Consider the following 57,531-nt stretch of genomic DNA (forward strand, 5'->3'; position numbering starts at 1 on the left):
GGGGGTACGGTAGGGGGGTGATGCCTTCCGTCCAACAGCTCCGCCCGTTCGCCTACGCGCCCGTCCAGGCGTTCCTGCAAGCCTCCGGTCCGGTGGTGCTCATCCAGCAGCCACCGGAGCCGGTGTTCCAGCAGGTGGCGCTGCGGCTGGCGGAGGCGCGCACGGTGGGCATGGCGCACCGCTCAAGGCTGGTGGACCGGCTGCTGGTGATGCTCCAGGGGTTCGACGCCCTGGAGGTGCACTTCCTGGGGCCGGAGTGGGACGGGCAGGAGCTGAAGGTGGGGCGCATGGAGGGCTGTGCGCTGATGGTGCACGAGCCGTCGGTGTCGAAGCATCACGCGGTGCTGCGCTGGCACGCGGCGCAGGGCACGTGCTCCGTGCAGGACCTGGGCTCCATGAACGGCACGTGGCTGAACACGGCGGCGCTGGGTGAGGGCGAGGTGCGGCTGCTCACGGACGGCGATGCGCTGTCGTTCGGGGACGCGCAGTTCCTCTACCTGCGGGCGGAGACGCTGCACTCGCACCTGCGGCTCGCGAGCCCGGGTGGGGGGATGTGACGGGCTATTCGGCGGGCAGTTCCTGGTAGGTGACGTCCGCGGGGCCCAGCCGCTGCACGACTTCGACGAAACGCTCGCTCACGACGTACGGGTTCGCGCCGTGATTGCCGAAGACGTCGAGCCCTTCGGGGATGGAGGAGCGCAGCAGCCAGCGCTTCGGCGGCAGGTCGAACATCTCGGGGCGACCACAGACGTCACACGGGGGCGTCTTCCATTCTCCGATGCAGTCGGGGTGCAGCTTCGCCAGCGGCCGCTTCTCCAGTTCGTAGAGCGCGGGCATGTTGCTTCGGCGGGACCTGAGCTCCATCCGGACCGCGATGATTCCGGTCAGGCCTTCGGCCTTGAGCAGCTCGACCGCGTCCTCACGGAGGACCACTTCCCAGGGTGGATCGCAGGAGATGGGACCGAACTTGCCTCTCGCCGTTCCGACCATGGGACCGAATGAGCTGCCTCCCTTGATGGGGATTTCGGGAGGAAGGAAGGGACGGATCAGGGCCACCAATCGCATGTACTCCGCGAAGCTCGTCGGCCCGGTCACCTGCGCGAGCATGGGTTCCTCCACGCCCGACAGATCCACCGACGGGTATGCTCCCATTCCCGCCCAGGTTCCGCACCGAGGGCACTCCACCCCTGGCAGGTGCCATCGGCGGTGCGTCCGATACTCTCCGCTCCATTGCCATTCCGCGTCCCTGGGCGGGCCACGAATTTCGAAGTAGCGCATGTCTCAGTTCTCGAAGGGCATGGGCATCAGGTCCACCTGCTGCCAGTAGGTCATCGTCAGTCCGAAGAGCCCATACTTCTGGATCATCCAGGAGGCATGTTCGAAATGACGTGGGATGCCCGCCTTGTCCCCTTCATCTTCGATGAAGTCCTTCCAGTCCTTGTTCCAAGGCCCACCCTTCGCACCGCGATGGATCCGCGCGTGAACCTCCGCATCGACCAACAGGACGTACTTGTGGATGTTGATGTCCTTCCGGACAAAATGATCCTTGAACGCCTGCGGGAACATGTGGTGCCGCTCCTTCGGCCGCTTCGCCCACGCCTCCTTCGCCTCCTGGCGTCGTAGCTCGCTCGGCAGTTTCTCGCGCGGGTGCCAGCGGAACACCATGACGGGCACTGCGTCACCCGGCAGCCCCTGGGCGCTACCCCAGTTCCGCTGAGGCCCGCTGCCGGGCGCCACGAACACCGGCACCGCCGCCGTGGCGCCTCGCGTGCGCACCACCCGGTTGGGCGCCAAGTCCTCGCACCGGAACAGTGCGCAGACGTCGTCCTCGCACACGTGCGCAAGGCACTGGTCCTCGTCGCGGTCCTCGCACTCCTGTGACTCGTCCGCCTCCGCCCACGCCTGCTCGGGTGAGAACGCCGGGGTCATCGGGGCCGACGCACACCCCGCCAGCAAGAACACCCACAGCCACCCCCCGCGCATGCCGCCTCCGACCTTGAACTTCTTCCCCGTTATTCCACGCTCAGGTGCCAGCCGTGGTGTGCCGTGACCCAGGCGAGCAGGCCCGGTGTCGGTCGTCCAGCGCGCGGTCAGGGGCCCCGTTATCCTGGGGCCTCCTCACACGGAAGAGCGCTGACACGATGGGAAGGCTCCTGGTCCTGCTGTTCGTCTACCTGAGCGCGTACCTCGTGCTGCGCAGGTTGTGGCCCGGCGTCATCCGCGGGTGGCGCCATGGCGTGCTGCTGGGCCTGATGGGGCTGTCGTTCGCGGCCTGGCTGGTGCCCGCGCTGACGGGTTACGGCCTCCACCACACGCCCCCGCTCCTCGTGCCCGTGAAGCTGTTCGCCGTCAGCTGGAGCATCGCCTCGCTGCTGGTGATGCTGCTCGGCCTGCCGTTGCTCGGGATGTCGCTCTGGGGCGCACGCCGACGCCAGAGCACGCCCCCGCCCGTGAACCTGGAGCGCCGGGGCCTGCTGGTGAAGGCCGGGCAGGCCATGCCCGTGCTCGCCGTGAGCGCCAGCTCCGTGGGCGTCGCGGGTGGCAGCCTGGGCTTCACCGTGCGCGAGGTGGAGGTGAAGCTGCGCGGCCTCCCCGCCGCGCTCGAGGGCTTCCGCATCGGGCAGATCACCGACGTCCACGTAGGCCCCTTCATCAGCCCCGAGTACCTGCGCGGCGCCGTGGACGCGATGAACGCGGCCGGCGTGGACCTCCAGGTGATGACGGGCGACCTCATCGACGACGTGGGCCAGGTGGACGCCACGATGGCCGCCCTCGCCTCGAACACCGCCCGCCACGGCATGCTCGCCGTCCTCGGCAACCACGAGCACTGGCGCGGGCTCGAAGAGGTGCTCGGCGGCTATGAGGCGCTGGCCCGTCGCAATGCCCCGGTCCGCCTGCTCGTGGACGAAACCCAGGTGCTGGAACACGCGGGCCAGCGCATCCGCGTGGTGGGCGTGGACTACCCCATGTCCAGGTCCAGGTCCGGCCGCAGCCAGCGCGTGCGCGACGAGCGCATGAAGGAGTCCGCGGAGGCGTCCTTCCAGGGCGGCGACCCGGACGACTTCGTCCTCTGCCTCTCCCACCACCCGGACTTCTTCTCCCACGCCGCCCAGCGCGGCGCCCGCCTCACGCTCGCCGGCCACACCCACGGCGGACAGGTGGCCTTCCTCGGGATTCCGCTGTTCGGCTTCGCCTTCAAGCACATGCTGGGGCGCTACCGCTTCCGCGACAGCCACCTCTACGTCTCCGGCGGCACCGGGCACTGGCTGCCCTTCCGCATCGGCGTGCCGCCGGAAGTGACGCTGCTCACGCTGCGCGGCGCCTGAGCGGCACCGCGCGCGGACTACGGCGAAGGCGCGACGAGTCGCAGGGGCGCATCCCGCCCCATCGCGATGAACGGGGCCCAGTAGTGCGGATGCGGGTGCGCGCCCCGCACCTCGCGCATCGCCTCGCGCAATGCCGTGGCCGTGCCCAGGCCCGCCAGCAGGTGGCGGTAATAGGTCTCCATCAGCACGCGGGTCGCCGCGTCATCCACCTTCCACAGGCTCATCACCACCGTCTCCGCTCCCGCCACGAGGAAGGCCCGGCGCAGCCCGTAGACCCCCTGCCCCCGCCGGACGTCGCCCCGGCCGGTGTCGCACGCGGACAGGACCACCAGCTGGGTGCCCCACAGGTCCAGTCCCGCCAGCTCCAGCGCCGTCACCAACGCGCTGCCGGACGATGCGCTGGGCGCGGCCCGGGGCTTCTGCGCGTTGGCCCCCGCGAAGAGCAGGCCGGAGCGCAGCAGCGGATCCGGCGGAGGCTGCGCGAGCGGATCCTCGCCCAGCGCGCCAAACTTCGCGAGCGCGCGGGAGCGCTCCGGAGCGACCGCGTCCTCCAGGAAGAAGCCGTGGGTGGCCAGGTGGAGGATGCCGGGCGTGGGCATCCGCAAGAGCCGCTCCCGGGTCGCCTCCGGGCCCAGGAAGAGCTGGGCCTGGGGAATCAGCCGCTGGATGGCCTCGGCCTCCTGACGCGAGCCCGGCAGCGGAACCAGGTTCCAGTCCCGGGGCACCTGCGCCGCGAGCCCTGACGAGACGGAGCGCTCGGGCCACAGGGGCGGCGCCTTCATGGGGGCCACGGGCGTGGCGTTGAAGGCCGGATCCGCGAGGACGACCACGGAGGAGGCAGGGGCGGAGCGCTGCGGACGGGGCAGCAGGTCCTTGCCGGAGGTGAGGTAGGTGAAGTCGTGGGTGTCGACAAGGAACCGCTGGCCGTCGTGGAGCGCGGCGAAGGGCACCAGGGCCAGCTGACCGTCCGGTGAGATGAAGAGGCGGTGCGCGTCGCCCAGCAGCGGGAGCAGGGGCCGGAAGGCGAGCTGGTAGAGCGCGGCGGCCTCGGGCTCGAAGCTGGCATCCTGACGGGCCAGGGCATCTCGCATGCGCGAGGCGGCCGCTTCGATGGGGCCCGCCGGACCGAGGTCGAGGGTGCGGATGCTCGCGTCGGGCAGGAGCACCAGGGCCAGACAGCGCAGCCGCGGCCCGGCGGTGCCTCGCCCGGACACGAGGGGGCGATCCTCGTAGGTGATGAACTCCACGAGCGCCCCGTCCCCAGGCAGGGCCGCGGCGACACGGTCGACGATGTCCGCGGGGGACGGCAGCGCGGCCAGCGCGCGCAGGGGGGCGGAGCGCCGGGCGAGGGTGGCTTCGAGCGCGTCACCCTGCTCGGCGAGGGCCTGGAGCCGCTGCCGGTAGACCTTCAGCGGCAGCACGCCGGGGCCCTGGAGCGACAGGCTGGCCAGCTGGGTGCGCAGGCTTCGCAGCTGCTCGAAGGTGCCGCGCTCCTCCGCGCCCAGGCTCTGGTAGACGGCCCGGGAGATGTCGGCGGTCTCCTCGACGGAGCGCCCCTTGAGCAGCAGCGCGGCGCTCAAGGCGAGGCGGCGCACGTCGGCGGAGTCGGGGTGCGCGCGCAGCAGCGCGTAGAGGCGCTCCTCGTCGGCGCGCAGCAGTTGGAGGAAGCTGGCCAGGCGCGCCTCGGAGAAGTCGAGCGCCTCCCTGCGCAGGCGCTGCTCGGACACGGTGAAGGCGCGCGTGAGCAACGGCACGGCCGCGTCCAGGCGAGCTTGAGCCAGCCGGAGGAAGGCCAGGTTGTTGAGCGAAGCGGCGAGCCCCGGATGGTCCCTGCCGAGCACCGCCTCCCGGATGGCGAGCGCGCGCTCGTAGAGCGGCTCCGCCCGGTCATACCGACCCTGCTCCCGGTGGAGCGTGGCGAGGTTGCTGAGCAGTCCCGCGACGTCGGGGTGGTTCTTGCCCACGCTCTCTTCCCACAGGACGAGGGCGCGCGCGTAGAGCGGTTCGGCCCGGGCGTACTGTCCCTGGTCCCGGTAGAGGGTGGCCAGGTTGTTGAGCAGGGCCGCGACGTGGGGATGGCGCTCGCCGAGCGTCCCCTCCCACAGCCTGAGCGCGCGCACGTAGAGCGGCTCCGCCCGGTGGTGCATCCCCCGCGCGAGGTAGAGGCTGGCCAGGTTGTTGAGCGAAGCGGCGAGGTCCGCGGGGTTGCCGTCCGAGGCCGCTTCCTGGAGGGCGATGGCGCGCACGTAGAGCGGCTCCGCCCGGTCGTAGATGCCCTGCTCCTGGTAGAGGTTGGCGAGGCTGTTGAGGGACTCGGCGACGTCCGGGTGCTTCTTGCCGAGCGCCTCCTCCCGGAGCGCGAGCGCGCGCACGTAGAGTGACTCCGCCCGGGCGTACTGCCCCTGGTCCTGGTAGAGCGTGGCCAGGTTGTTGAGCGAAGCCGCGAGGTCCGGGTGCTCCTTGCCAAGCTCCGCCTCCCGGAGTGCCAGCGCGCGGAGGTAGAGCGGTTCGGCCCGGGCGTACGCCCCCTGCTCCCGGTAGAGCAGGGCGAGGTTGTTGAGGGAGTCGGCGACGTCGGGGTGGTCCTTGCCGAGCACCGTTTCGCGCAGGGTGAGCGCGCGCACGTAGAGAGGCTCCGCCCGGCTGTACAGCCCGCGCTCCTGGTAGAGATTGGCCAGGCTGTTGAGCGAGTTGGAGAGGGCGGACTGGTTCCGGTTGAGGGTCAATTCCTGGCTGAGGAGGGCGCGCCCGGAGAGCCGCCGGTCCTTGCCGAACATGCTCTGGCGCCGGCCGAGCGCGTGCCCGTGCCCGTAGAACCCCCCGGCATGGCGGTCCAGCTCCATCTCCGGAGAGGAGGTGAAGGCGAGGAGTCGGACCGCGGTGACGGACGCCAGGGTGTCGTGGTCCACGGCCGTCTCCCGGATGACGAGCGCGCGCTCCAGGCGTTTCTCAGCCCGCTCGAAGTCCCCCTGGAGCCGGTGCAGCTCCCCCAGCAGGTGCAGACAGTGGGCGACCTCCGGATGGGCGCTGCCGAGCACCGACTCCCCCAGCGCGAGCGCGCGCTCGGCCAGCGCCAGGGCCTCTGTGTACCGGCCCTCGTCGTACAGGACGATGGCCTGGGTATAGGCCTCGCGGGCCTCCTCCAGCCGGGCCTCCGGAGACTCGCCTCCAGCGGGCATTCTCGCGGCGCAGCCCAGGGCCAGCACCACCATCCATCCGAGAATCCACCGCATGATTCGGCTCCTCCTCCGGGACCGACCGGGGGCCCGCGACGGGCCAGCGTCCCTGGAGAGCCCGGGAGCGGAGAAATCATGCAGCACGTCCCGCGCGTGGGTGGAGGGTGCCTACTGACCGTAGCCCTTGAACTGCTCGAACACGCGCGCCATCTCCGCGTCGTCCAGCACCACGGGCTCGCCCACCTGGAGCGCGCGCCAGTACATGGCCGCCAGCGTCTCCACCTCCACCGCCAGCTTGTAGGCCGCCGGCAGATCCACGCCCACCGCCACGAGGCCGTGGTTCGCGAGCAGGCACGCCTTGCGGCCCTCCAGCGCCACCATCATGTGCCGCGCCAGCTCCGGCGTGCCGAAGGTCGCGTACTCCGCGCACCGCACGTCCGTACCGCCCGCCGCGGAGACCATGTAGTGGAACGCCGGGATGCCCCGGCGCAGACACGCCAGCGTGGTGCTGAACATGCTGTGCGAGTGCAGCACCGCGCCCACCTCCGGACGCGCCACCAGGATGTCGTGATGTAGCCGCCACTCCGACGACGGCTTGCGCGGCCCTTCGTGCGTGCCATCGAAGCGCATGAGGACCAGGTCCTCCGGCGTCATCGTCTCGTAGTTCATCCCCGAGGGCGTGAGGAGGAAGCCGCCCTCCACCCGCTGGCTCAGGTTGCCCGACGTGCCCTGGTTCAGCCCGGAGGTGTTCATCCGTCGCGCGGTGACCACCATCGCCTCGCGCAGCGCTCCGTGCCCCATCACTTCGAAAGACTCCGCCCCGCGCGCCGCTCCGGGAAGAGCGACAAGAGCCCCTCCTCCGTCGCCGCACACACGCCCCGCTCGGTGATGAGCGCCGTGACGAGCCGCGCGGGCGTCACGTCGAACGCGTAGTTCGCCGCGGTGCTCCCCTGCGGGGTGATGCGCACCGTGGCGATGTCCCCCGACGGCAGCCGGCCCGTCACGTCGCTGAGCTCCGTGCCCTCGCGCTGCTCGATGGGGATCTGCTTCACGCCGTCTTGAATGGTCCAGTCCACCGTGGGCGACGGCAGCGCGACGTAGAACGGCACCCCGTTGTCCTTCGCCGCGAGCGCCTTCAGGTAGGTGCCAATCTTGTTCGCCACGTCGCCGTGCGCCGTCGTGCGGTCCGTCCCGACGATGCACAGGTCCACGTCCCCGTGCTGCATCAGGTGGCCGCCCACGTTGTCCGCGATGACGGTGTGCGGGACGCCGTGCTGGCCCAGCTCCCACGCCGTCAGCACCGCGCCCTGGTTGCGAGGCCGCGTCTCATCCACCCAGATGTGCACCGGCAGGCCCGCGTCGTGCGCCAGGTACATGGGCGCGAGCGCCGTGCCCCAGTCCACCGTCGCGAGCCACCCCGCGTTGCAGTGCGTGAGCACGTTGAGCCGCCCCTTGCGGCCCTTCTTGTCCCACGCCTCCTGGAACAACTTCAGCCCGTGCTCGCCAATGGCCCGGTTGATGGCCACGTCCTCGTCGCACAGCGCCGCCGCGTGCTGGTACGCCGCCGCCACCCGCTCCGAGGGCTTCAGCGGCGTCAACACGTGCCGCATCCCATCCAGCGCCCAGTGCAGGTTCACCGCCGTGGGGCGCGTGGCCCGGAGCATCGTCAGCGCGCGCTCCAGCGCGGCGTCGGACGCATCCTCGCGCATGGCCAGACACACGCCGTACGCCGCCGTGGCGCCAATCAGCGGCGCGCCCCGCACGAGCATGCTGCGGATGGCGTGGCCCGCCTCGTCCGCCGTCTGGAGCTTCACCTTCACGAACGCATGGGGCAGGCGCGTCTGGTCGATGACGCCCACGGACCACCCGTCGGACTCGACCCAGATGGAGCGCATCGGCTCGCCTTGGACTTTCATCGCCGTGTCTCCTTCGTTCAGCGCTTGAGGACGCGGCCCGCCACCGCGGAGAGCTTCTCCACCAGGGCCGGGTCGCGCACTTCCGGAGCGGTCATGATGGCGTGGTCCAACGCGTTCTGGCAGCCGCTGCGGCACGGGGCGCCATGGGTGTTCACGAGCGGCGCCACGTTCTTCACCAGCCCGCGCGCCTTGCCCGCGTTGCCCAGCAGCACCGCCACCACCTGGTCCACCGTCACCGCGTCGTGGTCCGGATGCCAGCAGTCGAAGTCCGTGACCATCGACACGCTCGCGTAGCAGATCTCCGCTTCACGGGCGAGCTTGGCCTCCGGCATGTTCGTCATGCCAATCACATCACAACCCCACTGCCGGTACAGCTTGCTCTCCGCCAGCGTGGAGAACTGCGGGCCCTCCATCACCAGGTACGTGCCGCCGCGCACGAGCTTGATGTCCAATCCCTCGCACGCCGCCACCACCGCGTCGCCCAGGCGCGAACACACCGGCTTCGCCATGGACACGTGCGCCACCAGCCCCGTGGAGAAGAAGCTCTTCACGCGGGAGAAGGTGCGGTCCACGAACTGATCCACCACCACGAAGGTGCCCGGCGGCAGGTCCTCGCGCAGGCTGCCCACCGCGGAGATGGACAGGATGTCCGTCACGCCGCTGCGCTTCAACGCGTCGATGTTCGCCCGGAAGTTCAGCTCCGAGGGCGGGATGCGGTGCCCCCGCCCGTGGCGCGGCAGGAACACCACCGGCTGGTCGCCAATGCGCCCGAAGCAGAACTCGTCCGACGTCTCACCGAAGGGCGACGCCACCCGGCGCCACGACACATCCGTGAGGCCGTCAATCTGGTACAGGCCGCTGCCGCCGATGATGCCCAGCACGGGCGGGTTGGAACTCGACATGGTGGAGACTCCGGAAGGGGGACGGCTCAAGCGAACTTCAGGACACGCGCGCGAACGGGTCGAGCGACGTGAAGTCAGGAAACGTCGGGTGCCCGTGGCCGGGGGGGATGGCCACCTCGCCCCGGTCCAGGCAGGCCGTGGAGAGCCCCGCCTGCCTTGCCGCGTGCAGTTCCGCCACGCTGTCCGACAGGAACAGGATGTCGCCCGGCGGCAGCTCCAGCGCCTGGGCAATCTTCGTGTACGACGCGGCCTCCACCTTGGGGCCGGTGGTGGTGTCGAAGTAGCCGGAGAACAGCGGCGTCAGGTCCCCCTCCACGCTGTAGCCGAAGATCAGCTTCTGAGCGGCCACGCTGCCGGAGGAATAGACATACAAGCGCAGGCCCCGCGCATGCCACGCGCGCAGCGCCCGGGCCGCGTCCGCGTGTACGTGGCCCTTCAAGTCCCCGCGCGCGTAGCCGTCCGCCCAGATGAGGCCCTGGAGCGTCTTGAGCGGCGTGGCCTTGCGGTCCTCGTCCAGCCAGCGCTGGAGCAGCGCCACCGTGCTCACGTCGTCCAGCCCGGGCTCACCCGCGAGCGTGCGGGCGTCCGAAAGGCACTGGCGCACGGTGGGCTCATTGCCGTGCAGGGCGACGTACTCCACCAGGTGCTTGCGGGCGAAGGGGAAGAGCACGTCCTTCACGAAGGCGATGGAGCTGGTGGTGCCCTCGATGTCGGTGACGACGGCGACGGGGCCGCTCACGGCTCGTACTTCGGGAAGCGGTCGGCGATGGTCTCGCCGGTGAAGTTGCCCACCCAGCCGTCCGGCCGGATGAAGAAGCGGATGGCCGCGAACAGGGGCGCGGGGCCCATGTCGAACCAGTGCTTCATCCCCTCCGGCACGCTGATGAGGTCGCCGCGCGTGCAGACCACCTGGAAGACCTTGTCCTGGGCGTGCAGGTAGAAGCAGCCGCTGCCCTCCACCATGATGCGCGACTCGTCCTCCGTGTGGGTGTGCTCGGAGAGGAACTTCTGGCGCGCCTGCAGCACGTTGGGCGCGTCCGGCTTGATGCGCACCACGTCCACGGTGTTGTAGCCGTGCGCCTTCTTCTCCGCGTCCACCACGTGCTGGTAGGCCGCGAGCACCTCGTCCTGCCCTGCCCCGTCCGGCAGCGCCACGGACGCGTCCACGCGCTCGAAGCGCACGCCGATGGGCGCCAGCTCCCGGCCGATGTCCTTGGGTTCGGTGAAGACGCCCAGCGGCTCCGCCGGGTGGTGTTCCTTGTAGACCGTCAGGTAGCTCATCGCCGCACCTTCATCTTCTCGAGTTCGTACGTCAGCAGGTGTTCCAGCGCCACCACGTGGCGGCGCGCCTCGGCCATGCTCCGGCCCCAGGTGTACAGCCCGTGGCCGGCAATCAGATACGCCACCAGGTCCGTCCGCTTCTCCAGGAGCGCCGTCACCTTCGTCGCCAGCCGGGGGATGTCCTGGTCGTTGGGGAAGATGGGAATGGACACCGCCGCTTCGTGCGTGCGGGTGTCGCCCAGCGCCTTGAGCAGTTCGAAGTCCTGGAGGACCAGCTCGCCCTCCGGCAGCTTCAGGTTCGACAGCAGCGCGGCCACCACGGAGTGCGTGTGCAGCACCGCCTGGGCCTCCGGCCGGTCGCGGTACAGCTGCAGGTGCAGCGGAGTCTCCGCGGACGAGCCCTTCGGCGGCGGCGCGTGGATGTCCGCCACCAGCACGTCCGCCTCCACCAGCTCCCCCTTGTCCACGCCGGAGCGCGTGACGGCGGCCGTGCGGGCATCCAGGCGACGGGAGAAGTTGCCGCTGGTGGCGGGCACGAAGTTGCGCACGCTGAGGAAGCGGCCCACCTCGACGATTTCACGGGCGGCTTCGGACAGGGTGGCGGCGGGGGCCGGGTTGACGCTCATCCATCCCTCGGGGGAAGCAGGACGCGATGAAACATCGCGTTGATGACACGCACCATAATCCGGGGCTGTCGGGTAGGCGCAAGGGAACGCGACGCGGGCGGTCATGCGCCGGCGGGCCGGCTCAGGGGCTCCCGAGCGCGAACGTGGCCAGGCGCGCGAACTCCTTCTGGTCGTTCCCCTCCAGCACGTCGTTGTGGCCCGCGCCGGGCACGGTCACCACCGTGGCGTGGGGGAAGCGCTGGCCCAGCGTGCGGCCCATCTCCACCGGGATGACGGCGTCCTGTTCGCCGTGGATGACGAGCACCGGGATGGGGATGGCGGGGGCCTTGGAGAGGGAGTCGTAGCGGTCGCGCATCAGCAGCGACGCGGGCAGGAAGGGCAAGGCGCGCTGGCCCATGGCCACCATGGACGTGTACGGCGCCGTCAGCACCATGCGGGCGCCGTACCCGCGCCGCGCCATCTCCACCGCGACGCCCGTGCCCAGGCTGCGCCCGCTGAGCACCACCTGCTCCGGCTTCACGCCCTGCTCGCGCAGGAACTGGAGCGCCGCCTCGCCGGCCGCGTACAGGCCCGCCTCCGAGGGGCTGCCCGGCGACGCGCCGTAGCCCGGGTACTCCACCGCGAGGAAGCCCAGGCCCGCGTCCCCCAGCCCCTGGCCCAGCCCCACCTGCGACAGGAGGTGCTCGCCGTTGCCGTGGAAGTGCACCACCGTGGGCGCTCCCGGCGGCGCGGGCAGGTAGAAGATGTCCACCTTGAGCCCCGCGGCCAGCGGCACCTGGCTGAAGCCGGGACGCTGCCGGAGCGCGTCGGGCGAGGTGTGGGGCGCGGGGTAGATGAGGGCGCCCTGCGCGGCGAAGGCGAGCGCGCACAGCGCGAAGTACAGCATTCCGAAGATGAAGAGGACGGCCATGAGCGGGCGGCGGGGACGGTTCACACCGCCAGTCCATCACATCGCGCGCGGCTCCGGCGGTGCTTCGTCGGAGCCGCGAGGAGGCAGGGTCAGTGCAGCATCGTCGCGAAGAACGTCATGCCCAGGTGGACCGCGGACGCGACCACCAGCCCCGCGCCCACCAGCGCGGCCATCGTGAGGGCCATGGGGTTGCGGTCCGCGGCGCGGAGGCCCTGGTGGAAGGTCTTCTTCAGGAACGTGCGCTGGCACTGCACGTGGATGCGGCCCTCCAGCGCGGCCTGGAGCTGGAGCAGCATGTCGTCCACCGACGCGTAGCGCTGCGCGGGGTCCTTGCTCATCCCCTTCGCCACGAACCACAGCAGCTCCGCGGGCACCGGGCCCTGCGCGCTCTTGACGTGCAGGGGCAACAGGGTGACCTCACGGGTCTGCACGGCGGTCATGATCTCCGGCACCGACGTGAGCCCCTCCAGGTAGTGCGTCAGGCCGAGCAGTTCGTGGAAGAGCACGGACAGGCTGTAGATGTCGCTGCGCGCGTCCATCGTGTCGTGCTCGCCGCGCGCCTGCTCCGGGGACATGTAGAGCGGCGTGCCCACCACGGAGCCCAGCTCCGTGTGCAGCGGCCGGGCGTGCTGGAGGTCCGACGACGTGGCGCCGCCGGTGGCCCCCTGCGTGGGAGCGCCCGCGCCGACCTTGCGCGCGAGGCCCCAGTCCAGCACGGTCACTTCACCGAAGGGGCCGACCATGATGTTCGCGGGCTTCAGGTCGCGGTGGATGAACCCCTTGCCGTGCGCGTACGACAGCGCGTGCAGCACGCCCATGAAGATCTGCACCCGCACCTGGAACGGGTAGCGCACGAGCGCGTTCAGGTCCGCGGCGCGCAGGCGGGCGATGATGGACTCCAGCGTCTCGCCCTGCAGGTGCTTCATCATGAAGAAATAGCGGCCCTGATCATCCACGCCCACGTCGTGCACCGGCACGATGTTCGGGTGGTCCAGCGTGCCCACGGTGCGGATCTCCTCCACGAAGCGCAGCACCCGGTCCAGCTCCGCGCCCGGCGGCAGCCGCTTGAGCGCCACCTCCCGCTCGATGTCGTGGTCGCGGATCAACACCACCTCGCCCATGCCGCCCTGGCCCAGCGGCCGCACCTCTTCGAAGCGCTCGCGCTGCAGGGGCACCACGCTGGGCTGCGCGCCCGTCCACTCCACCCGGGGCAGCACCGTGTTCCGGCGGCTGCTCGTCGTGGAGCCGGAGCCGGGAGTGAGCGTGGGCGCGAGCTCCGAACGAGAGGACGGAGAGAGGAGCGTGTTTTCCAGGCCAGCCGCGAGCGATTGCCTCATGGGCGCCAGGAATAGCAGGCACCGAGTGCGCGCGCCCACCTACGCGCAGTCCCTGACGCAACCGCGCGAAACCACTGGGCTGGCGACCAGCCGGGCGTCACTCCGCCGGGGTGAAGGGCACGTCGAGCACCGGCAATTTCGTAGCGCCGGGCAGGTCGTAATGCCACCACTCCATCTTGTTGCGCTGGAAGCCCGCGCCCTCCATCGCCTTGCGCAGCACCTCCCGGTGCTCGCGCGAGGCGGGGGTGCCGCCCTTGTAGCCGTGGTGCGCCGAAGGGGTGAAGTCGTCGAAGGCGGTGGGCATCTCCACCTCGCCCCCGTCGGCCGTGGCCAGCGTCAGGTCCACCGCGCCGCCCCGGTTGTGGTTGGAGCCCTTGGCCGGGTTCGCCACGTAGCCGGGCTTGGGCAAGATCTTCCACATCTCGTACTGCACCGCGCGCGGGCGGTAGCAGTCGTAGACCTTCAGCCGGTAGCCCTGGGGGCGCAGCACGTCCGCGGCCTGCTTCAGGCGCTTCACCGAGTCCGGCAACAACAGACACCGCGCCCCGTCCGGGTACACCTGCTTCTTGAGGAAGTTGTCCTTCGTCGCGTAGCGCAGGTCCAGCATCAGGTCCGGGATGACGGTGGTCGCGTCCACCAGCTCCACCTTCGGCGCGGCGGCCTTCGGCTTCGCGTCCTCGGCCAGGGCCGGAGCGCTTCCCAGCAGCATCACGGCCAGCGCGAGTCCCTTCGTTGTCGTCCGCATCACCGCACCCCTTCCACGTAGGTCGTCGGGTCCGCCACGCCGGCTTCCTGGAAGCCCCTGGCGCGCAGCAGGCAGCTGTCGCAGCGGCCACAGGCGCGGCCCTGGGGATCCGGGTCGTAGCAGGAGAGCGTCATGCCGTAGTCCACGCCCAGCTTCACGCCGGCCTGGATGATCTGCGCCTTGGTGAGCCCGGAGAGCGGCGCGTGCACCTGGAAGCGCGCGCCCTCCACGCCCGCCTTGGTGGCCAGCTGGGCCATGGCCTCGAAGGAGCGGATGAACTCCGGGCGGCAGTCGGGGTAGCCGCTGTAGTCCACCGCGTTGACGCCGATGTAGAGGTCGGTGGCGCCCACCACCTCCGCGAGCCCCAGCGCCAGCGAGAGGAACAGCGCGTTGCGCGCGGGCACGTAGGTGATGGGGACGTCGTGGGACATGGCGTCCTCGGTGCGGTCCTTGGGCACCGGGATGTCGTCCGTGAGGGCCGAGCCCCCAATCTGCCGCAGGTCCACGTTCACCACGCGCACGTCGCGCACGCCCATCGCCTGCGCCACCTTGCGCGCGCGCTCCAACTCCACCGTGTGGCGCTGACCGTAGGAGATGGACAGGCACACCGGCTCGAAGCCGTCCGCCTTCGCCATCGCCACACAGGTCGTCGAATCCAGTCCGCCGGACAGGAGCACCACCGCACGCTTCGCCATGCCATCCTCCACTTCGGGGCGGCGGACGTTACACGACGGGGCGGTGCCCCGGGGGCTTCAGTCCTGCCGGTCGCCTCTCACCGTGTACACGGTGGTGCAAGTGGCTGGCTGGCATTTGCAGGTCGGGCCCTTGCCCGGCAGGAAGACGTCCGTGAGCGTGCCGCACGCGAGCGACACGTCGTAGCCGTTCTCCGTGGGGGCGGGGATGTCGCCCTCGGGGACGCCGCCGTCCAGGCGCGTGCAGTCGCGCGCCACGTTGCGCGCCTGGCTGTCGCTCAGGAGCATGACGTTCAGCGACTCCTCGATTTCGGAGTCCTCGCAGCCGGTGCCGCACGAGGCGCGGGGCGCGGTGGCCCGGTGGGTGGAGCTGACGCTCTGGCCGGTGTAGCCGGCGTCGCGCGTGAAGCCCAGCACGGTGAGGAAGCCCGTGCCCGCGTCGGTGTCGCGCGAGAAGGTGCCTTCGAAATAGAAGACGCCCGCGTCGTCCAGCTGCGCGAAGTCGCGCGAGCCCGCGTCGCAGGTGGTGCGCGCCGCGTCCAGCTTCGCCTGGAAGCGGAAGGAGCCCAGCACCTGGTTGCCCGGGTACACGGGGTCGGTGAAACAACCCACCGCCACGGCCAGGGCCGCCGCGGGGAAGAGCGCCAGTGCGAGTCGCTTCAGGTGCATGCGGTCCCCGACGTTAGACGCCCAACGAGGCCAGGGCCAGTTGGCGGAAGGCTTCGCTGCGAGAGAGGACGGCGCCCACCTCCACGCCTGTCGGGTCACCGCCGCGCGAGCCCGCGTCCAGCTGCGCCAGCACGCGGCCCGCCGCCAGCGACGCCGGCATCGCGCGCCAGGCCGCCACCGCCGCGGCCTCCCACGGAAGCACCGTGCCGGGACGGGTGAGCTGCACGCCCGCGTCGCCCAGCGCCAGCGCCAGCGCGCACAGCCAGCCCAGCTCCACCGCGCCGAAGCACCCCAGCGCGCCCGCGCCCAGCACCAGCGCGTCCGGCGACGTGAGGTACGCCTCCACGCCGCCCCGCGGGTCGACGGACAGGCGCACGCCCTCCGCGCCCAGCGACGTGAGCACCGGACTCAGCGCGACGTGCAGGCGCGACAGGTTCTCCCCCGTCACCGGCACCAGGCCGTCCGGCTCCGGGTGCTGGAAGTCCTGCGCGGGGCGGACCAGCGCGGACACGGGGGCGCGCGGCGCGGGGGCGTCGCTGGAGACGAGCGCGGCGCCAATGCCATCCGTGCGCTCGGCGGACTCCGCGCGGCCCAGGGCGCGCAGCGCTTCCGCGTACAGCGTCCAGCCATCCACGTCCGGCCACTTCTCGCGCAGCAGCGCCGGCCAGAAGCGCACCGCGAGCGCGGCGCCATCCGGGGACGGAGACAGGCGCTCGGTCACCCAGCGCGTCAGCTCCGGCGTGAGGTGGTTGCCTTCCGCCAGCCGCTCCGTGAGGCGCACCGCGGGGCCCACGAGCTGGGCGTCCAGGTAGCCGCGCAGGATGACTTCCAGCTCGGCGGGCTCGTGCGTGAGGCGCTCGCGCAGCCGCAGCGCTTCGCCCACCAGACCGCGCGCCTCCGCGAAGCGCACCCGGCGGGCGAGCCGCTCGTCCGTGTCCGGGAGCTGTTCCAGCTGCGTGGCGGCTTCCGCGTAGCGCTCCTGGGCCTCGTAGGCGACCGCCAGCTGCTCGCGGTACGGCGTCCACGCGTCGGGGCCGGCGAGCTTCGCCAGGGTGTCCGCCAGCGCGAGGAACACCGGGGCCTCGCGCGCCTCGTCCACCAGCGCGAGCAGCGACCGCACGGCGGCGAGGTTGTCCGGGTCGTCGGTGAGGGCTTCCTGGAAGGCCTCGCGCGCCTCGGAGGGCTGCTCCAGGGGGCCCTGCAACAGCTCACCGCGCTCCAGGTGCAGCAGCGCGCGCGCCTTCGCGTCGACGGTGTCCTGCGCGAGCAGCGCCAGCGTACGCTCCGCGGACTCCCGCTGGCCGGACTCCAGCTCCAGGGCGTAGCGCTCGCGCAGCAGCTCCTCGCGGCGCGCGGGCCAGCCGTCCGCGGCGAAGGCCAGTGACTCCAGGCGCGCGGGCCCCGGCAGCGCGCGCACGCGGGCGAGCACCGCTTCGGCCAGCGCCTCGGGCTCCAGGCCCAGCTCCGGCAACAGCAGCATCAGCCTCGCGGCGAGGCCTGGATCCGCGCCCAGCTCGTCCAGGGCCCGGAGGCGCGCGACCACGGGGGCCGGGCGGGCGCGCAGCACCTCATCGCGCAGGGCCACGGCGAAGGCCGCGTCACGCTCGTAGGACAGGGCGGCCAGCTCCAGCAGGCCCTCCCATTCGGCGTCCTCGCGCAGACCGTCCGCGAGGGCTCCCGCGTGGGCGGGATCCGCGTCCGGCATCGCGACCAGGGCCCAGAGGGCCACGCGCGTGCGGGGCACGTCTCCGGCCTGCGCGGCCATGGCCAGCGCGTCGGAGTACTCGCCCGCGGCCATGGCGGGCGCGAAGCCCACGTCCAGCGCGCGCGCGAAGGCGCCCAGGCGGGCGAAGCGTCCGGCCAGCTCCATGGGGGAGAGCATGTCCGGCGCGTCGGTGGCGATGCGCTCGATGACCTCCAGCGACTCGCCCATGTCGCCGGCCTTCTCCCAGAGGCCAGCGGCCTCCAGCAGCAGCGGCGGGCGCTCCTCGGGCGCGGCCAGGCGGGCGGCCTGCAACAGCGCGCGGGCCGCGCGGGGCGCGTCTCCCGAGGCCCGGTGCAGGTGCGCGACCAGCAGCGCCGCGCGCAGGTCCGGTTCGGTGGCGACGGCGGCCTTCGCGGCCTTCAGCGCCTCTTCCAGCAGGCCCGCCTTCTCGAAGGCGCGGGCGGCGGCCACCAGCAGCGACACGCGCGGCTCACCCGACACCAGCTCCGCGCGGGCCACCCGCACCTCGGCGCGGCGCGCGTGGGCTTCACCCAGCAGCGGCTCCAGCGCCTCCAGGGCGTCGGCATAGCCGGCCCCGGAGGGACCGCGCGCCACCACGGCCTCCAGTGCGTCGCGGGCGGCGTCCTCGCGGCCCGCATCCCGCGCGAGCCCCGCCAGCTCCAGCCGGAGCACGGCGGCCTCGTCCGCGTCCTCCGTGCGGGGGACCAGCCGCTCCAGCGCGGCGAGCAGGGCCTCCGACGCCTTGCGCGCGCGCAGCCCTTCCACCAGGGCGCGCAGGGCGGCCGGGTTCTCCGGATCCGCCTCCGCCGCGCGCTGCGTGAGGGCCCAGGCCGTGTCCGCGTCCGACAGCGAGTCGTTGGCCACGGACGCGGCGGCGAGCAGCAGCTCCGCGGCGCGTGCGCCACCCGCGGCCTCCGCGCCGACCTCGTAGATGCCCAGCAGGTCGCCGTGACGGCCCAGGGCGCGCAGGCCCTCCACCGCGCGGTCGATGACGTGCGCGTCCGCGGGGCGCAGCCGGGCCAGGGGCACCAGCGCGTCGATGGCCTCGCGCGGATCATCGAAGAGGTCCGCCGCGCGGCGCAGCAGCACCTCCTCCGTCGCGGAGTCCTGCGCCCGACGCGCGAGCTGCAACGAGGCCCGGTACAACCCGGGGCCGTTGCCCGTGCGCGAGTGCACTTCCGCAAGCAGCGACAGCGCTTCACCGCCGCGCGCGCCCTCCGGCTCCAGCGACACCACGGCTTCGAACGCGTCCGCCGCGTCGTGGAACGCGCCCGACGCGAGCGACGCATGGCCCAGCCGCAGCCACGTGCGCACCAACACCGGCACCGGCAGCGAGTCTCCGCCCAGCGCGAGCACGCGACGGTCGTACGGCTGCGCGGCGGCGGGACCTCCGCCCTGGGCGGCCAGCTCGGCGCGCGCGCAGAGCGCATCCACGTCGCCGCCCGCGCGGCCCAGGTAGTCGTCGAAGGCCTCGGCGGCCTTGAGGGCCTCACCGGCGTCCAGCAGGCGCTGGGCCCGCTCGCGCAGCAGGGGCAGCGCCTCCGACGGAGACACGGCCTCGGCGCGCTGGCCCAGCAGGTCCGCCAGCCGGCGCACGTCTCCGGCCGCGCGCTCGCGCACGTGCAGGAAGGCCTCGGCGTTGGCGGGGTCCAGCTCGAACGCGCGGTCCTCGCAGAGGATGGCGCGCTCGCGAGCCCCGCCGTCACGGAAGGCGCTCGCGGCGGCGAGGTAGCTGGTCGCGGCATCGGCGGGCGTCTGGCGCTCTGCGCGACGGAGCATCAGCTCGGCCAGGGCCTGCCGCTCCTCCGTCTCCTCCAGGAACGCGCGGTGGCGCGTGAAGATGGGCTCCCGGAAGGGGTCGGCCTCCAGGAGGATGGCGTCGAACTCGGCGGCGTCCGCCGGGCGGCGCACCTGGTGCAGCAGCTCCGCCGCCTGCGCGGTGAGGTCCAGGTCGTCCGGCTTCGCGGCGCGCGCGGCGATGAGCGCGGCGGCGGCGGCCTCCGGCTTGTTCGCGCGGTCGCGGTAGAGGACGGCGGCCCGGTACAGCAGCGCCGCGTGACGGTCGACGTCGGTCTCCGCCTCCGCGCACTCCTCGTACCAGGCGGCCAGCTCCGCGATGCGGCCGTCGCGCTCCAGCAACTCCGCGAGCAGGCCTTCGGCCTCCGCGAGCGCGCGGTCCTGACGCAGGGCCTGCCGCAGGAAGCCTTCGGCCTTCGGCGCGTCCGCGAGTTCGCCCAGGTTCAGGCGCGCGAGCCGCAGCAGCACCGCCGCGCCCTGCTTCGTGCCCGTCAACCGGGGCAACGCGCGCTCCCACCACCGCGCTTCGGCGGACGCGTCGTCGCGGCGCTCGGCCAGGGCCGCGCCCAGGCGGGCCGTGTCCAGTTCCTCCGCGAACCCGAACGCGCGCTCCAGCGACTCCTCCGCCGCGTTGAGGTCCAGCTTCACATCGCGCAGCAGCTCCGCGCGGCGGCGCTCACAGGCGGCGGCCTCGGCGCGACGGTCCTCGGAGGCGAGCAGGTCGCGCGCATTGGCGAGCGAGCGCAGCGCTTCGTCCGCGCGGCCCAACACCTCCGCCAGCCGGGCCTCTTCGTCGTAGGCCGCGAGCGCCGCGTCCACGTCCCCGGCCTGGAGGCTGAGCGCGGCCACGTGCTGCAATTCGGCCAGCAGCTCCGTCGAGCGGCCCGTCTCCCGGTAGAGCGCGGCCAGCCGACGGCGCAGCGGCAGGGGCTCCTTCGCCATCTGCGCCGCGTGGGACAGCAGCGACGCCGCGATGCCCGCGTCCGCCAGCGCCTCGCGCGCCCGCTCCGCCAGCGTCACCAACCGCGTGACGGTGGCCTCGGAGGGTGCCAGCACGCGCGCGTGGGCGACGCGCACCTCGAAGGCACCTCGCGGATCATCCTTCTCCAGCAGCGCGGCGAGCCGTTCGACGGCGCGCTCGCTCAGCGGACGCTCCGTGAGCAGGTGCCGGTACGCGGCCACCGCGCGCTTCACGTCGCCGGCCTGCTCCGCCAGCTCGCCCAGCCGCAGGGACACGGCCTCCGCCGCCTCCGGGGCCGCGCGGAAGTCCGCCGCCGCGACCAGGGCCTCCTGAAGCGGCAGGGCCTCGCGCACCGCGCCGCGCAGGTAGAGCAACTCCGCCAACGTGGCCAGGTCCTCGCCCCGCGCGGGCACCCGCGCGTGTGCCCGGCGCGCGAGGGTCAACGCACGGTCCAGTTCCTGGGCCTGCCGCGCGTACGTGACGCCTTCTCGCAGCAGCGACGCGGCCTCGGCGGGCTCCGCGTCCTCCGCCGCCGCCTCCAGCAGCCCCGCGGCCTCCAGCAGCTCGCCGCGACCGGCCACCAGCGACACCAGCCGGCGGCGCACCGTCCCATCGGCCGGCGTCAGCCGCAGCGCCTGTCGCAGCGCGGCCTCGGCGGGCGCGCTCTGGCCCAGCCGGTCGAGGTAGAGGCTCGCGAGCTCCGCGTACAGCGTCGCCGCGACGGCGGGCGAGGCGTGCGGCGCTTCGGCGGCGAGCAGCTCCGCCAACCGTGCCCAGTCCTCCAGGTCGCGCAGCACGCGCTGCAACGCCTGCGTCGCCTCCTCGTGACGGGGCGCGAGGAGGAGCGCGGCCTCCAGGTCGCTCGCGGCGGCCTCGCGGTCGCCCTGCCCTTCCAGCAACGTGGCGCGCAGTTGCAGCGCTTCCACGCGGCGCGCGATGGGGCCCTGACGCGCGGCTTCGGCGAGCGCGGCGGCCTCTTCGGCGGGCTTGCCCTCACGGCGGGCCAGCTCCGCGAGCGCGAAGAAGGCGTCATACCGCGCGTCGGCGGGCAGCTCCAGCGCGATGGCGGCGCGCAGGGCGTCCCCGGCGGAGGCGCGCTCGTCCTTCTCCAGCAGCACGGTGGCCAGGGCCAGCAGTCGCTCACGGGCGCGGGCGCCCAGGCTCGCGTCGGCGGCCACGGCGCGGCGCCATGCATCCAGCTCCGCGGGCGCATCCGCCGCCTCGCGCGCCAGCTCCGCCAGCATCAGCAGCAACGGCGCGGGCTTGCGCGACAGCTTCGCGGCCTGCGCGCCGTCATCCCGCGCGGCCCCGACACGACCGGCGCTCCGGTGCAGCGCGGCGCGGCGCGCGAGCAGTTCGGCGCGGGCCTCTCCGGACGCGGCGGACACCAGCGTGCCCAGCAGCTCCAGCCGCTCGGCCTCCTCCTCCGCGGTGCCCGTGCCCGGCGGGGGCAGCAGCTCCAGCAGCGCCTGCGCCGCCCACGCGTCCTGCGACTCCTCCGCCAGCAGGCTGCGCAGCGAGTCCGCCGCGGCGCTCGCCCGGCCCAATGACAGACACAGCTCGGCCAGCTCGCGGCGGGCCTGACGGCGGGCGTCTCCGGCGAGGCGCGGCCACAGCTCCACCAGCAGGTCCGCCAGGGCCTCGCGCGCGCCGGCCTTGCGGTGCAGCGCGGCCAGCTCCAGCCGCGCGTCCAGGTCCTCCGGCGTGCGCGCGCAGAACTCCGCGAGCAGGCGGCGGGCCGCGTCCGTGCGGTTCGCGCGCACGGCGGCGGTGGCGGCCTTGCGCGTGAGGGCCACGCGCTCCGCCTCGCGCGGTGCATCCGCGTCGGCGGGCGGCAGGGCCAGCACCGCCTCGAAGTCCTCCAGCGCGGCGCGGGCATCCGGCGTCAGCCGCAGCTCGCCCCGGCGGATGCGCGCGGGGGCGAAGGTCGCATCGCGCTCCAGGGCCTCCGCGAGGAAGGCCTCCTCGCGGCTCGTGCCCGTGGCCAGCAACGACGCGCGGAAGAGCAGCTTCGCGCCGGTCCGAGCGTCCGGCACCAGCGAGGCCCGCCGCGCGTACAGCCGCGCCGCCTCCAGCTTCTCGCCGCGCTCCAGCTCCAGCTCGGCCAGCGCCTCCAGCACCTCGGCGGCCAGCGGGCCCTCGGGGCTCGCCTCCAGCGCGGAGGCCAGTCGCATCAGCGCGGCGGACTTCTCCCCGCGCTCCAGCAGGGCGCGCGCGCTCTGGAGGAACAGCGGCGCGGCCTCTTCGGCCCGGTCGGCGCCCGCGAGCGCCTGCGCGCGCGTGGCCCACAGCTCCGCCAGCGCCTGCGTCTCACCGGCCTCCGTGTAGAGGGCCTCCAGCCGCGTGGCGAGCACGTCGTCCAGCCGGCGCAGCGGGAAGGCCTGCGCATAGGCGGCGATGGCGCCCTCGCGGTCCCCCAGCAGCTCGCACGCCCGGCCCAGCCTCGCGCGCACGTCCGCCAGCTTCTCCGGCGCCGCGGTGCGCGGCAGCATGGCCAGCAGCGACTCCAGCGCGCGCCGTGCGTGTTCCGGCCGCTCGCAGCGCAGGCTCAGGTCCGCCAGGTCCAGCAGCACCGCCGCGTCCGGGGCCAGCCGCGCCGCCTTCTCCAGCGCCACCAGCGCGTCGCCCACGCGCCCCAGCCGCGCCTCCAGCACGCCCGCCAGCTCGCGCAGCGCCGCCGCCGCCAGCCGCTTGTCGCCCTGCGCTTCGGCCACGCGCGCGCGGGCCTCCAGCGCGGTCGCGAGCCCGGCCAGGTCCGCGCGCTTGCGCTGCAGGGCGCACAGCTCGCCCAGCGCCGGCAGGTCGTCCGGCTCCGCGCGCAGCACCTCCTGCAACGCATGCACGGCGAGGTCCAGGTCGAAGGCGAGGTCGCGCGCGGCCACCGCGAGGCGGCGGTACTTCTGCGCGCGCTCCTTCGGCTCCGCCGTCAGCCGCGCCAGCGCCGCGAGGCAGCGGGTGAGCTGCGCGCCATCACGGCGGGCCTCGGCCAGCGCGAGCAGCGACTCCAGCGCGGGGCGGTGGTCGCCATCCGCCTCCAGCGCCAGGGTGAGCAGCTTGTCGGCCTTGTCCGGCTGCTGGAGCTTGCCCCGGTACAGCTCGCCGGCCTCGGCCCACAGCGCCGCGCGCGCCTTCGGATCCTCCTTGAGGGCGGCGGCCTTCTCCAACGCCTCGGCCAGCTCCTGCGAGCGGCCGGTGACGCGGAAGTACGGGATCAGCTCGTCCAGCGCCACCGCGTCGCGAGGATCCAACGCGAGCGCGGCCTCCAGGTGCTCGCGCGCCCGCGCCGGGTCGCCCAGCCGCGTGCGCGACAGCCGCGCCAGCGCGTGGTGACTCTCATGCGCGGCGTGCCGGATGCCTTCGGAACGCGGCGCGGGGCCCGCGAGCTCCAGCGCCTGCTGGTATCCGCTCAGGGCCTCCTGCAACCGCCCCAGCCCTTCGGCCACGCGCGCGGAGGCGAACAGCGGCTCGGGTTCACCGGGCAGCAGCGACACCGCCTCGCGGTAGCGCAGGAGCGCGTTCTCCGGCTGCTTCAGCCCCTCTTCCCACACGCGGCCCGCGAGCAGGTCCGCCTGTCCCACGCGGTCCAGCTCATGGCGCGCCATGGACACTTCGCGCAGGCGGTCCAACGCCTTCAGCGCGCGCAGGTGCTCGCCGCCGCGGTGGCACAGCTCGCCCAGCAGCAGCAGCGCGTCCGGCTGGTCCGGCGACAGGCGCAGCGCGGCCTCGCAGTGCAGCCGAGCCCCCGCGATGTCGTCCTCCGTCTGCGCGCACAGCCGCGCCAGGTGCACGTGCGCGTCCGCGGCCTCCAACGGGTCGCGCGCCAGGGCCGCGAGCCGCCGGTACGCCCGCACCGCGCCCGCCCTGTCGCGGGCCTGATCCGACGCGCGCGCCAGCGCCTTGAGCGACGGCAGGTGGTCCGGCTTGAGCCCCAGCAATTCGTGCAGCGCCTTCACCGCCACCTGGGGCGCGGTGTCGCGCGAGGAGCGCGCGGCGGCCTCGGCGGCGAAGAACGCGGCGGCCTCTTCCGACGTGCGACGGGCCAGCGCGCACAGCGCCAGGTAGCGCTCCGCCGCGCGGGCCCCCTCGCCCCGGCGCTCGCGCACCACGGCCTCGCCCCACAGCGCCGCGGGGCTGCGGTCGCGACGGCGAAGGAGCGTGGCCGCCACATCCAGGGCCAGGTCGTGCGCCTGCGGATCCGCCACCAGCAGCGCCAGCAGACGTTCGGCCGCGAAGGGGTGCGCGTCCTGCGCGTCCCCTGCCTGGAGGTAGGCCTGCCGGGCCTCGGCGAGCCGCCCCTGCGCGACGAGCCCCTCCGCGTCCGCGAAGGCCCGCGCGCCCTCCAGCGCCAGCATCAGCTCCTCGTCCGGCGCGGCGGGCGGCGGCAGCCCTCCAGCGGCGAAGCGCAGCCGCAGGCCGGTGCTGGAGACCTCCGCGGCGGACAGGCGCGCGGTGTCCAGCGTGGGCACCTTGTAGCCCCGGCTCAGCGCGGCGCGCTCGCACAGGGCGGGCAGCACGCGGGTGGAGAAGCCGGTGGCCCCCCGCACCTCGACATCCGGCAGCAGCCCCAGCGCGCCCACCGCCGTGGACAGCAGCCCCGGCAGCTGCACCGACGGCGTGGCGGAGAAGCCATACAGCCGCACGTCGTAGACGTAGACGGCCAGCCGATCCCCGTCCGCGTCAAAGGCGATCTTGAACGTGAACGGCGTGCGCTCCGGCGCGGGCAGCCGTCCCTGGCCCTCCAGGTAGCCGGGGCGGAAGTGCAGCCGCAGCTCCTCCACGCCGGCGAGCCGTCCCGCCAGCTCCGCCACCTTGCGCGTGATGAGGTCCGCGTCGACGGACAGCTCCAGGAAGCCGAAGAGCAGCTTCTTGCGCTGGTAGCGCGTGGCGCCCGCGCTGACGTTGAACGGGAAGCTGACGTCCGGAATCTGGAGCGCGAAGTCGGAGATGCGCAGGCCGGGCTGCACCTCCAATGCCGGAAAGCCCACGAACGCGCGCCGATCCAACAGGCGAAGCTCGGGGGCGGCGCCCGTCTGGGCGGCGGCGGACTTGGGGGACTCGCTATCGGTGGCCATCTTCGGAGGGGGGAGAGGCTACCATGACCCCTAAGCCCCCGAAATTTTGGACAAACCCCCGCTCGCACGGCAGGCGGCGGGGCTCTGGGCACCCAGGCGAACTTCCGATGGAGGATCGCCATGCGCTCCAGGCGGAAGCCGTGCAATATGCCGCGCCGTGCTGGTCCCCGACGCCCTGGTCCTCGATGGTCGTTTCCGGGTCCTCGGACCCCTGGGCTCCGGGGGCATGGGTGAGGTGTACCTGGGCGAGCAGGTGTCCCTGGGTCGCAAGGTCGCCATCAAGGTCCTCCACCACGACCTGCACGCCCAGCCCGGCATGGCCGAGCGCTTCAAGCGCGAAGCCCGCCTGCTGTCCGCCGTGGAGCACCCGTCGGTGGTGCGCATCGTGGACTTCGGCGAGTCCGGCGACGCCGCGTGCCTGGTGATGGAGTTCGTGGAGGGGCAGAGCCTCTACGACGCGCTCGTGCAGGGGCCCCTGGCCGCGCCCCGGGCGCTGGCCCTGCTGCACCAGCTGGCGGAAGGGCTGGCGGCCATCCATGAGAAGGGGATCATCCACCGCGACCTGAAGCCGGAGAACGTCTTCATCTCCCCCAGCGTGCGCGGCGAGCAGGCGCGCCTCTTGGACTTCGGCATCGCGAGGCTGGTGGAGCCGGACGCCAACAGCGCGCTCAGCCAGATTGGCGTGGTGCTGGGCACGCCGGAGTACCTCTCCCCGGAGCAGGCCCTGGGCGCGAAGGTGGACACGCGCAGCGACCTGTACTCCTTCGGGGTGCTGGCCTACCGCGTGCTGTCCGGGCGGCTGCCTTTTGATGGGCCCTCGCCGCGACACTTCCTCTCCCAGCACGCCTCGTCCGCGCCGCTGCCCCTGGAGCGCGCGGCGCCGCAGCTGTCGCGCTACGTGGGGCTGCTCTCGCTGGTGATGCGGCTGCTCGACAAGGACCCGGCGAAGCGGCTCCAGACAGCGAACGAGCTGGCGGACGCGCTGGGCATGGCCCACGCGGCGCTGGTGGCGTTCACCCCGAGCCAGGGCACGCCCATCGTCCACGCGGGCATGACGCCGTCTGGCGGGATGGCGGCCTACGGGCCTCCGGGGGTGCTGCGCGGCGAGCCCTCCGGCACGGCGGCCTTCGGCGTGACGCCGCCGCAGCCCGGTCCCGGTTCGGGCACGGCGGCCTTCGGCGTGACGGAGCCCGTGGCAGCGCCCTCGGGGACGGTGCCGCCGGTGCAGTCGCGCACGGGCACGGCGGTGTTCGGGACGGCGGCCCGGGTGACGGGCAGCATGGGGGCGGTGACGGGCGGCGCGGCGGTGGCGAAGCCGCAGAACGTGACGGTGATGCTCACCGACATCCAGGGCTTCACCGAGCGGATGAGCCGGCAGACGCACGAGGAGAACGCGCGGATGCTGGACACGCACGACCGGCTGCTGCTGCCGCTCCTGCGCGAGCACGACGGCAAGCTGGTGCAGAAGCGCGGCGACGCGCTGCTCGCGGTGTTCCGGGCGCCCTCCTCCTCCCTGCGCTGCGGCATGGCGATGCAGCTGGCGCTGTGGCGGCACAACCAGACGCTGCCGCCCGAGCAGCAGCTCCACGTGCGCGTGTGCCTGCACGCGGGCGAGGTGCTGGTGACGAGCGACTCGGTGCTCGGCGAGCCGATGGAGGTCGTGAAGGCGGTGGAGCACGTGGCCGCCGCGGACGAGGTGACCTTCACCGAAGCGGTGAACATGGTCCGCAACCGCGCCGAGGCCGCCGCCGAGCCGTGCGGCACCATCCCCCTGCCCGGCCGCGAGGAGCAGGTGCAGCTCTACCGCGTCGTCCGCGCGGCGGAGGGCCCGCCCTTCGCCGAGGCGCTGGGGGCCCGGGACTCCGCGTCGAAGCGCTCGCCGCTGGAGGCGCTGGGCGCCCTGGGCCCGAAGGTCCGCGCGGGGCTGGGAGTGCTGCGGAGCCGCCTGGGCCCGAAGGTGGTCACGGGCGTGGAGGTGCTGCGCCAGCGGCCTCGCGTGCTGGGCGGAGCCGTGGCGGCGCTGGTGCTGCTGACGGCGGGAATCGCCTGGTGGGTGCATGCGAGTGATCCGCTGGTGCAGGCGCGCGGGTTGTTGGAGGACGGCCAGCCGGCCGAAGCGCTCCAGTTGTTGAACGGACCGCCCGTGCAGAAGGGCGCTCCCGCGACGCGGCTGCGCGCGGCGGTGAAGCACGCGCAGGGGTCGCACGACGAGGAGCACAACCTGCTCCTGGGTCTGGACAAGGAAGACCGGGCGGACGTGGAGCCGCGGCTCCTGGACGGGCTGGCGGAGGACTTCGGCGACGGCGAGCAGGACCGCTCCATCCGCCGGGCGCTGGAGGCGCTGCCTCGCGACACGGTGCGCTCGCACTTCCAGTCCCTGACGCGCGGGGAGCCGTCGCCCAAGCAGTGGGGCGCGCTGCGCTACCTGGAGTCGGTGCAGGACACGGAGGGCCTGGAGTTGGTGAAGCTCTACACGGCGTCGTTGGACTCGCCCGACTGCGGCGTGCGCACGAAGGCAGCCTCGCGGCTGTCGGCGCTGGGCAATCCGTCCGCCCTGCCCGCCCTCACGCGCGTGGCGGAGGCCGCCCGCGAGAAGCCTCCCGCCGGAACGCGGCCGTGCAATCCGCAGCCGTTCACCCGGGCCATCGAAGAGCTGAAGAAGAAGACGCAGGCGCCGTAGTTCCGGCGTCAGTGACCTCCGAGACCACCATGCGATGGATGTCCCTGCTCCTGTGTGGATGGTGGCTGGGCTGTGCCGCAGCGGCGGATTCCCGGCCGCCCCTCTCGACCGAGGTCGCCTGGGAGGACTCCGCGCAAGGCGCTCACGAATGTGACGACAGCGGCGAAGACGTATGTCTGACCCCGGTGTGCTCCGACACGGGGTGCGCCCTGTATCGCTGCGAAGACCTGTCGCCGGGTCGGCTCGTCCGCACGCGCTCAGGGGCCACGCCTCCGGTGATGATCGCGCCGGGAAGCGGCGCCCAGCGGACATGGGGCAGCGCGCAGGGCCTCCCAGGAGACGCGCGGCCCGTCATGGTGTTCCGCTGGCATCGGCGCGAGAAGCTGCCCAGCGAGCTCCAACGGGAACGGGCCTACGAGGAGTGGTCACACAAGCCAAAGGAACGGCATCACCTCTTCCCCCAGGCCTTTCAGGACTACTTCGCGCGCAAGGGCATCAACGTGCATGACTACGTCTTCGCCATCGACGCGGAGGTCCATGCCCGCATCCACCGGGGGAAGAACGGCGGCCCCTGGAACGCCGAATGGCGCGCATTCATCGAGCGCACCCTCGGCGAAGCCCCGAAGCACGAACACCTCGAGCACGCGGGCGCGCTCATCCAGAAGTTCTTCCTCGTCGGCTACACGATGACCTACTGGCAAAGGGTCGACCTCACCCCCGTTCCCAGGGACTGAATGCGCTACTTCGAGCTTCGAGAGTCCACGGACGCCACGCCCTGGACCGGTGAGTTTCGCGCGAGGAGACAGTGGGGCCTGCCCGGTGTGGCGTGCCCGACGTGCCACGCGGAGTGGAGCGGCGTGCTGTCCCATCCCGCCGTGGACCTCTCCCGCCTTCCAGAGCGACAGGCGTTCGAGACGCCGCGGTTGGAGCCCTACGCGGAATATGCTCGGCTCGCGGAGCAGGTCCGTTCCCTGCTTCCCCCCGGCGCGCTACTCCAGCCCGGTTGCACCTTCGGTCCGCTGCGTGGCACTGCGCAGGGACGATTCGGTCCCGTCACCGTCTTCCCCTCCTGGGAGATCTTCCTGCGCGAGGACGTCCTGACGTCCTTCCGAGCCAGCCCGCTGCGGGGACTGGTCCCGGTGCAGGCGGAGCTCTCCTTCCCGACGAAGGACTCGCAGCAACTCCACGAGCTTCAGCTGATCCCCACCGGCCGCCTGCACGAAGCCTGCCTTCCAGTGGGAAGACCACCACCGTGCGCGACGTGCGGGCGGCAGGGGTTCAGGGTGCCCCCCAAGCGGTGGCTGGATGCGGGTTCCCTGCCTGCCGACCTCGACATCTTCCGACTGGAGGACGCAGTGACGCTGATCATCGCCACCGAACGGTTCGTCGAGGCGCTCCGCGCGCTGGGCCCCAGCGATGTCGGAATCCTCGAAATCGAAGCGCGGTAGTCCTGGTGCGGCCCGTGGAACGCGCTGTGTGTCACGGGCGCCGCGCCTTCGGCCCCGCGCTCAGGCCAGTGCCGCGCGGATCCGTTCGCACACGCCTTGCATCCACGCGGGCCCTCTCATGCATCCCTTCCCCCTTCCGAGTCCCATGCTCCCACTGCGCGCCTGCGTCCTGCTGCTCCTGCTCTCCGCCTGTGCCTCCACGCCGCCTCCCGTCGTCGCCTCCACCCCCGCCACGGAGGAGACCGTGCTCGCGGAGGACGTGAGCGTCCGTCGCATCGCGCCCGGATTGTGGGTACACGTCACGAAGGCGAGCAAGGACTGGGGCAAGTGGAGCGGCACGCCCGCCAACGGACTCATCGCGGAGGACGGCGAGTCGTCCATCCTCGTCGACACGGGCTGGGAGCCCCGTCACGCCGAGGTACTGCTCACCTGGGCGCGCGACACGCTGCACCGCCCCGTGCGCGCCGCGCTGGTGACGCACTTCCACATGGACCGCGTCGGCGGCATCCCCGCGCTCGACGCACAGGGCATCCCCGTCCACGGCCGCGAGGACACCGCGCGTCGCGCCAGCGCCGCGGGCGACCCCGTGCCTGGGCAGCGCCTCTCGGATGCGCAGGACTTCGGACCGCTGTCGGTGTTCTTCCCGGGCGCAGGCCACGCACCCGACAACCTCGTCGTCTTCCACCCGGCCACGGGCGTCCTCTACGGAGGCTGCTTCGTGAAGGACGCGCAGGCGAAGGACCTGGGCAACCTGGGGGACGCGGACGTCACCGCCTGGCCCGCGAGCCTCCAGCGCACGCGCGAGCACTACCCCGACGTGCGCGTCATCGTGCCCGGCCACGAACTCCCCGGAGGACCGGAGCTGCTCGGCCACACCGAAGCCCTGCTGCGCGAAGCGCCAGGCGCCACCTCGCGCTGAGCGCCTCAGTCATCCCGGCGGGCGTGGCCCTTCTTCTTTCCATGGCCGTGACCGTTGCCATGCCCCCGGTCGTCGTCATCCCAGTCGTCCCGGCCGCCGCCCTTGCCCTTCACCTTCTCGTTCACCTTGAGCAGGTTGCGCGAGTACGCGTCGTAGTCCAGGTGCAGGTGCCCCTTCGCCCCCGGAGCGAAGGCGCGCAGCTTCACCTTCCACACGTTGTTGCCGGTGAGGTGCGCCTCCTGCAACTCGCACTGGTACCCGCGCGAGCGGCACTGGTCGAACCCGCGCCGCACCGCCTCGTCGTAGTTCATCGCCACCGGACGCGAAGGCGGCGGGCGCGGTGAGGGACGCGGGTGGCGGCTGTTCGCCACGATGCAACCCGACGAGAGCAGCAGGGTTCCCAGAAGCAGGGGCAATTTCATGCGCGAGATGACGCCACACCTGCGCCCGGATTCAAACAGGCCCCCCGTATGGCCTCTGACTGCCGTGAGGCTACAAACCTCCAGGGGAGGCGAACGCGACGAACAACTCTCCGGCAAGGTAGGCGCGCAGCCCCTTGCTCGCCGGTCGGATGTAGTCGTTGAGCAGCGCGCCCTTCGCCTGGCGGTGCACCGTCGGGAACGCGAGGTTCATGTGGCTGCGCGCCACACCCTTGCCGCCACGGTGGATGAACGTCACGGTGCCGTCCGGATCCACGCGCTCGACGACCGCGACGTGCGTCATCCCGTCGTTGCGCTTGCCGTCGCGGTTGCGGTCGTACGTCTCGCGGAAGAACGCCAGGTCCCCGGGCCTCGGCTTCAGCCGGTGCACCGCGCCCGCCGCCTGCGCGCGCCGGAAGATGCCCGTCACCGCGTTCTCCCCCGCGAGGAAGCCGTGCGCGACCAGGTCGATGCCGGCCTGCAGGTACGCCAGCCGCACCAGCCCGGAGCAGTCATTGGGCACGGAGCGATCCAACTTCCGCGCGCCCACCAGCTGCGCCGCGCGGGCCACGATGCCCCGAGCCTGCTTCGACGGCGGCGGCAACAGCTCATCCCAGAAGCCGCCCGGGCCCTGCGTGGGCCCCGTGAAGAGCGCCGCGGCCTCCAGCGCCGCCGCGATGACCCCCGCCTCCTCCGGCAGCCCGCGAGGGTCCGCCGCCATCAGCGCCGCCAGGGAATCCCGACCCTCCGGCGTCACGAACTCCAGGGGCGGCGGGGCCTCCGCCTTCACGCCCAGTGCGCCCTCGGCGCCCACCGCCGCGACCCTCGGCGACCCCCGGGGAGCAGCGGTGGTTTCGGTGGACGGAGGCCCCCACGCCGTCTTGGGAGCGACGTCCGGGACGTGCGCACAACCCACCAGGGAGCCCAGCGACAGCAGGATGACGAGCGACGAACGGCGCAGCAGCAACAAGTCCTCCGGGGGTGAACGCCGGCGCATTCAACCCCGGAATCGTTGTACGTCAAACAGCGATCACCCCTCCCAGGTCGCGAGCAGGTCTCGCACCCGGGCGTACCTCTGGAGGAGGGCTGCACGGTGGGCGCTGAGCACCACCATGAAACCCACCACCAGCAGCCCCAGCAGCGACAGGAACGCGGCCCCCACGCGGTGGTCGCGCATGCCGAAGCGCACCAGGTTGGCGGCCACGGCCGTCACGAGGAACGCCGAGCCCAGGTACACGTAGGAGCGGATCCGCAGCGCGATGCCCGCGCCCACGCCCACGAGGCAGAGGAAGACGCACAGGAGCATCGCCTCGCCGTCGTTGAAGAGCAGCGGCTTCCAGGCCCCGGCCACGTAGATGCACGTCACCGCCACGGCGCGCAGCTGCGCGTAGGCGTCCTGCGACAGCCCGCCCCGGAAGACGCGCAAGAGGGCCAGCACGGACAGGCCCGCGGGGATGGCGTAGTACTGCGGCTCGCCGGTGCCGGTGCCCAGCCACACGAAGAACAGCGCCGTGTTGAAGGCCGCGACGGACACGAGCGACGCCGGGCCCTTCGTCTTCGAACACGCCGCGAGCGCCGCGAAGTGCGCCGCGTAGCCCACGAGCAGCGCCACCGCCACGAAGGGCTCGCCCCACGGCAGCGACAGCAGGCCCGCCAGGGGGAACAGCCACGCGCCCGCGATGGACGGACGGCGGAAGGCCTTCAGGCCCGCGCCTTCACGCCGCACGAACAGGTACAGGCCGGTGAAGACCGCGCCGCCGATGAGCGACGCCAGGCTGTCCGGGGCGCTGGGGCTCGCGCCCACGCCGATGAGGCGCACGCAGAGGTAGCCCGCCGCGACCACCGCCTGCGCCATCCACGCCGCGGCTTCGTCCTCCTCCTTCGCCGCGCGCCGCACCAGGGCGAAGAGCAGGAAGACGAGCCCGCCGCACGCCACCCACGCCTCGCGCGACGCGCCGCCCGGGACGTGCACCGTCATCACCGCGAGCACCACCTCCGCGAGCGCCACGCCGGAGAAGCCCAGGCCCATGGGCCCGCGCACCTTCCGGCCCGCCACCGTCAGCACCAGCGTGGCGAGCAGCGCGCTCGCCGCGCCGAAGTACGGGAGGATGAACTCCGCGCCCCGGCCGGTGGAGTACACCGCGCCGAAGTGCACGATGAGCGCGTGGACGGCGAAGAGGGACGCAGCCCAGCCCAGCCATTCACGCTCGCGGCGGCGCAGCACCACCGTCCACGCGGTGGCCCAGGCGAAGAGCACGCACACCGGCATCCCGGGGTGCTTCAAGTGCCGCAGGCCCGCGAGCGACAACAGCGCCAGCACCGCGCCGCCGTGATGCAGCGCCGCGCCCACCGCCACGCCCCGCGCGTCCAGCCCGAAGCCCACCAGCGCCAGCACCAGGCCCACGCCGGCCAGGATGGCGGGCGCCCACAGCGGCGGCACCGCGGCGACCAGCACCGCGCCCAGCAGGGCCGTGGCGCCGTTCATCATCAGGCGCTCGCGCGTCACCATCAGCACCAGCGCCGTGGCACCCGCCACCAGCGCCACCGGAAGGGGCAGCGCGCCCGGGCCCGCGTTCACCAGCCACAGCCCCAGCAGCAACGTCAGGGTGCCGGCGCTGCCCACCCACAGGGGCTCGCTCCACGTGCCCTCGATGCCCGGCGTGAGGCGGGCCATCACGTTCGTCAGTGTGCGCTGCACGGCGCCGGACTGGCACGCCGCGGACAGCAGCGCGGCGGCCAGGGCCACGCCCGCGACGAGCGGCCCCGCCTCCGGGCGCCACGAACCGGACTCCACCGCCAGGCCGATGGGCGCGAGCGAGAACGCCCACACCGCCGCGGTGAGCAGCCACCGCTGGGACAGCAGGAAGGTCGCCGCCAGCAGCACGCCACCCAACGCCGTCAGCGCAGCGGGCGTCGGCGAGGAGAGGACGGAGAGCAGCGTCACGGCCAGCGCGCCACCCACGGCGGTGGGCCGCAGCGCTTCGTCGCGAGCGCCCCGGAAGAAGGCCGCCACCGCGCCGGGCACGTGGTGCGCCGCCAGGGCGAGGGCCAGCAGGAGGACGGTGGCGAAGGGCCGCGCCTCCGGGATGAACATCAGGAGCGCGGAGGCGACGCCCACGCGCAAGGACGGCAGGGGCCCCGTCATGAGCACCAGCGCGACCGCGGAGACCAGGGCCGCGCGCTGCTCCGGCACCAGCAGCGACAGCACGCCCAGGGCCGCGACGGCCACCTGCATCCACTTCGACAGCGCGTGACGCGGGGCTTCGTCAGCGGAGCGCAGCAGCAGCGAGGCCGCGGACGGCACGTGCTCCGCGACGCGCACCAGCAGCAGCGGGTAGAGCGGCAGCAGCGCCACCCACGCGGGAGGCGTGCCCACGGCCACGATGCCCACCAGGCCGAAGGGCACCATCAGCGCCGCGGCGAAGGGCTGGCGCAGCGTGCGCGTCCACAAGAGCGGCAGCAGCGCGGGGCCCAGGAGCGCGAGCAGCGTGGCGCCGGGAGCCCGTGCCAGCGAATGGCCCTCCCAGCACACCGTGGACGCGACCAGCACCGCCATCGCGGTCAGCGTGGAGACGAGCGAGAAGGACTGGCCGCCCGTGGCGATGCGCCGCACGGCGGGCACGTCGTCCAGCAGGGCCAGGACGCTGAGGAACGTGGCCAGGCCCAGCAGGGCCAGCGGCCCCACCGTGTACAGCGCGACGCCCGCCTCGATGGTGGCCATCAACACGCCCAGCGTGGAGGGCAGCGCGCGCGTGGTGAAGAGGGCCGCGAGCGCCGCGCCCAGCAGGAACACGGTCTGCTGGCCCGGGGGCGCCAGCTCCACCGGGACCAGCGGCAGGACGAGCGCGAGGATGCCCGCGGTGACGGTGCTCGCGCTGCGGCCCTTGTGCGCGGCCACCACCGAAGCGAGGAGCGACGCCGCGATGAGCAGGACCAGCGACACCGCCGGCGGCAGGTGCCACCCCGAGTAGTACCAGGGGACGTCCGGCAGCAGCGCGAGCCCCACGAGCACGACCGCGAACGGCCGCACGACCGGGAAGGTGCGCGACACCACCGCCACCGTCGCGGCGGCGGTGAGGAGCACGGGGCCCAGGAAGGGCTGCTGGGCCACCAGTCCCCAGCTCACGGCGAGCCCCGCGTACAGGAGGGCCGGGATGCCCAGCCGCTTGAGCAGGCCGCCGCGCTCGCCGAGCAGCGCGAGCACCAGCGCCCCACCCACCATCGACGCGAGCACCGCCTGCGTGGAGTGCACGGTGGCGAGCTTCGGCAGGAGGGCCGCGGCGAGGAAGGCGCCATAGGCCACGTAGCCGTCGTTGCGCAGCCGGAACGCGGCCACCAGCACGCCCGCGCTTCCCAGCGCCATGCCCATGACGGGCGCGGCGGTGGCGCGGGTGCCCAGCGCGAGGCAGAAGGCGCTCGTCGCGAGGACGCCAACGACCGCGCTCAGGAAGCGCTGCGTGCGCGCATCCTCCAGGCGCCACACGAGACCCGCGAGGCCCAGGGCCAGTACACCCGCGATGACGGTCGCGGTCCCCAGACCGAAGGCGATGGCTCCGGAGATCGGCAGGACCGCGAAGAGCACGGAGCCCACGGCGGTGAGCGGGAAGCGCTTGAACAGCAGGCCCGCGCCCAGCGACAGCACGGCCAGCGCGAGCGTGGCGAAGAAGGCCGGGCGCGCGTCGGTGCCCAGGTGTCCGTAGAGCGCGAACGCGGGCGCGGCCCAGGTGGTGGCGCGCAGGAGCACATCGGCGATGCCCAGGTCGCGCGCGGCGCCGGAGCTGGCGGAGCTGTCGGAGCGCTCACCGCGACGCTGGAGGCGGAACGCGAGCACCAGGCCCGCGAGCACGAACGGGATGGCCGTCAGCGCGCCGTACTGGAAGGGCAACACCTCCGAGGGCGGGTAGCCCAGGCGCGTCTTCAGCGCGTTGAGCAGGACCGTCGCCGCATGAGGGACCAGTTGCACGCTGGACGCATAGGAGAGGTAGGCGCCCGCGTACGCGGGGTAGAGCCACGGCAGGCGCGACACGGGCCCACGCGACAGGGCCACCAGCGTGCCGGTGAAGATGGCGGCGGTGAGGAAGAGGGCCGGCGTGGTGCCACCGATGGCGCCCGCGAGGCAGGCCACCTGGAGCGCCACGGTGCCGATGGCGAGCGGATCCGCGGAACGTTCAGCGTCAAGCGTGCGGAAGCGCAGGCAGGTGGCGAGCAGGAAGGCGACGAAGGGCGCGTAGGTGCCGGCGGGGACGGAGGCGTCCGCGGAGCCCAGGGCCAGGTGCAACCGGATGGCGAACAGCGCGGTCAGGTACAGGGGCGCGGCAATCGCGAACGCGAGCGCATCCCCCTTGCGCGGGGTGGTGAGCGGCTTGCTGGACAGCAGGAAGAAGAGGAGGCACGGCAGCGCGTTGAGCCACACCGCCGGAGCGCCCAGCCGCGCGGCCAGGGGGGCGAGCCCCATGATGAGCGTGGCGCCGACGAGGCCCACCTGGATGAACGGGCGCGAGGGGGCGTCGAAGGACTCGGCGGGCTTGCGTGCGAGGAACGCGGCGACGCCGGCCCAGACGAAGAGCAGCGGCACGAGCAGCGCGGGGTGCACGCCGTCGAGTTGGAGGGACTCACCGAAGCCCATGGGCCCCAGCGCGACGCCGCCCAGCGGGGCCACGGCGGAGCCGATGAGGCCGAGGATGTGGCCCGGCTTGCGCAGGGACTCGCGGCGGGCGAGGAAGCCGCCCCAGACGGAGAAGCCGACGGAGTAGCCCACGGTCATGAGGAAGACGGTGAGCGAGCGGGTGACGGAGGTCATCCCGGCCCAGGACTCGAAGACGAAGTAGAGCGTGCCGGAGAGGATGAGGAACGCGCCGATGAACCACGCGATGCTCTCGTAGAGGAACGGCCGCCACACGCGGCTCCACGACGACGCCTCCTCGACGAGGCGCGCGGTGCGACCCGCGGGCGCGGGCGGATCCATGAACGGCTCGGCGGGGTTCGGCGGGAGCCGGCGGGACGCGGCCGCGCGCTGCTCGTTCACGGCGCGCGCGCGGGACTCAGCTGCGCGCTGCTCGTTCACTGCGCGCGCGCGGGACTCGGCGGACAACCGGGTGGCCACGGGGAGGCGACCGGCCACGGTGTCCGGGGTGGCGACGCCCAGGGACGCGGCGGCGTCATGCACGGTGAAGCGCGCAGCGGCGGCGCTCACCAGCTTGGGGGCCTCCGGAACAACGGCCTCCGTGAGCGCATGAGCCACGGGCGCTTCGGAAGCCTCGGGCGCGTCGGCGGTGACGTTCGCGACCTGGGCTTCAGCGGGGACAGAAGCTGTCGCGGCAGCCTCCGGCGCGGCGAACATCACGGGACCGACGGCAGCGGCCCCCTCCCCCATCGGCGTGGGCACGAACTCGTTCGTGGGGAAGGCTTCGTTCGGGACTGCGACCGGCTCAGGCGCGGGCGTCAGCGCTTCAGCGGGCGTCTCGGTGAGAATGGAGAGGAGGACGCGGGCCTGTCGCTCGTAGCGTTCGGTGAGCCAGCGGCGCACGTGGGCGGGCACATCGGAGGCTTCCCAGCGCGGGGCCTCGTCCAGGAGGAAGTGGACGTGCGCGAGCTCGGCCTCGATGGCGGAGCGGGCTCGGGCGGACAGCGAGGTGCCGCAGAGAACGCACTGGCGCGCACTTCCCAGGCGTTCTTGTCGGCAGGCAGGACAGTACATGGAACTTCCCCCTCTACAACGGACGTGCCACGGACAATGCCCTGGAAGGTCGCGGGATTGAAATCCACGGGGGGTGCGGTGGGCGCGTGGCACCTGTGCAGGGAGCTGCACAGGTGCACACCCGGCGCTGGCCGCCGGCAACGAGGCATGGGACCGTGGAGGTCATGAGCACGGAACTGACGTTGCGGCCCATCGAGGCCCGAGACGACGCGGCGATGGCCGCGGTCATTCGCGCGGTGATGCCGGAGTTCGGAGCGGACGGCCCGGGGTTCGCGATCCACGACCCCGAAGTGGACGCGATGAGCGCGGCCTACACCCGGCCGAGGCACGCCTATTTCGTCGTCGTACAAGAAGGTCGGGTGGTGGGAGGCGGAGGCATCGCGCCGCTGGACGGAGGCGCGCCGGACGTCTGCGAGCTGCGCAAGATGTACTTCCTGCCCCAGGCCCGGGGCCACGGCGCGGGCGAGCGGTTGCTGAGACACTGTCTGGAGTTCGCGAAGGCCGCCGGCTTCCGTCAGTGCTACCTCGAAACGCTGGCCGGCATGGCGCAGGCACAGAAGCTCTACCAGCGGCTCGGCTTCGAAACCCTCTGCGCCCCCATGGGCGGCACCGGGCACTTCGGCTGCGACCGCTGGTACGCGCTGGACCTCACGAAGAGCGCCTGAGCGCTACGGCATGAAGGCACGTCGCGCGAGGATCTTCCCCTCGGGCGACACCGCGTACAGCTCGAACCAGTCGAACTCCAGACCGCTGCCCACGGGCCATCCGCATCGGTCGAGACGCCGGTCGATGCGGACGAAATAGACGCCACCCTCCTGGCCCACCACCACGTCCAGTGAGCGGGCAGAGGACTCGCACGCGCCCGCATCCTGCTTGGGAAAGCTCGCGAGCACGCGCTGGAGCGCGGCATGGGCCGCCAGGATGGCCGGGCCGTCCAGGGTCGCAAGCGGGCGGAGATCCGTGGGCCACCGGATGCCAGCCTGGGTCCCTCCATCCGTGATGGAGGCACTCCCGCCATCCGCCACAAGCGACACCAGGAGAAGGACGTAATGGAGTTTCAGCACACAGCACCTCTCCCACGGCAGTGGTGAGTCGGCATCAGAGCCAGCACGTTTCAAGCAGTACGGCTGACTGCTCTCCCTCCTATCAAGAGAGCAGGCCAGGACACGCAGCAAGTATTGCCCTTCCGACCCAACTTGTCAGGTCAGGAGGCCCGCATGGCGGATACGAAGCAGCCCCGACGCGCCCCGCGCGTACAAAGCGCACGCACCACGCACGCCGCCCCCGCGCGCACGGACAAGCTCCCCTTCGACATCGAAGAGGTCCTCCGCCGCGTGCGCCACGAAGTGCGCTCCTTCGCGGACGCGGCGATGTTCGAACTCGCCGCGAAGGGCCATGGCTCCCTCTTCGAGCAGCTCATCGCGTGCATCCTCTCCATCCGCACGCTCGACGAGGTCAGCCTCCCCGCGTCCCTGCGCCTCCTGGAGCGCGCCAGCACCCCGGACGCCCTCGCCCGCCTCACACCCGAAGCCATCGACGCGCTCATCCAGCCCGTCACCTTCCACGAAGCCAAGGCGTACCAGGTCCACGCCATCGCCGTGCGCACGCGCGACGAATTCCACGGCCAGCTCCCCGCCGACCCGGACGTGCTCCAGACGTTCAAGGGCGTGGGCCCCAAGTGCGCGCACCTGGCGCTCGGCATCGCTTGCGGCCACGAGGTCATCAGCGTGGACATCCACGTCCACCGCGTCACCAACCGCTGGGGCTACGTGAAGGCCTCCACCCCGGAGCGCACCCTCGCCGCGCTCGAAGCCGTCCTCCCACGCCCCTACTGGGTGGAGCTCAACCGGCTCCTCGTCCCCTTCGGCAAGCACGTGTGCACCGGCTCCCGCCCGAAGTGCTCCACCTGCCCCGTGCTCTCCTACTGCCGGCAGGAGGGCGTCACCTCCCACCGGTAGCGCCGCGCCCTACCGGTCCCGCCCCGCGAACTGCGTCGCCCGGCGCGCGAACCTGCGCCACGGGTTCGTCCGCCCACCGTTCTGCAGCGTGACCTCCTTCGAGTGTCGGATGTCCTTCTCCCAGCACCCCTCCAGCTTCGCGGCGATCTCCTTGTCCTCGAACACCAGCGACCCCTCGCTCAACTTGTTGAGCGACAGCGCATCCAGGTTCGTGGAGCCCACTACGCAAAGCCAGTCATCCACGAGCATCGTCTTCGCGTGCATCATCGCCGGCTGGTACTCCCAGATGCGCACGCCCGCTGCCAGCAGCCGCTCATACGTGGACCGCTGCGACGCGCGCACCACCGGCACGTCGTGGTGCCCACCGGGCCCCAGCACGCGCACGTCCACGCCCTGCCGGACCTTCACCTCCAGCTGCTCCAGGATGGCGTTGGGCGGCGTGAAGTACGCATTGGCAATCCACAACCGCTTCGTCGCCGCCGCCACCACCAGGCGCACCATCCGCTCCGCCTCGGTGATGCCCAGCCGCCCCGTGCTGTCGATGAACGCCGCGCACCCGCCGCCGTCCGGCTTCAGCTCCGGGAAGGCCTCGCGCGGCAGCAGCCCGCCGCCCGACTCCTGCCAGTGCTTGGCGAAGGTGACCTGGATGCGCCGGACCTCCGGCCCCTCCACGCGGATGTGCGTGTCGCGCCAGTTGTCCTCCTTCAGCCCGTCGCCCTCCCACACCTTCCAGATGCCGAAGCCGCCCGTGAACGCGACCCTCCCGTCCACCACGACGATCTTCTGGTGGGAGCGCCCCAACAGCCGCCCCAGCACCTTGCCCGCGAGCAGCCGGTAGTAGTGCACCTCCACGCCCGCTTCGGTGAGCCGCTTCTCCACCTTCTGGTCGAAGTCCTTGTCCCCCGTCGTCTCCTCGCTGCCCACGGGGTCCACCACCACGCGGCACTGCACCCCCGCCCGCGCGCGCTCCGTCAGCGCCTCCACGAAGCGGTCCGACAGCTCGCACGGCCGCCAGATGTAGATGAGCATGTGGACGCTGTGCTTCGCCGCGCGGATGTCCTGCAACATCCGCTCGAAGACCTGGCTGTTCTCCAGCAGCTCCATCCGGTGCCCTGGCGACAGGCCCACGCCCGCGGACTGGTAGAGCGCGAACGAGAAGCCCTCCGGACCGGGCGGCAGCTCGAACGGTCCCTGCATCTCGTGCTTGCGGTTCGCACCATCGAAGCCATGGGCCCCCGGCTGGGGCAGCAGTTCCACGTCCTGGAGGTCGCTCATTGGACCCAACGTAAGAACGCCCCGCGCCGCACGGGAGTGACCGCCCGTCTCCCCGTCCGCGCGGTGAACAGGACTCCATTCCGTCATTGCCGCCCCGTTCCACCATGGCGAGACTGCGCCCGTTCCCTCGCCTGGAGAGATTTCATGCTCGATGCCCCTTCGCGTCCCCTGGCCCGGGAGCTGTTGTCGCAGCCGAAGCTCACCCCCCTCATCCCCATGCTCTACGTCGCCTGGACGGACGGCGAGCTGACGACCGGGGAGCTGCGCGCCCTGGGCGCCGCCGCACGCGAACAGCCCTGGCTGGACCTCAAGGCCAGCAGCGTCCTGGCCCTCTGGGTGGATCCGCTGCGTCCGCCCCCGCCCCGGGAGCTGGCCCTGCTGCGCGAGCACATCCGCGCCACCGCCCAGCACTTGGTCGGCAACGAGCACCACACCCTCGCGGGCCTGGGCGTGCACCTGGCCCAGGTCCTCGGCGGGGACGCGCCCGTGGGCATGCCCCTGCCCCAGCTGGGCCAGGCCCTGGCGGCGCTGGAGGCCACGCTGGGCGTGGACGGCAAGGAGGCGGTGCGCTCGCTGCTGCCCCAGGCCTCGCGCACCGCTCACTCGGAAGCTCCGTCCAACGCGCCGTCCTTCGAACCCCAGGCGATGACGGTCGTGCTGGATCGCACCTACGCGAACGTGCGCAAGCAGGTGCGCGGCTGGTTGCAGGACGCGGACTTCCGTTACAAGGAAGGCCTGAGCACCACCGCCTACCGAGACCAGGTCTTCGACTGGCTCAAGCACCTGGCGGATGACGGCCTGGGGCAGCTCGCCTTCCCCAAGGGCCGCGAGGGCGGCGCGGACCTGGGCGCGTTCATCGCCGCCTTCGAGACGATGGCCTTCTTCGACCTGAGCCTCGTCATCAAGGCGGGCGTCCACTTCGGCCTGTTCGGCTCCAGCATCCTCTTCCTGGGCACGAAGCGGCACCACCAACAGTACCTCCCGAAGGTCGCCTCACTGGAGCTGCCCGGCTGCTTCGCGATGAGCGAGCTGGGCCACGGCTCCAACGTGCGCGACTGCGAGACGGTGGCCCGCTACGACGCGGCCACGAGCGAGTTCGTCATCGACACGCCGTCGGAGACCGCGCGCAAGGAGTGGATTGGCAACGCGGCCCGGCACGCGCGCATGGCCACCGTGTTCGCGCAGCTGGAGGTGGGCGGCGAACGGCTGGGCGTGCACGCGCTGCTCGTCCCGCTGCGCGATGAGAACGGCAAGGTGCTCCCAGGCATCCGCATCGAGGACTGCGGCGACAAGATGGGCCTCAACGGCGTGGACAACGGCCGGCTGTGGTTCCACGGCGTGCGCGTGCCGCGTGAGAACCTGCTCGACCGCTATGGCCAGGTGACGGAGGCCGGCGAGTACACCAGCTCCATCACCGGCGACTCCAAGCGCTTCTTCACCATGCTGGGCGCGCTCGTCGCGGGCCGGGTGAGCGTGGCGTGCGCGTCCCTGAGCGCGGCCAAGAGCGCGCTCACCATCGCCGTGCGCTACGGCGACCTGCGCCGCCAGTTCGGCCCCGCCGGCGCGCGCGAGGTGCGCCTGCTGGACCACCAGTCGCACCAGCTGCGCCTCTTGCCCCTCGTGGCCAAGGCCTACGCGCTGGACTTCGCGCTGGAGCACCTGGTGGACCGCTACGTCCACCGCACCGAGGACGACGCGCGCGAGGTGGAGGCGCTGGCCGCGGGCCTGAAGGCCTACGCGTCATGGAACGCCACCGCCACGGTGCAGGAGGCGCGCGAGGCGTGCGGCGGCCAGGGCTACCTCACCGCGAACCGGCTGCCGTCGCTCAAGGCGGACACGGACGTGTTCACCACCTTCGAGGGCGACAACACCGTGCTCATGCTGCTGGTCGCCAAGGGGCTGCTGACGGGCTACCGCCAGCGCTTCGAGGACGACCGTGTCTTCGCGGTGCTCAAGCTCATCGTGGACCGGGCGGCCACGGTGATGACGGACCGCAACCCCATCGCGGGCCGGCGCACCCACAGCGACCACCTGCGCGACAGCGACTTCCACCTGCGCGCGCTGCGCTTCCGCGAGGAGGAGATCCTCGCGTCCGTGTCCAAGCGGATCCGCAAGCGGCTGACGGCGGGCGTGGAGTCCTTCGAGGCCTTCAACCAGGTGCAGACGCACCTGCTGGCCCTGGCGCACGCCAGCGTGGAGCGCATCGTGCTGGAGCAGTTCCTGCACGGCGTGGCGGCGGTGAAGGACGAAGCGCTCAAGCCGGTGCTGGGGCGGCTGGCGGACCTCTTCGGCCTGTCGTGCATGGAGTCCGCCAGCGGGTGGTTCCTGGAGCACGGCTACCTGGAGGCCCCCAAGGCCAAGGCCATCCGCCGGGAGCGCGTGCAGCTGTGCCTGGAGCTGCGGCCGGATGCGTTGGGGCTGGTGGACGCGTTCGGCATCCCCGACTCGTGCCTGGCGGCGCCCATCGGCCTGGGGCGGCTGGCGCCCGGCGGTGAACGGTTCGACGACGGGGCGGCTGACGGCGCCCGCGACGGCTCGGCAGACTCGCGCGCGACATGAGGACACGTGCGTGGTGTTGGCTGGGGCTCCTGGGACTGGGGATGAGCGGTTGCGCGACGCTCTCCCCGGCGGAGCAGGCTCGGCAGGTCAGCGCGACCAACAAGGAGCGCGCCCGGCTGTTCACGGAAGAGGTCTACAACCAGAAGCGCCTGGAGCGCATCCCCGAGTACGTCGCGGCCGACTACGTGGACCGCTCGGAGGACGCGCCCCGGGAGCTGCGGGGGCCTGAGGTGGTGCGCACCCAGGCGGAAGCCGGCTTCGCGCTCTTTCCGGACCTGCGCTTCGAATTGCTCCACATCCTGGCGGAGGACGACTGGGTGATGGTGCGCTGGCGCGCGGTGGGCACCGACGCCAAGGGCCCCCCGGCCGCGGACGGCAAGCCGCGCCCGGTGACGCTCCAGGGGGACTCGCTGTACCGGCTGCGCGACGGCCGCTTCGTGGAGTCCTGGGACCTCACCGACCGGCTCTCCCCGCTGCTCCAGCGCGGGTACAAGGTCGTACCCCCGGACCCGTGACAGCGTCTTCCCATTGACACTTGCGCACCGGAACCCCCAGGGTCCCGGGCATGAAGATGAACGCCGGGCCCATGCGGGCCTCAGACAAGGCCCGTCAGAGCGCCTTCCGCACGGCCTTCCCGCCCCACGGCCCCCAGGGCGCGTCGTGGGGCGGCAGGCTCTTGCGACTCTTCGGTTGGGGCCTGGTGCTGCTCGGCGCCTTCGCGCTCGTCGTCGTCATCGACGGCTGGACCGCGTTCGGCAAGGGCGCGAGCGGCGCGCGGCGCGAGCGGATGGAGCGCTCGGCCCAGTGGAAGGACGGCGGCTTCGTCAACCCGGAGCCCATCATCAACCACTGGCAGGAGAGCTTCTCCAGCATGTTCCATGCGAGCCCGGACAGCAGCCCCCAGGCGCCGCTGACCGTGGAGCGCATCGACCCGAAGCGCTTCGCCACGCCCCCGCCGGGCGGGGTGCGCATCACCTGGTTCGGGCACTCCTCCACGCTGGTGGAGGTGGACGGGCACCGCGTGCTCACGGACCCCGTCTGGGGCGAGCGCACGTCGCCGCTGGAGTGGCTGGGCCCGAAGCGCTGGTTCCCGGCGCCCATCGAGCTCAGCGAATTGCCGCCCATCGACGCGGTGGTCATCTCCCACGACCACTACGACCACCTGGACTTCGCCACCGTCCGCGCGATGAAGGACTGGAACACCACCTTCGTGGTGCCGCTGGGGATAGGCGCGCACCTGGAGTACTGGGGCATTCCGGCCGAGCGCATCGTGGAGCTGGACTGGTGGGAGCGCACGCGCGTGAAGGGGTTGGACATCGTGTGCACGCCGGCCCGTCACGCGTCGGGCCGCTTCCTCCAGCAGAACAAGACGCTGTGGTCGGGCTGGGCGCTCGTGGGGCCGGAGCACCGCGTCTACTACTCCGGCGACACCGGCCTGTTCCCCGCCATGGAGGAGATTGGCGCGAAGCTGGGGCCCTTCGACGCGACGCTGATTGAATCCGGCCAGTACGGCGCGGGCTGGCCGGACTGGCACCTGGGGCCGGAGCAGGCCGTGCTCGCCCACCGGCTGGTGCGCGGCCGGCTGATGCTGCCCGTGCACTGGGGGCTGCTCACCCTGGCCACCCACGCCTGGACGGAGCCCATGGAGCGCTCGCTGGTGGCCGCGAAGCACGACGGGGTGAGCATCGCCGCGCCCCGGCTCGGGCAGGACCTGCTCGTCCAGACGCCGCCCGCCGTGCAGCGCTGGTGGCCGGAAGTCCCCTGGCAGACCGCGGCGCAGGCCCCCATCGTGGCCAGCCAGATTCCGCCCGCGACCCGCCAGGGACCTCCGGCGCTGCCGCTCCTCGCGGCTCCAGCCGCCGCGATTCCCCAAGCCGCCCAATGAGTGACGCGCGGAGGGCCGCGCTGCGCAAGGCCTTCCAGGCGACAGGCTATGTCGTGGCCCCGCATCCGCTCGTCGGGGGCGTGAAGCACGTGCTGCGCGTGGACGCCGTGCACCCGGCGCTGGACGCCGCGCTCACCGCGCACGGGCACGCCACCTGGGCCTTCCTCACCGCGTGGAACCCCCACGCGCGGTCGCGCTCCCCCCGGACCAACGCGGGGCTCCAGCGCACCCTGCGAGGCCTGCTCGAAGCCCGGGGCCAGCCCTTCGTGCCCGCGGTGGGCGTGGCGGAGGACCGGAGCTGGTTCGAGGAGAGCCTCTTCGTCCCCGGCCTGTCGCGCGACGAGGCGTGGCGCCTGGGCCGGCTGTTCCAGCAGGAGGCGGTGCTCTGGAGCCGCGTGGGTGGGGCCGCGGAACTCCTCGGGTGTCAGGATCCTCCCAGCCCTTGAAGCACGGGCTTTTGTCGTCCGCTTCACACAGTGCGGGACGACACCCATTCGGGACAGAGCACTCACTGCGGCGCCACGGGGCGGTGCCATGGTGCGCGCCTTTTCCAGGGGAGTCGTGTCCTGCGCGCCTCCCCATGACTGACACCAGGAGCCGCCTCGATGCAGCCTTCCGTCCCCTCCGCGCAGAACGCCGCGCGTCCCAGTGTCTTCCTCCTCGCCGGTGCCTTCGTCACGGGCCTGCTGCTCTTCATGCACGGCGGCTGCGGCAATCAGGAGTGCGTGAACGCCTTCGACTGCGAGGAGTCAAACCCCGCACCGGAAGGCCAGGGCTGGACCTGCGTCGAACACGTCTGCCAGGCCGTCACCTTCCCGCCGCCTCCGCCCCCGCCCGACGCGGGCACCGGCACCGACGCAGGCACCGATGACGCCGGCACCGGCGCGACGGTGTCCGTGAAGATCCTCGCGTTCAACGACTTCCACGGGCAGTTGGAGCCCGCGGGCGGCAGCGGCGGACAGATCATCCAGGCCACGCTGCCGGACGGCGGGGCGGACCGGGTGAACGCGGGCGGCGCGGTGTACTTCGCGAAGTACGTCGCGGACCTGCGCGCGAAGAACCCGAACACGGTGGTGGTGTCCGCCGGAGACCTCATCGGCGCCACGCCGCTCTTGTCCGCGCTCTTCCACGACGAGCCCACCATCGAGGCGATGAACCAGATGGGGCTGGACCTGAGCGCGGTGGGCAACCACGAGTTCGACGAGGGCGGCTCGGAGATCCTCCGCATGCAGGCCGGCGGCTGCCACCCGGTGAACGGCTGCCAGGACGGCACCGGCTTCTCCGGCGCGAAGTTCAAGTTCCTCGCGGCCAACGTGGCCACCGGCCCGGACCGCACCCTCTTCCCGCGCTACGACGTGCGCACCTTCGAGGGCGTGAAGCTGGCCTTCGTCGGCATGACGCTGGAAGGCACGTCCCGGCTCGTCACGCCCACGGGCGTGGCGGGGCTGCAGTTCAAGGACGAGGTGGAGACCGTCAACGCGCTGGTGCCGGAGCTGAAGGCGCAGGGCGTGAGCTCCATCGTCGTCGTGGTGCACGAGGGCGGGACGCCCGCGCTCGATTCGCTCTACAACGAGTGCAAGGGCATCTCCGGCCCCATCCTGGACATCGCCCAGAACCTGGACCCCGCGGTGGCGGTCATCGTCAGCGGCCACACCCACCAGGCCTACAACTGCACGCTGAGCGGCAAGCTCGTCACCAGCGCCGCGTCGGTGGGCCGGCTGCTCACGGACATCGACCTGACGCTCGACGCGAAGACGGGGCAGGTGACGAAGGCCCAGGCCCAGAACGTCATCGTCACCCGCACGGTGACGCCGGACTCCACCATCACGGAGCTCATCTCCCGCTACAAGGGACTGACGGCGCCGCTGGAAGGCCGCGTCATCGGCTGGATCGCGGAGACGCTCATCCGCGGCAACATGCAGCGGGACCCCTCCGGCCAGTCCACCATGGGCTTCGTCATCGCGGACGCCCAGCTGGAGGCCACGAAGCCCGCGGGCCTGGGTGGCGCCCAGATTGCGTTCATGAACCCGGGCGGCGTGCGCACGGACCTCGTGCGCGACCCGGCCGACCCCAACGACGTCGGCGCCGTCACCTACGGCGAGGCCTTCACCGTGCAGCCCTTCGGCAACACGCTGGTCACCATGACCCTGACGGGCGCGCAGATTGAGCGCCTGCTGGAGCAGCAGTTCCGCCTGGGCGACCTCACCCGCATCCTCCACCCGTCCGCGGGCTTCCAGTACGCGTTCAGCGCGGGGGCGCCCATCGGCTCCAAGGTGGACCCCGCCAGCATCCAGCTGAACGGCACCACGGTGGATCCCGCCGCCAGCTACCGCGTCACGGTGAACAGCTTCCTCGCCCCGGGCGGAGACAACTTCTCCGTCCTCGCGGAGGGAACGAACCTCGTGGGCGGCGGCGTGGACTCGGATGCGCTGGAGGCCTATCTGACCGCGAAGAGCACCCAGGCGAATCCGCTGCCCGCCCCGGCGCTCGACCGCGTCACCCGGCTGCCGTAGCCGGAAACCCGACGCTCAGCGAAACCCCGAGCCCCCGGTGGCGGGGCTCGCCTCGCTGGGCTGGAAGATGCTGGAGGTGGGGGGCATCTCGGGGGTGATGTCCAGGCGCCGGGAGCCCGTCACCCGCTGCGCCAGCTCGTCGAAGTCCAGCTCCAGCAGCTTGCCGGAGCCCTCTTCCGGAAGCGCGAAGCGGATCCGCCAGTAGTTGGGGCGGATCCGCACCGCCTCACCGCTCTGGGCCAGTACGAGGCTGTTCTGCCGGGCGTACTCCTCACCGGCCTGCACGACGTCGCGGTTGCCCAGCTCCGCCTGCACCGACTGCGCGGAGGGCGGGGCGGGAGTCCGCCCGCTGGGGCCGGTGGCACAACCAGCACCCGCCAGCAGGGCAGGCAGGAGAGCGGCAAGGAAGGAACGGGGGGCCATACCCGAACACTGGCCACGCCCGGGGCAGGTCACACTGGAGGGCTGCTTGCGCAACCCTCTGGCATCGCATGCCCGGCCGGAGGACGGCGAAGGGGCTGGAGTCCAGACACCTCCAGGCCTCCTGGGGAATCAACCGCTACTTGCCCGGCGTCGGGATGCCCGCGCGCTCCACGACCTCGTCGATGAGGCCGTACTGCCGGGCCTCCTCGGCGCTCATGAAGTAGTCGCGCTCGGTGTCCTTCTCGATGCGCTCGATGGTGTGGCCCGTGTGCTTCACGAACAGGCCATTGAGGTACGCGCGCAGGCGGAGGATCTCCTTGGCCTGGATGTCGATGTCCGTGGCCTGACCCTGCGCGCCGCCCAGCGGCTGGTGGATCATGATGCGGGCGTTGGGCAGGGCGTAGCGCTTGCCCTTGGAGCCCGCCAGCAGCAGCAGCGCGCCCGCGGAGGCCGCCTGGCCCACGCAGATGGTGGACACGGGGCACTTCACGTACTGCATCGTGTCATACATCGCGAGCGCCGCCGTGACGGAGCCACCGGGCGAGTTGATGTAGAGGTTGATGCCCTTGTCCGGGTCCTCGGACTCCAGGAACAGCAGCTGGGCGACGATGAGATTGGCCACATCGTCGTTGATGGGCGTGCCCAGGAGGATGATGCGATCCTTGAGCAGGCGGCTGTAGAGGTCGTACGCCCGCTCGCCGCGGTGCGTGGTCTCAATGACGAAGGGGACGTTCATGGCCCCCGTACCCTAATCGTCCCTGCCTCCGCGCGCTGCCTCCTTCTTGCCTGAGCGTGCGCTGGCCCACGGTTGGGCGGGATGTGGGAGTTCCCCCACCCCACCCGCCGGCCGGGCGGCCTACAGGTTGCCGGTCATCTTCTCCGGGCGGACCCACTGGTCGAACTGCTCGGCTGTGACGAGCCCCAGCTCCACGGCCACCTCCTTGAGCGTCTTGCCCTGCTTGTGCGCCGTCTTGGCGATCTTCGCCGCGTTGTCGTAGCCGATGTGCGGGTTGAGCGCCGTCACCAGCATCAGGCTGCGCTGGAGGTTCTCCTGGAGGCGGGGGAGGTTCGGCTCGATGCCCACCGCGCAGTGGAGGCGGAAGCTGCGCATGCCGTCCGCGAGCAGCCGGCAGCTCTGCAGGAAGTTCTGGATGATGAGCGGCTTGAAGACGTTGAGCTCGAAGTTGCCGGACGCGCCGCCCAGGCAGATGGCCACGTCGTTGCCCATCACCTGCGCGCACAGCATGGTGAGCGCCTCGCTCTGCGTGGGGTTCACCTTGCCCGGCATGATGGAGCTGCCCGGCTCGTTCTCCGGGATGTTGATTTCACCAATGCCAGACCGGGGCCCGGACGACAGCCAGCGGATGTCATTGGCCACCTTGAACAGCACCGCGGACAGCCCCTTGAGCGCGCCGTGCGCCTGCACCAGCGCGTCGTTGGCGGCCAGCGCCTCGAACTTGTTGGGCGCGGTGACGAAGCCATGCCCGGTGAGCCTTGAAATCTCCGCCGCCACGCGCTCGGCGTAGCCCGGGGGTGCGTTGAGGCCGGTGCCCACGGCGGTGCCGCCCAGCGCCAGCTCCAGCAGGTGCGGTAGCGCGGCCTCCAGGTGGGCCTTCGCGCGGTCCAACTGCGCCACGTAGCCGCTGAACTCCTGGCCCAGCGTGAGCGGCGTCGCGTCCTGCAGGTGCGTGCGGCCAATCTTCACGATGGACTGGAACGCCTGGGACTTCTGGGCCAGCACGTCGCGCAGGGCCTGGAGCTCCGGCAGCACGTGCTTCACCACGGCCTCCACGCCGGCCACGCTCATCGCGGTGGGGAACACGTCGTTGGAGCTCTGCCCCTTGTTGACGTCGTCGTTGGGGTGGACCTTGCGCGCCTCACCGCGCTCGCCGCCCAGCAGCTCCGAGGCGCGGTTGGCCAGGACCTCGTTGCAGTTCATGTTCGTCTGGGTGCCGCTGCCCGTCTGCCACACCAGCAGGGGGAACTCCTCGTCGTGCTGGCCGGCGAGCACCTCGTCCGCGGCCCTCACGATGGCCTGCGCCTTCTCCTTCGCCAGCGAGCCGTTCTCCTGGTTCACCCGCGCGGCGGCCTTCTTCACGAGCACCAGCGCGTGCACGAGCGCCAGGGGCATGCGCTCGCTGGAGATGGCGAAGTTCTGGCGGCTGCGCTGCGTCTGCGCGCCCCAGAGCCGGTCGGCGGGGACTTCGATGGGACCAAAGGTGTCCTTCTCGATGCGAACGTTCTTCGTGCTCACGGTGACGGCCTCCCCAGGCGGGAACGATGTCCAGGCGCTGGCGCTTAACACCCCCGCCCCTGCCCGGCAGGCCCCGGCGTGGGACGGATGCCACTTCTCCAACGCTCGGCAGCGGGGAGGCATGCCCGCGCAGCCCCGTCCGCCCCTCTCGCGGCGGACACGCCCGCGTTAGTGTCGCGCCGTGAGCACTCCTCCCCCCACCGGCACCATCCGCGCGCTCCTGCTCGCCCAGGAGCGCGGCACGCCCATGCGCCGCGTCCCCGAGGCCCGCGCGGTGGAGCAGCACGGCTTCGAGGGGGACCGTCACCAGCGACGCGCCGTGGGGCACAAGCGCCAGGTGCTGCTCGTGGACGAAGCGCAGCGGGCCGCCTTGGACGTGCCCCTGGGAGCGCTCAAGGAGAGCTGGGGACGCAGGGGCCAGCTTGCCCGCGTGCTGAAGGCAGGCACCGTGCGCGAAGGCGACCCCGTGCGCCTCTTGGACGTGAACCCGGACGCGCCCCGCGTCATCCGGCCGAAGCTGCCCTGAGCCGTCACCGGCTCCAGAGCTTGCCCAGGCTCAGCGGCACCGCGTCGAAGGGCGCGGCGTGCACCGTGCCGCTGCCCAGGTGCGCGGCCGACAGCTGCCACTGGCCCTCTCGCAGGTGGTGGATCTCCAGCCCTTCCGCCAGCGGATCAATGAACCACAACCACTCCACGCCCTCGCGCGCGTAGACGCGCATCTTCGGTCCCCGGTCCCAGCGATACGTGGAAGGTGACAGCACCTCGCAGACCCAGTCGGGCGCCAGGGAGAAGGAGGGGACGTCAGGCAGCTGGGGCATCCGTTCGCGTCGCCACGCCGTGACGTCCGGAACCAGGGCATCACCTGAAGGCAGGAAGCGCAGCTCCGGCGCATCGAGGATGAGCCAACCGCCAGGTCCATCCTGTCCCCGATCGAAAGGGCCATCCAGCCAGGCCCCCAGGCGCGAGGCCGCCCGCGTGTGGCGGGACGCAGGCCTCGGGCTGACGACCAGCTCCCCCTCGATGATCTCCCCCACCTTCGTCGGCGGCACGTCCTCCAGGTCGGCATACGTCGCCGGCCTCCCCTTCCCACTCCCGTTTCCGTCGCCCATGCGCGCAAGGATGCCCCCTACCCCTGACATCCTCAAGACACCGGCCGACCCGACGCACGGTGCCAGGAAGACAGGCCCGTGAAAACTCGTCAGCCTCGACGCACCTCCAGCAGCCCTGACCTCCTGCAAACGAAGCCAAACGCGACTACTTTGACTAATACAAATCACGCCTGCTTGCGTGACGGCGCGAGCAGAACCGTGACACACTTTTTCCAGTCAGTTTCACTGTCTCGGGGGGGAGCGTTGCATGGGCATTTCCTGGATGGGTTTGGCGCTGGCGGTCGGAGGACAGCTCCCTCCGGATGGCGCCGCGCAGCTCCAGAAGGTGGACCGGGTGATGCCAGCGCTGCGTCGGCTGGCCGCCGACCCCGAGGTGCTGCAAGCCATCCGGGCCCAGAACGCGCGCCGCGTCCCGCTCGCCACCGTCCAGCGGCTCGACGAGGAGTGGAGGGCCACCCCGGCGCTCACGCCCTTCAAGCAGGCCGTGCTGGACGCCCCGTGCAGGGGTGCGCTCCAGCGCCTCCAGCAGCGGCTGGGCCCGGCGATGGCGGAGGCCTTCACCATGGACGGCCAGGGCGCGCTGGTCTGCGCCAGCCGGCGCACGTCGGACTACTGGCAGGGGGACGAGGACAAGTGGCGCCTCACCCATGCCCGGGGCCGGGGTGGGCCGGAGCTGCGTGAAGCCCCCTTCTTCGACGAGTCCAGCCAGGCCTACGTCATCCAGGTCTCCCTCCCCGTCCGCGACGGCGCCCAGGTCATCGGCGCGCTCACCGTGGGCCTCTCCCTGCTGGACCTCTGACGTTGCTCGTCCCCCGGATTTCCCCCATGCACCTGCTGTCCGGCTTGAAGTTGAGGGGTCGCCTCACGCTGTGGGTCTGCCTGCTGCTGGTCGCGGCGCTCACGCCCGTCCTCGGGACGGCCGTCCACATCATCCGAAAGACCGTGGAGCTGCAGGTCCAGGGCGTCCTCCAGGTGGAGGCCCAGGGCCTGCGCGACCTCGTCGAGTCCTCGCTCCGGGAGCGAGAGACGAACGCGCGCGCGTGGACGGAGGACGCCATCCTGCGCGGCGCCCTCCTGTTCGGCACCTACGCCAAGAGCGACGCGGTGCTCGCGACCCTCAACGACCGGCACGCCAGCTTCGCGGGGCTGGTGCTGTTCACCCTGGACGGCCGCGCGGTCTCCGTCAGCCGGCCCGGGCTGCGTGACGCCTTCGCCGGCCACGAGCGCGACGTGCTCGCCGCGCCCTGGTTCCAGGCCGCGCTGAAGGACACGCTGGACCCGGCCACCCTCACCGGCGCCCTCACCCGGACGGACCCCTTCTTCGCCCGCCCGGTGATGCCCCTGGCGCTGCCCGTGCTCAGCCCCATCTCCGGCGAGCAGGTGGGCGTGCTCCTGGCGGCATATGACTGGGGCCAGTTGAACCAGGTGGTCGAGGGCGCGCTCCAGCGCTCGCGCGACCGGGGCCAGCGCAGCTTCACCCTGGACATCCTCGGCCCGGACGGCGCCCGGCTCTACAGCTCCCGGGCGCCGGGCCAGGCCCCGCCGGCCAAGGCCGTGCAGGCACAGGCAAGCTCCGACACCACCCGCTTCGCGGCGGGCCAGGGCTGGCGCTTCGTGGCGGAGCTGGACGCGGACGAGGCCTTCCTGCCCCTGAAGCGCTTCCTTCAAATCAGCCTGCTCGCGGCGGTCGCGCTCCTGGTGCTGGCCGCCCTGGCCGCGTGGGCCCTGGCGCGCAGCGTGACGCGGCCCATCACCACGCTGAGCGCGCTGGTGTCCCACGTCGTGCGCGAGGGCGACCTCACCCAGAAGGTGACGCTGCGCGACCAGCAGGACGAGGTGGGGGAGCTGGCGGCCGCCTTCGCGCGGATGATGGACCACCTGCGCGAGTCCACCACCAGCCTCCAGCAGGGCACCCGGGTGCTGGGCCAGACGGTGGAGGAGCTGACGACCGCCACCCAGCAGCAGGAGCGCAACCTCATCCAGCAGGGCACCGCGCTCCAGGAGACGCAGGTCACCGCGCAGGAGATCCAGCAGACATCCCAGCTCGCCGCGACGCGCTCCCAGGCGGTGCTCGGGCTGGTGGCGAAGGCGCGCGAGGTAGGCAGCGCCGGAGAGACGACGCTCGGCGCCAGCCTGGCGGGCTTCGAGGAGCTGCGCGACCACGGGCTGCGCCTCGCCAAGGACATCTCGTCGCTCAACGAGCGCACGAGTCAGATTGCCAGCATCACCCAGACGGTGAAGGACCTGGCGGACCAGTCCAACATGCTCGCGCTCAACGCGGCCATCGAAGCGGTGCGCTCCGGGGAGCATGGGCAGGGCTTCGGCGTGGTGGCGCGGGAGATCCGCAACCTCGCGGACCAGTCCATCAACGCCACCGGCCGGGTGCGCGAGGTGCTGGACGACATCCGCGGCGGCATCCAGGCCACCGTGGAGCTCTCCGAGGAGGGCCAGCGCCGCTCCGAGGCGGGGCTCACCCAGGTGCGCGCCACCACGGAGAGCCTGCGCGCGCTGACGGACATCATCCAGGACAACGCATCAGCGGCTCAGCAGATCGCCGCGGCCGTCATCCAACAGAACGCGGGCATCGCGCAGATCTTCACCGCCGTCACGGACCTGTCCCGGATGATGGATGAGACCCTCCAGGCCATGCACGGCACCCAACGCATGACCCAGTCCCTGCGCGGCGTGGCCGAGCGCATGGAGACCGTGGCCGGCGTCTGGCGCGTCCAATAGGCGCCGCGACTCAGACGCGCCGCTCCCAGCGCGGCGTGTCGTCCTCCACGGGCGCGCTGCCCACCTTGGACACCCAGTCCAGCGGCGCCTGCAGGGGAGCCCTGCCTCCTGGCTTCGCCGGGGTGAACGCCCAGACGAGCAGGTAGAGCCCCGCGGCCGACCCCGCCGACGCGAAGAGCATCACCACGAACGCCACCCGCATCAGGGCGACGTCCACGCCGAACTCCCGGGCCAGCGCCGCGCACACCCCCAGCACCGCCCGCCCCTCACCCCGGTGCAGCGGGACGGTCCGCGTGCGGCAGTGCGGGCAGCACGTCTGCTCCCCGGACAGCTCCTTCGAACAAGCCCTGCATCGTGTCGTGACGTCCATGAGCTGACCTCTCCGTCCGGGCCCCGCTTGGCGCATCGGGGGCCCCATCCCTACCTACGGAGGCCGCTCCCGGTGATTGCACCCCCCAGGACACGGGATTCCGGGGGGTTGCGTCCCGCTGCGTCACCGGATTTACAAATTTATTCAGAGCGATGTTGACATCCTTACAGGCAAGCGGCCTCTAATTCACCAAGACTTCCCTTCGCCCGTCGAAGGGGGCATCTTTCAGCCCGTCACAGCGATTTACAACGCATCTTGTCAGGAGCCGCCATGGACCCCAGCACCTCCCAGAACCCCCCGTCGTTCGGTCCGGGCGTGAGCGTTGAGGGGGCCTGGCATCCGGATTACGCGGCGGTGCTGACGCAGGACGCCATGGCGTTCGTGGCGAAGCTGGCGCGCACCTTCGGGGAGCGGCGCGAGGCCCTGCTGGAGCGCCGCAAGAAGGTGGCGGAGGCCTGGCGCAAGGGCGAGCGCCCCCACTTCCTGCCGGAGACGGAGGGCCTGCGGAAGGGCGACTGGACGGTGGCCCCGGTGCCCGCGGACCTCCAGGACCGGCGCGTGGAGATCACCGGTCCGGTGGACCGCAAGATGATCATCAACGCGCTCAACTCCGGCGCGAGCGTCTTCATGGCGGACTTCGAGGACGCCAACAGCCCCACCTGGGACAACGTGGTGCGCGGCCAGTTGAACCTGCGCGACGCCGTGCGCAAGAGCATCGCGTTCACGGCGGAGAACGGGAAGCAGTACGCGCTGAATGAGAAGCACGCGGTCCTCTTCGTGCGTCCGCGCGGCTGGCACCTGCCGGAGCGCCACGTGCGCATCGACGGCAAGCCCATCTCCGGGTCGCTCTTCGACTTCGGCCTGTTCTTCTTCCACAACGCGAAGGAGCAGCTGAAGCGCGGCACGGGCCCGTACTTCTACCTGCCGAAGATGCAGAGCCACCTGGAGGCCCGGCTGTGGAACGACGTGTTCCACCTGGCCCAGAGCGAGCTGGGCATCGCGCCCGGCACCATCAAGGCCACCGTCCTCATTGAAACGCTGCCCGCCGCGTTCGAGATGGATGAAATCCTCTACGAGCTGCGCGAGCACTCCGCCGGCCTCAACTGCGGCCGCTGGGACTACATCTTCAGCTTCATCAAGACGCTCCAGTCCGACCCGTCCGTGGTGCTGCCCGACCGCGGCCAGGTGACGATGGACAAGGGCTTCCTCAACGCCTACTCGCAGCTGCTCATCCAGACGTGCCACCGCCGGGGCGCGCACGCCATGGGGGGCATGGCCGCCTTCATCCCCATCAAGGGGGACGCCGCCGCCAACGACGCGGTGATGGCCAAGGTGCGCGCCGACAAGCAGCGCGAGGCGAAGAACGGCCATGACGGCACCTGGGTCGCGCACCCCGGCCTCGTCCCGGTGGCGAAGGAGATCTTCGACGCCCAGATGAAGGGCCCCAACCAGGTGGCCAACAAGCGCGAGGACGTGCGCATCACCGAGGCCGACCTGCTCAAGCTGCCCTCCGGCACCCGGACGGAGGAGGGCCTGCGCCACAACCTGCGCGTGGGCATCCAGTACACCGCCGCGTGGCTGGGCGGCCTGGGCTGCGTGCCCCTCTACAACCTGATGGAGGACGCGGCCACGGCCGAAATCTCCCGCGCCCAGGTGTGGCAGTGGATCCACCACGGCGCCACGCTGGAGGACGGCCGCAAGGTGACGGTAGAGCTGTTCCGCAAGCTGCTGGCGGAGGAGATGGCCCAGCTGTCCCGCGAGGGTGTGGCCGAGCGCTACGGCCAATCCCACGTCGAGAAGTCCCGCGCCCTCTTCGAGCAGCTGTCCACCGCGCCTGTCTTCGCGGACTTCCTCACCCTGCCGGCCTACGAGGCCCTGGATGCGGATGTCGCGAAGTCCTGAAGCCCCATTTCTTCCGAAGTCTTGAACCCTTTTCGACCCATTCACCGCAGCCCCTGAGGAGTTCTGGCATGTACGACGCGACGCCGACCACTTCCAACGATTCCCCTCACGCGAAGCTCCACGCCCAGCGCTTCGACGGCATCACCCGCAACTACACCGAGAAGGACGTGGAGAAGCTGCGCGGCTCCATCCGCGTGAGCCACACCCTGGCGGAGATGGGGGCCCGTCGCCTGTGGGAGCTGCTCCACACGGACGAGTACATCAACGCGCTGGGCGCCCTCACCGGCAACCAGGCCGTGCAGATGGTGCGCGCGGGCCTCAAGGCCATCTACCTGTCCGGCTGGCAGGTCGCCGCGGACGCGAACTCCGCGGGCCAGATGTACCCGGACCAGAGCCTGTACCCGGTGGACAGCGTCCCCACCGTGGTGAAGAAGATCAACAACGCCCTGCGCCGCGCGGATCAGATCGACCACGCCGAGGGCCGCAATGACCGCTACTGGTTCGCGCCCATCATCGCGGACGCGGAGGCCGGCTTCGGCGGTCCGCTCAACGCCTATGAGCTGATGAAGGGCATGATTGAAGCGGGCGCCGCGGGCGTGCACTTCGAGGACCAGCTGGCCAGCGAGAAGAAGTGCGGCCACATGGGCGGCAAGGTGCTGGTGCCCACCAGCCACTTCGTGCGCACGCTGACGGCGGCGCGCCTGGCGGCGGACGTGATGGGCGTGCCCACGCTGCTCGTCGCGCGCACGGACGCGGACAGCGCCAAGCTCCTGATGAGCGACGCGGACGAGTATGACCACGCCTTCATCGACAAGGCGGCGGGCCGCACCGGCGAGGGCTTCTACCGCATCAAGGGCGGCCTGGAGTGCGCCATCGCGCGCGGCCTCGCGTACGCGCCCTACGCGGACCTCGTGTGGTGCGAGACGAGCACCCCGGACCTCGCGCAGGCGAAGGCCTTCTCCGAGGGCATCCGCAAGAAGTTCCCCAACAAGATGCTCGCGTACAACTGCTCGCCGTCCTTCAACTGGAAGAAGAACCTGGACGACGCCACCATCGCGAAGTTCCAGCGCGAGCTGGGCGCCATGGGCTACAAGTTCCAGTTCGTCACGCTGGCCGGCTTCCACGCGCTGAACTTCTCGATGTACGAGCTGGCGCGGAAGTACAAGGACCGCGGCATGGCGGCCTACAGCGAGATGCAGCAGGCGGAGTTCGGCGCGGAGAAGGACGGCTACACCGCCACGCGTCACCAGC

The 57,531-nt window shown here is 71.9% G+C and carries 43 protein-coding genes (1 of these 43 only partly in view); 18 read left to right on the forward strand and 25 right to left on the reverse strand.

Going from position 1 to position 57,531, the window contains the following annotated elements; genetic code table 11:
- The first annotated feature begins 20 nt into the window (after window positions 1–20).
- Window positions 21–557, forward strand: coding sequence for an FHA domain-containing protein (locus D7X12_RS00335; protein ID WP_120623265.1), 537 nt, complete (start codon window positions 21–23; stop codon window positions 555–557).
- Window positions 558–561: 4 nt separating this feature from the next.
- Here D7X12_RS00335 and sitI6 (D7X12_RS00340) read toward each other — a convergent pair whose 3' ends face one another.
- The gene (gene sitI6 / locus D7X12_RS00340) at window positions 562–1,278 is read right to left on the reverse strand and encodes a SitI6 family double-CXXCG motif immunity protein (protein WP_120623266.1); all 717 of its coding nucleotides are present in this window, start codon (window positions 1,276–1,278) and stop codon (window positions 562–564) included.
- A gap of 3 nt (window positions 1,279–1,281) precedes the next feature.
- Entirely contained in the window at window positions 1,282–1,983 is a 702-nt protein-coding gene (gene sitA6 / locus D7X12_RS00345; RefSeq protein ID WP_120623267.1) for a SitA6 family polymorphic toxin lipoprotein, read from the reverse strand.
- 158 nt (window positions 1,984–2,141) lie between these two features.
- On the opposite strand from sitA6 (D7X12_RS00345), the gene D7X12_RS00350 reads away from it, so the two are divergent.
- Window positions 2,142–3,326, forward strand: a complete 1,185-nt coding sequence (locus D7X12_RS00350) for a metallophosphoesterase (protein WP_120623268.1) — start codon at window positions 2,142–2,144, stop codon at window positions 3,324–3,326.
- Window positions 3,327–3,343: 17 nt separating this feature from the next.
- Here D7X12_RS00350 and D7X12_RS00355 read toward each other — a convergent pair whose 3' ends face one another.
- The 13 genes from D7X12_RS00355 to D7X12_RS00415 form a co-directional block, all read right to left on the reverse strand.
- Window positions 3,344–6,559 carry a CHAT domain-containing tetratricopeptide repeat protein gene (locus D7X12_RS00355; protein WP_120623269.1) on the reverse strand — a complete coding sequence of 1,072 codons (3,216 nt, stop codon included), beginning with the start codon at window positions 6,557–6,559 and terminating at the stop codon, window positions 3,344–3,346.
- Window positions 6,560–6,670: 111 nt separating this feature from the next.
- Entirely contained in the window at window positions 6,671–7,303 is a 633-nt protein-coding gene (locus D7X12_RS00360) for a class II aldolase/adducin family protein (RefSeq protein ID WP_120623270.1), read from the reverse strand.
- A complete protein-coding gene (mtnA, locus tag D7X12_RS00365) occupies window positions 7,303–8,418 on the reverse strand; it encodes an S-methyl-5-thioribose-1-phosphate isomerase (RefSeq protein WP_120623271.1) in 1,116 nt (371 codons plus the stop codon). The genes D7X12_RS00360 and mtnA overlap by 1 nt, the downstream gene beginning before the upstream one ends.
- 17 nt (window positions 8,419–8,435) lie before the next feature.
- Window positions 8,436–9,320, reverse strand: a complete 885-nt coding sequence (locus D7X12_RS00370) for an S-methyl-5'-thioadenosine phosphorylase (protein ID WP_120623272.1) — start codon at window positions 9,318–9,320, stop codon at window positions 8,436–8,438.
- Between the two features lie 37 nt (window positions 9,321–9,357).
- Window positions 9,358–10,059 (reverse strand): acireductone synthase, encoded by a 702-nt coding sequence (gene mtnC / locus D7X12_RS00375; protein WP_120623273.1) that lies wholly within the window; start codon window positions 10,057–10,059, stop codon window positions 9,358–9,360.
- Window positions 10,056–10,601: a 1,2-dihydroxy-3-keto-5-methylthiopentene dioxygenase gene (locus tag D7X12_RS00380; RefSeq protein WP_120623274.1), complete on the reverse strand. Its 546-nt coding sequence runs from the start codon at window positions 10,599–10,601 to the stop codon at window positions 10,056–10,058. Before D7X12_RS00380 ends, mtnC begins: the two co-directional genes overlap by 4 nt.
- Window positions 10,598–11,227 (reverse strand): methylthioribulose 1-phosphate dehydratase, encoded by a 630-nt coding sequence (locus tag D7X12_RS00385; protein ID WP_120613980.1) that lies wholly within the window; start codon window positions 11,225–11,227, stop codon window positions 10,598–10,600. Before D7X12_RS00385 ends, D7X12_RS00380 begins: the two co-directional genes overlap by 4 nt.
- 121 nt (window positions 11,228–11,348) lie before the next feature.
- Window positions 11,349–12,161, reverse strand: a complete 813-nt coding sequence (locus D7X12_RS00390; protein ID WP_244224257.1) for an alpha/beta hydrolase — start codon at window positions 12,159–12,161, stop codon at window positions 11,349–11,351.
- Between the two features lie 65 nt (window positions 12,162–12,226).
- On the reverse strand, window positions 12,227–13,474 hold the full coding sequence (locus D7X12_RS00395) for a serine/threonine-protein kinase (RefSeq protein ID WP_120623276.1): 1,248 nt from the start codon (window positions 13,472–13,474) through the stop codon (window positions 12,227–12,229).
- Between the two features lie 97 nt (window positions 13,475–13,571).
- Entirely contained in the window at window positions 13,572–14,219 is a 648-nt protein-coding gene (gene ddpX, locus D7X12_RS00400) for a D-alanyl-D-alanine dipeptidase (RefSeq protein WP_208718743.1), read from the reverse strand.
- The gene (gene queC, locus D7X12_RS00405) at window positions 14,219–14,914 is read right to left on the reverse strand and encodes a 7-cyano-7-deazaguanine synthase QueC (RefSeq protein ID WP_120623277.1); all 696 of its coding nucleotides are present in this window, start codon (window positions 14,912–14,914) and stop codon (window positions 14,219–14,221) included. The genes ddpX and queC overlap by 1 nt, the downstream gene beginning before the upstream one ends.
- A gap of 57 nt (window positions 14,915–14,971) precedes the next feature.
- Window positions 14,972–15,580 (reverse strand): hypothetical protein, encoded by a 609-nt coding sequence (locus D7X12_RS00410; protein ID WP_120623278.1) that lies wholly within the window; start codon window positions 15,578–15,580, stop codon window positions 14,972–14,974.
- A gap of 13 nt (window positions 15,581–15,593) precedes the next feature.
- Window positions 15,594–25,136, reverse strand: coding sequence for a flagellar hook-length control protein FliK (locus D7X12_RS00415; RefSeq protein WP_120623279.1), 9,543 nt, complete (start codon window positions 25,134–25,136; stop codon window positions 15,594–15,596).
- A 157-nt stretch (window positions 25,137–25,293) separates the two neighbouring features.
- On the opposite strand from D7X12_RS00415, the gene D7X12_RS00420 reads away from it, so the two are divergent.
- From D7X12_RS00420 to blaCOR, 4 genes are all read left to right on the forward strand, one after another.
- Entirely contained in the window at window positions 25,294–27,816 is a 2,523-nt protein-coding gene (locus tag D7X12_RS00420; RefSeq protein WP_120623280.1) for a protein kinase domain-containing protein, read from the forward strand.
- A gap of 29 nt (window positions 27,817–27,845) precedes the next feature.
- Window positions 27,846–28,550, forward strand: a complete 705-nt coding sequence (gene sitA6 / locus D7X12_RS00425; RefSeq protein WP_439329336.1) for a SitA6 family polymorphic toxin lipoprotein — start codon at window positions 27,846–27,848, stop codon at window positions 28,548–28,550.
- The gene (sitI6, locus tag D7X12_RS00430; protein ID WP_120623281.1) at window positions 28,551–29,264 is read left to right on the forward strand and encodes a SitI6 family double-CXXCG motif immunity protein; all 714 of its coding nucleotides are present in this window, start codon (window positions 28,551–28,553) and stop codon (window positions 29,262–29,264) included.
- A gap of 145 nt (window positions 29,265–29,409) precedes the next feature.
- Window positions 29,410–30,183 carry a COR family subclass B1 metallo-beta-lactamase gene (blaCOR, locus tag D7X12_RS00435; protein WP_244224259.1) on the forward strand — a complete coding sequence of 258 codons (774 nt, stop codon included), beginning with the start codon at window positions 29,410–29,412 and terminating at the stop codon, window positions 30,181–30,183.
- A 5-nt stretch (window positions 30,184–30,188) separates the two neighbouring features.
- On the opposite strand, the gene D7X12_RS00440 is transcribed toward blaCOR, so the two are convergent.
- The 3 genes from D7X12_RS00440 to D7X12_RS00450 all read right to left on the reverse strand — a co-directional run bounded on the left by D7X12_RS00440 (window position 30,189) and on the right by D7X12_RS00450 (window position 37,299).
- Window positions 30,189–30,605 carry a hypothetical protein gene (locus D7X12_RS00440; protein WP_120623283.1) on the reverse strand — a complete coding sequence of 139 codons (417 nt, stop codon included), beginning with the start codon at window positions 30,603–30,605 and terminating at the stop codon, window positions 30,189–30,191.
- Between the two features lie 70 nt (window positions 30,606–30,675).
- Window positions 30,676–31,599 (reverse strand): CHAP domain-containing protein, encoded by a 924-nt coding sequence (locus D7X12_RS00445; RefSeq protein ID WP_341868193.1) that lies wholly within the window; start codon window positions 31,597–31,599, stop codon window positions 30,676–30,678.
- Window positions 31,600–31,632: 33 nt separating this feature from the next.
- Window positions 31,633–37,299, reverse strand: coding sequence for a hypothetical protein (locus tag D7X12_RS00450; protein WP_120623285.1), 5,667 nt, complete (start codon window positions 37,297–37,299; stop codon window positions 31,633–31,635).
- A gap of 164 nt (window positions 37,300–37,463) precedes the next feature.
- On the opposite strand from D7X12_RS00450, the gene D7X12_RS00455 reads away from it, so the two are divergent.
- Window positions 37,464–37,964, forward strand: a complete 501-nt coding sequence (locus D7X12_RS00455) for a GNAT family N-acetyltransferase (RefSeq protein ID WP_120623286.1) — start codon at window positions 37,464–37,466, stop codon at window positions 37,962–37,964.
- A 3-nt stretch (window positions 37,965–37,967) separates the two neighbouring features.
- On the opposite strand, the gene D7X12_RS00460 is transcribed toward D7X12_RS00455, so the two are convergent.
- Complete coding sequence (locus D7X12_RS00460; RefSeq protein ID WP_244224260.1) at window positions 37,968–38,363, reverse strand: hypothetical protein; 396 nt, start codon at window positions 38,361–38,363, stop codon at window positions 37,968–37,970.
- Window positions 38,364–38,516: 153 nt separating this feature from the next.
- Between D7X12_RS00460 and D7X12_RS00465 the strand changes: the two genes are divergently transcribed.
- Window positions 38,517–39,257, forward strand: coding sequence for an endonuclease III domain-containing protein (locus D7X12_RS00465; protein WP_244224261.1), 741 nt, complete (start codon window positions 38,517–38,519; stop codon window positions 39,255–39,257).
- 9 nt (window positions 39,258–39,266) lie between these two features.
- Here D7X12_RS00465 and D7X12_RS00470 read toward each other — a convergent pair whose 3' ends face one another.
- A complete protein-coding gene (locus tag D7X12_RS00470; RefSeq protein WP_120623287.1) occupies window positions 39,267–40,532 on the reverse strand; it encodes a phospholipase D-like domain-containing protein in 1,266 nt (421 codons plus the stop codon).
- A gap of 144 nt (window positions 40,533–40,676) precedes the next feature.
- Here D7X12_RS00470 and D7X12_RS00475 point away from each other — a divergent pair, with 144 nt between their 5' ends.
- The 5 genes from D7X12_RS00475 to D7X12_RS00495 all read left to right on the forward strand — a co-directional run bounded on the left by D7X12_RS00475 (window position 40,677) and on the right by D7X12_RS00495 (window position 47,489).
- A complete protein-coding gene (locus D7X12_RS00475; protein ID WP_120623288.1) occupies window positions 40,677–43,091 on the forward strand; it encodes an acyl-CoA dehydrogenase family protein in 2,415 nt (804 codons plus the stop codon).
- A 41-nt stretch (window positions 43,092–43,132) separates the two neighbouring features.
- On the forward strand, window positions 43,133–43,606 hold the full coding sequence (locus D7X12_RS00480) for an ester cyclase (RefSeq protein WP_244224262.1): 474 nt from the start codon (window positions 43,133–43,135) through the stop codon (window positions 43,604–43,606).
- A 50-nt stretch (window positions 43,607–43,656) separates the two neighbouring features.
- Window positions 43,657–44,976: an MBL fold metallo-hydrolase gene (locus D7X12_RS00485; protein ID WP_244224263.1), complete on the forward strand. Its 1,320-nt coding sequence runs from the start codon at window positions 43,657–43,659 to the stop codon at window positions 44,974–44,976.
- On the forward strand, window positions 44,973–45,422 hold the full coding sequence (locus D7X12_RS00490) for a DUF3293 domain-containing protein (RefSeq protein ID WP_120623290.1): 450 nt from the start codon (window positions 44,973–44,975) through the stop codon (window positions 45,420–45,422). Before D7X12_RS00485 ends, D7X12_RS00490 begins: the two co-directional genes overlap by 4 nt.
- Window positions 45,423–45,581: 159 nt before the next feature.
- Window positions 45,582–47,489 carry a bifunctional metallophosphatase/5'-nucleotidase gene (locus D7X12_RS00495; RefSeq protein ID WP_120623291.1) on the forward strand — a complete coding sequence of 636 codons (1,908 nt, stop codon included), beginning with the start codon at window positions 45,582–45,584 and terminating at the stop codon, window positions 47,487–47,489.
- A gap of 15 nt (window positions 47,490–47,504) precedes the next feature.
- On the opposite strand, the gene D7X12_RS00500 is transcribed toward D7X12_RS00495, so the two are convergent.
- From D7X12_RS00500 to fumC, 3 genes are all read right to left on the reverse strand, one after another.
- Complete coding sequence (locus tag D7X12_RS00500; protein ID WP_120623292.1) at window positions 47,505–47,912, reverse strand: hypothetical protein; 408 nt, start codon at window positions 47,910–47,912, stop codon at window positions 47,505–47,507.
- Window positions 47,913–48,048: 136 nt separating this feature from the next.
- The gene (gene clpP / locus D7X12_RS00505; protein ID WP_120611264.1) at window positions 48,049–48,648 is read right to left on the reverse strand and encodes an ATP-dependent Clp endopeptidase proteolytic subunit ClpP; all 600 of its coding nucleotides are present in this window, start codon (window positions 48,646–48,648) and stop codon (window positions 48,049–48,051) included.
- 120 nt (window positions 48,649–48,768) lie between these two features.
- Complete coding sequence (gene fumC / locus D7X12_RS00510) at window positions 48,769–50,166, reverse strand: class II fumarate hydratase (protein WP_120623293.1); 1,398 nt, start codon at window positions 50,164–50,166, stop codon at window positions 48,769–48,771.
- A 181-nt stretch (window positions 50,167–50,347) separates the two neighbouring features.
- Here fumC and D7X12_RS00515 point away from each other — a divergent pair, with 181 nt between their 5' ends.
- The gene (locus D7X12_RS00515; protein ID WP_244224264.1) at window positions 50,348–50,692 is read left to right on the forward strand and encodes a hypothetical protein; all 345 of its coding nucleotides are present in this window, start codon (window positions 50,348–50,350) and stop codon (window positions 50,690–50,692) included.
- A 4-nt stretch (window positions 50,693–50,696) separates the two neighbouring features.
- Here the strand turns inward: D7X12_RS00515 and D7X12_RS00520 are convergent, their stop codons facing one another.
- Window positions 50,697–51,305, reverse strand: coding sequence for a Uma2 family endonuclease (locus tag D7X12_RS00520; protein WP_341868194.1), 609 nt, complete (start codon window positions 51,303–51,305; stop codon window positions 50,697–50,699).
- 217 nt (window positions 51,306–51,522) lie between these two features.
- Here D7X12_RS00520 and D7X12_RS00525 point away from each other — a divergent pair, with 217 nt between their 5' ends.
- Window positions 51,523–52,074: a PDC sensor domain-containing protein gene (locus D7X12_RS00525; RefSeq protein ID WP_120623295.1), complete on the forward strand. Its 552-nt coding sequence runs from the start codon at window positions 51,523–51,525 to the stop codon at window positions 52,072–52,074.
- A gap of 26 nt (window positions 52,075–52,100) precedes the next feature.
- Window positions 52,101–54,008: a methyl-accepting chemotaxis protein gene (locus tag D7X12_RS00530; protein ID WP_120623296.1), complete on the forward strand. Its 1,908-nt coding sequence runs from the start codon at window positions 52,101–52,103 to the stop codon at window positions 54,006–54,008.
- Between the two features lie 10 nt (window positions 54,009–54,018).
- Here D7X12_RS00530 and D7X12_RS00535 read toward each other — a convergent pair whose 3' ends face one another.
- Window positions 54,019–54,378, reverse strand: a complete 360-nt coding sequence (locus D7X12_RS00535; protein ID WP_120623297.1) for a PspC domain-containing protein — start codon at window positions 54,376–54,378, stop codon at window positions 54,019–54,021.
- Between the two features lie 270 nt (window positions 54,379–54,648).
- Here D7X12_RS00535 and aceB point away from each other — a divergent pair, with 270 nt between their 5' ends.
- Together aceB and aceA are read left to right on the forward strand one after the other, a co-directional pair.
- Window positions 54,649–56,280 carry a malate synthase A gene (gene aceB, locus D7X12_RS00540; protein WP_120623298.1) on the forward strand — a complete coding sequence of 544 codons (1,632 nt, stop codon included), beginning with the start codon at window positions 54,649–54,651 and terminating at the stop codon, window positions 56,278–56,280.
- A gap of 68 nt (window positions 56,281–56,348) precedes the next feature.
- On the forward strand, window positions 56,349–57,531 hold the 5' portion of the coding sequence (gene aceA / locus D7X12_RS00545; protein ID WP_120623299.1) for an isocitrate lyase. The gene runs 104 nt beyond the window's last position; only the first 1,183 of its 1,287 coding nucleotides appear in the window; it begins with the start codon at window positions 56,349–56,351; the stop codon falls past the right edge of the window.

The organism is Corallococcus sicarius (genome assembly GCF_003611735.1).
Lineage (GTDB): Bacteria > Myxococcota > Myxococcia > Myxococcales > Myxococcaceae > Corallococcus > Corallococcus sicarius.

Excerpts from the sequence above, each read along its gene's own strand:
- D7X12_RS00385 (WP_120613980.1), bottom strand. The coding sequence starts at position 11,227 with ATGAGCGTCAACCCGGCCCCCGCCGCCACCCTGTCCGAAGCCGCCCGT.
- D7X12_RS00450 (WP_120623285.1), bottom strand. The coding sequence starts at position 37,299 with ATGTACTGTCCTGCCTGCCGACAAGAACGCCTGGGAAGTGCGCGCCAG.
- sitI6 (WP_120623266.1), bottom strand. The coding sequence starts at position 1,278 with ATGCGCTACTTCGAAATTCGTGGCCCGCCCAGGGACGCGGAATGGCAA.
- D7X12_RS00520 (WP_341868194.1), bottom strand. The coding sequence starts at position 51,305 with ATGTCAGGGGTAGGGGGCATCCTTGCGCGCATGGGCGACGGAAACGGG.
- D7X12_RS00355 (WP_120623269.1), bottom strand. The coding sequence starts at position 6,559 with ATGCGGTGGATTCTCGGATGGATGGTGGTGCTGGCCCTGGGCTGCGCC.
- clpP (WP_120611264.1), bottom strand. The coding sequence starts at position 48,648 with ATGAACGTCCCCTTCGTCATTGAGACCACGCACCGCGGCGAGCGGGCG.
- D7X12_RS00480 (WP_244224262.1), top strand. The coding sequence starts at position 43,133 with ATGAGCGGTTGCGCGACGCTCTCCCCGGCGGAGCAGGCTCGGCAGGTC.
- D7X12_RS00350 (WP_120623268.1), top strand. The coding sequence starts at position 2,142 with ATGGGAAGGCTCCTGGTCCTGCTGTTCGTCTACCTGAGCGCGTACCTC.
- D7X12_RS00475 (WP_120623288.1), top strand. The coding sequence starts at position 40,677 with ATGCTCGATGCCCCTTCGCGTCCCCTGGCCCGGGAGCTGTTGTCGCAG.
- D7X12_RS00415 (WP_120623279.1), bottom strand. The coding sequence starts at position 25,136 with ATGGCCACCGATAGCGAGTCCCCCAAGTCCGCCGCCGCCCAGACGGGC.
- sitA6 (WP_439329336.1), top strand. The coding sequence starts at position 27,846 with ATGCGATGGATGTCCCTGCTCCTGTGTGGATGGTGGCTGGGCTGTGCC.
- D7X12_RS00535 (WP_120623297.1), bottom strand. The coding sequence starts at position 54,378 with ATGGACGTCACGACACGATGCAGGGCTTGTTCGAAGGAGCTGTCCGGG.
- D7X12_RS00500 (WP_120623292.1), bottom strand. The coding sequence starts at position 47,912 with ATGGCCCCCCGTTCCTTCCTTGCCGCTCTCCTGCCTGCCCTGCTGGCG.
- D7X12_RS00395 (WP_120623276.1), bottom strand. The coding sequence starts at position 13,474 with ATGAGGCAATCGCTCGCGGCTGGCCTGGAAAACACGCTCCTCTCTCCG.
- D7X12_RS00380 (WP_120623274.1), bottom strand. The coding sequence starts at position 10,601 with ATGAGCTACCTGACGGTCTACAAGGAACACCACCCGGCGGAGCCGCTG.
- D7X12_RS00335 (WP_120623265.1), top strand. The coding sequence starts at position 21 with ATGCCTTCCGTCCAACAGCTCCGCCCGTTCGCCTACGCGCCCGTCCAG.
- D7X12_RS00455 (WP_120623286.1), top strand. The coding sequence starts at position 37,464 with ATGAGCACGGAACTGACGTTGCGGCCCATCGAGGCCCGAGACGACGCG.
- blaCOR (WP_244224259.1), top strand. The coding sequence starts at position 29,410 with ATGCTCCCACTGCGCGCCTGCGTCCTGCTGCTCCTGCTCTCCGCCTGT.
- D7X12_RS00485 (WP_244224263.1), top strand. The coding sequence starts at position 43,657 with ATGAAGATGAACGCCGGGCCCATGCGGGCCTCAGACAAGGCCCGTCAG.
- sitI6 (WP_120623281.1), top strand. The coding sequence starts at position 28,551 with ATGCGCTACTTCGAGCTTCGAGAGTCCACGGACGCCACGCCCTGGACC.
- D7X12_RS00440 (WP_120623283.1), bottom strand. The coding sequence starts at position 30,605 with ATGAAATTGCCCCTGCTTCTGGGAACCCTGCTGCTCTCGTCGGGTTGC.
- D7X12_RS00465 (WP_244224261.1), top strand. The coding sequence starts at position 38,517 with ATGGCGGATACGAAGCAGCCCCGACGCGCCCCGCGCGTACAAAGCGCA.
- ddpX (WP_208718743.1), bottom strand. The coding sequence starts at position 14,219 with ATGCGGACGACAACGAAGGGACTCGCGCTGGCCGTGATGCTGCTGGGA.
- D7X12_RS00525 (WP_120623295.1), top strand. The coding sequence starts at position 51,523 with ATGGGCATTTCCTGGATGGGTTTGGCGCTGGCGGTCGGAGGACAGCTC.
- D7X12_RS00360 (WP_120623270.1), bottom strand. The coding sequence starts at position 7,303 with ATGGGGCACGGAGCGCTGCGCGAGGCGATGGTGGTCACCGCGCGACGG.
- queC (WP_120623277.1), bottom strand. The coding sequence starts at position 14,914 with ATGGCGAAGCGTGCGGTGGTGCTCCTGTCCGGCGGACTGGATTCGACG.
- sitA6 (WP_120623267.1), bottom strand. The coding sequence starts at position 1,983 with ATGCGCGGGGGGTGGCTGTGGGTGTTCTTGCTGGCGGGGTGTGCGTCG.
- D7X12_RS00470 (WP_120623287.1), bottom strand. The coding sequence starts at position 40,532 with ATGAGCGACCTCCAGGACGTGGAACTGCTGCCCCAGCCGGGGGCCCAT.
- aceB (WP_120623298.1), top strand. The coding sequence starts at position 54,649 with ATGGACCCCAGCACCTCCCAGAACCCCCCGTCGTTCGGTCCGGGCGTG.
- D7X12_RS00410 (WP_120623278.1), bottom strand. The coding sequence starts at position 15,580 with ATGCACCTGAAGCGACTCGCACTGGCGCTCTTCCCCGCGGCGGCCCTG.
- mtnA (WP_120623271.1), bottom strand. The coding sequence starts at position 8,418 with ATGAAAGTCCAAGGCGAGCCGATGCGCTCCATCTGGGTCGAGTCCGAC.
- D7X12_RS00530 (WP_120623296.1), top strand. The coding sequence starts at position 52,101 with ATGCACCTGCTGTCCGGCTTGAAGTTGAGGGGTCGCCTCACGCTGTGG.
- D7X12_RS00490 (WP_120623290.1), top strand. The coding sequence starts at position 44,973 with ATGAGTGACGCGCGGAGGGCCGCGCTGCGCAAGGCCTTCCAGGCGACA.
- D7X12_RS00445 (WP_341868193.1), bottom strand. The coding sequence starts at position 31,599 with ATGCGCCGGCGTTCACCCCCGGAGGACTTGTTGCTGCTGCGCCGTTCG.
- D7X12_RS00495 (WP_120623291.1), top strand. The coding sequence starts at position 45,582 with ATGCAGCCTTCCGTCCCCTCCGCGCAGAACGCCGCGCGTCCCAGTGTC.
- D7X12_RS00370 (WP_120623272.1), bottom strand. The coding sequence starts at position 9,320 with ATGTCGAGTTCCAACCCGCCCGTGCTGGGCATCATCGGCGGCAGCGGC.